At 73.4% G+C, this 57671-nt stretch carries 40 protein-coding genes and 1 pseudogene (1 of these 41 running past the window's edge); 23 read left to right on the top strand and 18 right to left on the bottom strand.

What is annotated here, in order from left to right:
- From ACZ7HT_RS04890 to ACZ7HT_RS04850, 9 genes are all read left to right on the top strand, one after another.
- On the top strand, nucleotides 1-126 hold the 3' portion of the coding sequence (locus tag ACZ7HT_RS04890) for an acyl-CoA dehydrogenase family protein (protein WP_471159790.1). Its footprint begins 894 nt before the window's first position; the window shows 126 of its 1020 coding nt (coding positions 895-1020); its start codon lies beyond the left edge, outside the window; its stop codon occupies nucleotides 124-126.
- A gap of 151 nt (nucleotides 127-277) precedes the next feature.
- Nucleotides 278-1351 carry an acyl-CoA dehydrogenase family protein gene (locus ACZ7HT_RS04885; RefSeq protein ID WP_471159787.1) on the top strand — a complete coding sequence of 358 codons (1074 nt, stop codon included), beginning with the start codon at nucleotides 278-280 and terminating at the stop codon, nucleotides 1349-1351.
- Between the two features lie 142 nt (nucleotides 1352-1493).
- Nucleotides 1494-2711, top strand: a complete 1218-nt coding sequence (locus tag ACZ7HT_RS04880) for a Kelch repeat-containing protein (RefSeq protein WP_471159784.1) — start codon at nucleotides 1494-1496, stop codon at nucleotides 2709-2711.
- Between the two features lie 16 nt (nucleotides 2712-2727).
- Nucleotides 2728-3951 carry a Kelch repeat-containing protein gene (locus ACZ7HT_RS04875; RefSeq protein WP_471159781.1) on the top strand — a complete coding sequence of 408 codons (1224 nt, stop codon included), beginning with the start codon at nucleotides 2728-2730 and terminating at the stop codon, nucleotides 3949-3951.
- Nucleotides 3948-5090 carry a Kelch repeat-containing protein gene (locus tag ACZ7HT_RS04870; RefSeq protein ID WP_471159779.1) on the top strand — a complete coding sequence of 381 codons (1143 nt, stop codon included), beginning with the start codon at nucleotides 3948-3950 and terminating at the stop codon, nucleotides 5088-5090. Before ACZ7HT_RS04875 ends, ACZ7HT_RS04870 begins: the two co-directional genes overlap by 4 nt.
- A 36-nt stretch (nucleotides 5091-5126) precedes the next feature.
- Nucleotides 5127-6164, top strand: a complete 1038-nt coding sequence (locus ACZ7HT_RS04865) for a hypothetical protein (RefSeq protein ID WP_471159776.1) — start codon at nucleotides 5127-5129, stop codon at nucleotides 6162-6164.
- 5 nt (nucleotides 6165-6169) lie between these two features.
- Complete coding sequence (locus tag ACZ7HT_RS04860) at nucleotides 6170-6913, top strand: hypothetical protein (protein WP_471159773.1); 744 nt, start codon at nucleotides 6170-6172, stop codon at nucleotides 6911-6913.
- Nucleotides 6823-8031 carry a hypothetical protein gene (locus ACZ7HT_RS04855; protein WP_471159771.1) on the top strand — a complete coding sequence of 403 codons (1209 nt, stop codon included), beginning with the start codon at nucleotides 6823-6825 and terminating at the stop codon, nucleotides 8029-8031. The genes ACZ7HT_RS04860 and ACZ7HT_RS04855 overlap by 91 nt, the downstream gene beginning before the upstream one ends.
- Nucleotides 8032-8036: 5 nt before the next feature.
- Nucleotides 8037-14483: a Tc toxin subunit A-related protein gene (locus ACZ7HT_RS04850; protein ID WP_471159768.1), complete on the top strand. Its 6447-nt coding sequence runs from the start codon at nucleotides 8037-8039 to the stop codon at nucleotides 14481-14483.
- Nucleotides 14484-14598: 115 nt separating this feature from the next.
- Here the strand turns inward: ACZ7HT_RS04850 and ACZ7HT_RS04845 are convergent, their stop codons facing one another.
- Together ACZ7HT_RS04845 and ACZ7HT_RS04840 are read right to left on the bottom strand one after the other, a co-directional pair.
- Nucleotides 14599-15816: a glycosyltransferase gene (locus tag ACZ7HT_RS04845; protein WP_471159765.1), complete on the bottom strand. Its 1218-nt coding sequence runs from the start codon at nucleotides 15814-15816 to the stop codon at nucleotides 14599-14601.
- 36 nt (nucleotides 15817-15852) lie between these two features.
- Nucleotides 15853-16788, bottom strand: coding sequence for a zinc-binding dehydrogenase (locus ACZ7HT_RS04840; protein ID WP_471159762.1), 936 nt, complete (start codon nucleotides 16786-16788; stop codon nucleotides 15853-15855).
- 76 nt (nucleotides 16789-16864) lie between these two features.
- Here ACZ7HT_RS04840 and ACZ7HT_RS04835 point away from each other — a divergent pair, with 76 nt between their 5' ends.
- The gene (locus ACZ7HT_RS04835; protein WP_471159760.1) at nucleotides 16865-17530 is read left to right on the top strand and encodes a TetR/AcrR family transcriptional regulator; all 666 of its coding nucleotides are present in this window, start codon (nucleotides 16865-16867) and stop codon (nucleotides 17528-17530) included.
- 181 nt (nucleotides 17531-17711) lie between these two features.
- On the opposite strand, the gene ACZ7HT_RS04830 is transcribed toward ACZ7HT_RS04835, so the two are convergent.
- A complete protein-coding gene (locus tag ACZ7HT_RS04830; RefSeq protein ID WP_471159757.1) occupies nucleotides 17712-18380 on the bottom strand; it encodes a class I SAM-dependent methyltransferase in 669 nt (222 codons plus the stop codon).
- 283 nt (nucleotides 18381-18663) lie between these two features.
- Here ACZ7HT_RS04830 and ACZ7HT_RS04825 point away from each other — a divergent pair, with 283 nt between their 5' ends.
- Nucleotides 18664-20265, top strand: coding sequence for a hypothetical protein (locus tag ACZ7HT_RS04825; RefSeq protein WP_471159754.1), 1602 nt, complete (start codon nucleotides 18664-18666; stop codon nucleotides 20263-20265).
- 444 nt (nucleotides 20266-20709) lie between these two features.
- Nucleotides 20710-24072: a S8 family peptidase gene (locus tag ACZ7HT_RS04820; protein ID WP_471159751.1), complete on the top strand. Its 3363-nt coding sequence runs from the start codon at nucleotides 20710-20712 to the stop codon at nucleotides 24070-24072.
- Nucleotides 24073-24110: 38 nt separating this feature from the next.
- Here ACZ7HT_RS04820 and ACZ7HT_RS04815 read toward each other — a convergent pair whose 3' ends face one another.
- The 3 genes and pseudogenes from ACZ7HT_RS04815 to ACZ7HT_RS04805 form a co-directional block, all read right to left on the bottom strand.
- Entirely contained in the window at nucleotides 24111-25064 is a 954-nt protein-coding gene (locus tag ACZ7HT_RS04815) for a nucleoside hydrolase (RefSeq protein WP_471159748.1), read from the bottom strand.
- A gap of 80 nt (nucleotides 25065-25144) precedes the next feature.
- Nucleotides 25145-26017, bottom strand: coding sequence for an APC family permease (locus ACZ7HT_RS04810; RefSeq protein ID WP_471159746.1), 873 nt, complete (start codon nucleotides 26015-26017; stop codon nucleotides 25145-25147).
- 167 nt (nucleotides 26018-26184) lie between these two features.
- A pseudogene (locus ACZ7HT_RS04805) lies at nucleotides 26185-26760 on the bottom strand (flavin-containing monooxygenase); the annotation flags it as partial.
- A gap of 404 nt (nucleotides 26761-27164) precedes the next feature.
- Between ACZ7HT_RS04805 and ACZ7HT_RS04800 the strand changes: the two are divergent.
- From ACZ7HT_RS04800 to ACZ7HT_RS04780, 5 genes are all read left to right on the top strand, one after another.
- On the top strand, nucleotides 27165-28610 hold the full coding sequence (locus tag ACZ7HT_RS04800; RefSeq protein ID WP_471159743.1) for a xanthine dehydrogenase small subunit: 1446 nt from the start codon (nucleotides 27165-27167) through the stop codon (nucleotides 28608-28610).
- Nucleotides 28607-30967 (top strand): xanthine dehydrogenase molybdopterin binding subunit, encoded by a 2361-nt coding sequence (xdhB, locus tag ACZ7HT_RS04795; protein ID WP_471159741.1) that lies wholly within the window; start codon nucleotides 28607-28609, stop codon nucleotides 30965-30967. Before ACZ7HT_RS04800 ends, xdhB begins: the two co-directional genes overlap by 4 nt.
- 1 nt (nucleotide 30968) lies before the next feature.
- A complete protein-coding gene (gene xdhC / locus ACZ7HT_RS04790; protein WP_471160067.1) occupies nucleotides 30969-31778 on the top strand; it encodes a xanthine dehydrogenase accessory protein XdhC in 810 nt (269 codons plus the stop codon).
- Between the two features lie 241 nt (nucleotides 31779-32019).
- Nucleotides 32020-32817 (top strand): bestrophin-like domain, encoded by a 798-nt coding sequence (locus ACZ7HT_RS04785; RefSeq protein WP_471159738.1) that lies wholly within the window; start codon nucleotides 32020-32022, stop codon nucleotides 32815-32817.
- A gap of 348 nt (nucleotides 32818-33165) precedes the next feature.
- Complete coding sequence (locus tag ACZ7HT_RS04780) at nucleotides 33166-33714, top strand: rhodanese-like domain-containing protein (RefSeq protein ID WP_471159736.1); 549 nt, start codon at nucleotides 33166-33168, stop codon at nucleotides 33712-33714.
- Here ACZ7HT_RS04780 and ACZ7HT_RS04775 read toward each other — a convergent pair.
- Both ACZ7HT_RS04775 and ACZ7HT_RS04770 read right to left on the bottom strand, forming a co-directional pair.
- A complete protein-coding gene (locus ACZ7HT_RS04775) occupies nucleotides 33683-35017 on the bottom strand; it encodes a uracil-xanthine permease family protein (RefSeq protein ID WP_471159733.1) in 1335 nt (444 codons plus the stop codon). The two genes, ACZ7HT_RS04780 and ACZ7HT_RS04775, sit on opposite strands and share 32 nt — an antisense overlap.
- Entirely contained in the window at nucleotides 35014-36138 is a 1125-nt protein-coding gene (locus ACZ7HT_RS04770; protein WP_471159730.1) for an aryl-sulfate sulfotransferase, read from the bottom strand. The genes ACZ7HT_RS04775 and ACZ7HT_RS04770 overlap by 4 nt, the downstream gene beginning before the upstream one ends.
- A gap of 169 nt (nucleotides 36139-36307) precedes the next feature.
- On the opposite strand from ACZ7HT_RS04770, the gene ACZ7HT_RS04765 reads away from it, so the two are divergent.
- Nucleotides 36308-36862: a helix-turn-helix domain-containing protein gene (locus ACZ7HT_RS04765; protein ID WP_382857707.1), complete on the top strand. Its 555-nt coding sequence runs from the start codon at nucleotides 36308-36310 to the stop codon at nucleotides 36860-36862.
- A 312-nt stretch (nucleotides 36863-37174) separates the two neighbouring features.
- Here ACZ7HT_RS04765 and ACZ7HT_RS04760 read toward each other — a convergent pair whose 3' ends face one another.
- Both ACZ7HT_RS04760 and ACZ7HT_RS04755 read right to left on the bottom strand, forming a co-directional pair.
- Nucleotides 37175-38569, bottom strand: coding sequence for a serine hydrolase domain-containing protein (locus ACZ7HT_RS04760; RefSeq protein ID WP_471159727.1), 1395 nt, complete (start codon nucleotides 38567-38569; stop codon nucleotides 37175-37177).
- 376 nt (nucleotides 38570-38945) lie between these two features.
- Nucleotides 38946-40373: an MFS transporter gene (locus ACZ7HT_RS04755; RefSeq protein ID WP_471159724.1), complete on the bottom strand. Its 1428-nt coding sequence runs from the start codon at nucleotides 40371-40373 to the stop codon at nucleotides 38946-38948.
- 92 nt (nucleotides 40374-40465) lie between these two features.
- Between ACZ7HT_RS04755 and ACZ7HT_RS04750 the strand changes: the two genes are divergently transcribed.
- From ACZ7HT_RS04750 to ACZ7HT_RS04740, 3 genes are all read left to right on the top strand, one after another.
- A complete protein-coding gene (locus tag ACZ7HT_RS04750; RefSeq protein ID WP_471159721.1) occupies nucleotides 40466-41392 on the top strand; it encodes a LysR family transcriptional regulator in 927 nt (308 codons plus the stop codon).
- A 97-nt stretch (nucleotides 41393-41489) separates the two neighbouring features.
- On the top strand, nucleotides 41490-42287 hold the full coding sequence (locus tag ACZ7HT_RS04745) for a VOC family protein (RefSeq protein WP_471159718.1): 798 nt from the start codon (nucleotides 41490-41492) through the stop codon (nucleotides 42285-42287).
- 48 nt (nucleotides 42288-42335) lie between these two features.
- On the top strand, nucleotides 42336-43136 hold the full coding sequence (locus ACZ7HT_RS04740; RefSeq protein WP_471159716.1) for a crotonase/enoyl-CoA hydratase family protein: 801 nt from the start codon (nucleotides 42336-42338) through the stop codon (nucleotides 43134-43136).
- 34 nt (nucleotides 43137-43170) lie between these two features.
- On the opposite strand, the gene ACZ7HT_RS04735 is transcribed toward ACZ7HT_RS04740, so the two are convergent.
- From ACZ7HT_RS04735 to ACZ7HT_RS04725, 3 genes are all read right to left on the bottom strand, one after another.
- Complete coding sequence (locus ACZ7HT_RS04735) at nucleotides 43171-43344, bottom strand: hypothetical protein (RefSeq protein ID WP_471159713.1); 174 nt, start codon at nucleotides 43342-43344, stop codon at nucleotides 43171-43173.
- Nucleotides 43319-48223, bottom strand: coding sequence for a DNA repair ATPase (locus ACZ7HT_RS04730; RefSeq protein WP_471159710.1), 4905 nt, complete (start codon nucleotides 48221-48223; stop codon nucleotides 43319-43321). Before ACZ7HT_RS04730 ends, ACZ7HT_RS04735 begins: the two co-directional genes overlap by 26 nt.
- Before the next feature lie 110 nt (nucleotides 48224-48333).
- Complete coding sequence (locus ACZ7HT_RS04725) at nucleotides 48334-50394, bottom strand: flotillin family protein (protein WP_471159708.1); 2061 nt, start codon at nucleotides 50392-50394, stop codon at nucleotides 48334-48336.
- 216 nt (nucleotides 50395-50610) lie between these two features.
- Between ACZ7HT_RS04725 and ACZ7HT_RS04720 the strand changes: the two genes are divergently transcribed.
- The gene (locus ACZ7HT_RS04720; RefSeq protein WP_471159706.1) at nucleotides 50611-51672 is read left to right on the top strand and encodes a PucR family transcriptional regulator; all 1062 of its coding nucleotides are present in this window, start codon (nucleotides 50611-50613) and stop codon (nucleotides 51670-51672) included.
- A gap of 185 nt (nucleotides 51673-51857) precedes the next feature.
- Nucleotides 51858-52892, top strand: coding sequence for a terpene synthase family protein (locus ACZ7HT_RS04715; protein ID WP_471159704.1), 1035 nt, complete (start codon nucleotides 51858-51860; stop codon nucleotides 52890-52892).
- A gap of 27 nt (nucleotides 52893-52919) precedes the next feature.
- On the opposite strand, the gene ACZ7HT_RS04710 is transcribed toward ACZ7HT_RS04715, so the two are convergent.
- From ACZ7HT_RS04710 to ACZ7HT_RS04690, 5 genes are read right to left on the bottom strand one after another with little or no spacing between them, the layout of a single operon-like run.
- The gene (locus ACZ7HT_RS04710) at nucleotides 52920-54371 is read right to left on the bottom strand and encodes a cytochrome P450 (protein WP_471159702.1); all 1452 of its coding nucleotides are present in this window, start codon (nucleotides 54369-54371) and stop codon (nucleotides 52920-52922) included.
- A complete protein-coding gene (locus ACZ7HT_RS04705; RefSeq protein WP_471159700.1) occupies nucleotides 54368-54991 on the bottom strand; it encodes a GTP-binding protein in 624 nt (207 codons plus the stop codon). The genes ACZ7HT_RS04710 and ACZ7HT_RS04705 overlap by 4 nt, the downstream gene beginning before the upstream one ends.
- On the bottom strand, nucleotides 54972-55328 hold the full coding sequence (locus ACZ7HT_RS04700; protein WP_376589029.1) for a DUF742 domain-containing protein: 357 nt from the start codon (nucleotides 55326-55328) through the stop codon (nucleotides 54972-54974). The genes ACZ7HT_RS04705 and ACZ7HT_RS04700 overlap by 20 nt, the downstream gene beginning before the upstream one ends.
- Nucleotides 55325-55732 carry a roadblock/LC7 domain-containing protein gene (locus ACZ7HT_RS04695; RefSeq protein ID WP_246532369.1) on the bottom strand — a complete coding sequence of 136 codons (408 nt, stop codon included), beginning with the start codon at nucleotides 55730-55732 and terminating at the stop codon, nucleotides 55325-55327. Before ACZ7HT_RS04695 ends, ACZ7HT_RS04700 begins: the two co-directional genes overlap by 4 nt.
- 1 nt (nucleotide 55733) lies before the next feature.
- Nucleotides 55734-57068: an ATP-binding protein gene (locus ACZ7HT_RS04690; RefSeq protein ID WP_471159697.1), complete on the bottom strand. Its 1335-nt coding sequence runs from the start codon at nucleotides 57066-57068 to the stop codon at nucleotides 55734-55736.
- Nucleotides 57069-57671 lie beyond the last annotated feature (603 nt).

Here is a 57671-nt window from a genome sequence, read left to right as displayed (position 1 = left end):
CAGCTCCACGGGGCCGTCGGCTACACGGAGGAGCTGGACCTCGCCCTGTGGATCCGCAAGGCCCGTCCCCTCCGCGACGCCTGGGGCACCCCCGCCGCCTGCCGCGCCCGCGTCCTCGCGTCCTGAACCGGTGCCCGCTGCCCGGACGCGGGCAGCGGGCACCCGCACACTCCCCATACCGCTCACCGTCCCCCACGTCCCTACCGCACCCGGGAGCCAGCGTGTCCCCCGCACCGTCCCCGCACACCCCCCGTCCGGCATCGAGAGGAGCACAGGCATGAGGCTGACGGAGGAACAGGAGGAACTGCGGTCCGCCGTGCGGGCCGTGCTCGGACGCCACGCGGACGGCGCGGCCTGGCGGCCGCTCACCGAGCAGATCGGCGTCGCGGGCCTCGCCGTCCCCGAGGAGTACGGGGGCGCGGGGTACGGGGCCCAGGAGGTCCACGTGGTGATGGAGGAGCTGGGACGGGAGCTCAGCCCCGTCCCGTACCTCGGCTCCGCGGTGCTCGCGGTGGGCGCGCTGCTCGCCTCGGACGACGCGGCGGCCTGCGCGCGCCTGTTGCCGGACCTGGCTTCGGGTGCCGTGGTGGGCGCCCTGGCCTGGGCGGAGCTGGGTTCCTGGGACCCGTCGGCCGTACGGGCCGAGGCCACCCCCGGGTCCGGGGGGAGCTGGCGGGTCACCGGCGCCAAGGAGCACGTGCTCGATGGCGCGGAAGCCGGTGTCCTGCTCGTGGCGGCCCGGTCCGGGGCGGGGGTCTCGCTCTTCGAGGTGCCCGTGGACGGTACGGGCGTGGACCGTGAGGCGGCCGTGACGATGGACTCCACCCGGGCGCAGGCGCGGGTGGTGCTCTCGGGGGCTGAGGGCCGGCTCGTCGGGGCGGAGGGGGCGGGCGACCGGATCCTGGCGCACGTCCTCGACCTGGCCTGTACGGCGCTCGCCGCCGAGCAGGTCGGTGCCGCCTCCCGCTGTCTCGACGTCACGCTCGCCTATGCCCAGGAGCGGGTCCAGTTCGGCCGGACGATCGGCTCGTTCCAGGCGGTCAAGCACCGTCTCGCGGACGCCTACGTCCTGGTCGAGTCGGCGCGCTCGGCCGCGCTCGGCGCGTCCCTCGCCGCCGCCGCGGGCGACCCGGAGCTGACCCGCCGCGCGGCCGCCGCCAAGTCCGCCTGCTCGGAGGCGTTCTCGGCGGTGGCGGGCGAGATGATCCAGCTGCACGGCGGCATCGGCATCACCTGGGAGCACGACGCCCACCGCTACTTCAAGCGGGCGCACGGCGCGGCGCAGCTGTTCGGGCCCCCGGCCTGGCACCGTGCCCGTCTGGCGGCCGACTTGGGCCTGGTCGCGGTCTGAGGATCACGGCGGAGACGCCGATGTGACCCATGTGGCACCCATCCGTCCGGAGTGATCGTTTCTTCCTACTCCGGACGGATGACCCCGTGTGTCCGCGCCCAACTCCCCGGGGAGGAACGCCCCGACGAGGAGGTGTGGCATCGTGAGGGAACGGATGCGCCCGCCGCGGGTCCGCGGCATCCGGGACGGGACGTCGCTCGCAGCGGCGCCGGGGATCACGCCTGGCGTGTGGCAGCCGGCCGCGGACATGCCGTACGCGGGGTTCTGGGCCCAGCCGGCCGGCGCGGCGGCCGTCCTGCGCGACGACGAGGTGCTGGTCGCGGGCGGCGAGGACGGGCGGCGGCTCCCGACCGACAGCAGCATGGTCCTCACCGTGTCGACCGGCGTCTGGACGTCCACTCCACCGCTGCGGCAGGCCCGCCGGCTGCACACCCTGACCCGCCTGGAGAACGGCCAGATCCTCGCCGTCGGCGGCATCGGAGCGGGCCCCGGAGTACCGCCCACGGGCTTGGCCACGGCCGAGTTGTACGACCCCGCCGGCGGCGGCTGGGTCCCCGTCGGCGGACTCTCGCAGGGCCGCTTCTCCCATTCGGCGACCGCCCTCAAGGACGGCCGTCTGCTCGTCGCGGGCGGCTGCACGGCCCGCGACGACCACTCCCTGCACACCCTGCGGACCGCTGAGCTGTACGACCCCGGCACCCGGCGGTGGACACCGGTGCGCGCCCCGATGACGGACGCCCGCTTCGGGCATCCGGCGGTGCGCTTCGACGACGGCCGGGTGCTGCTCGTCGGCGGGGCGCTCGCGGTGGGGCGGGGCAGTTACGCGGCGCTCGGCCACTGCGAGCTGTTCCAGCCCGGCGACGCGACCTGGACGCCGACCGGCACCCTCGCCACGGCCCGCAAGGGCCATCAGGCCACCCTGCTCCTCGGCGGGGCCGTGCTCGTCACCGGCGGGGACATGCGGGGGTTCCGGGACGACGACTGGGCCTACGACCCGTACAGCCAGTGGGCGACCGAGCGCTACGACCCGGCCGCGGGCACCTGGAGCGCCGACGCCGACATGCCCTGGGGGCGCAGCCATCACCGGGCGGTGCGGCTGAAGTCGGGCGCCGTGCTGGTGCTCGGCGGCACGGACGACTCCTCGCTCGCCGTCGGCTACCAGAACGCCGTGCTGTACGACGCGGGCGCCCGCGCCTGGTCCGACACGTTCCCGATGGCCGAGGGCCGGTGGGCCCCGGCCGCGTTGGCCCTGCCCGACGGGCGGGTCCTGGTCATGGGCGGTCTCACCCACTCGGGCGCGGCGGCCCCGGTGCCGGGCGAGGACGAGGTCACCGCCGCCACCGAGATCTACACGCCCTGATGCGCGAGGAGTGGCAGTGCGCGACCTACTGGCCGGCGGAGCGGGGACAGCCGGGGGCACGGCATCGGCCTCGGCCGGGCGCGGCTCGGCGGTGCGGACCGGAGGGGGCGGCTGGACGGCCGCCGGGGACCTGCCGGTTCCTTTGGTCTACTGGCACGGCCAGTACGAGGGTCCGGTCACCCTCGAGGACGGCCGGGCGCTCGTCGCGGGCGGCGCGGGGCCGCTCCTGGTCTCCCTGGACGACTCCTGCGTGTACGAGCCCGGCCCCGGCTCCTGGACGGTGACCGCGCCTCTGCTCGAAGGCCGTCGCCTGCACTCCCTCACGGCGCTCCGCGACGGCCGCGCGCTCGCCGCCGGCGGTGTTCCCGGACGGCAGGCCTATCCGCAGCCGACCGTCGGCCACGCCGAGCTGTTCGAGCCCGGCGGCGGGACCTGGCGGGCCACGACGGAGATGACCGAGGCGCGCAACGGGCACTCGGCGACGGTGCTCGACGACGGGCGGGTCCTGGTCGCGGGCGGCCAGCGGCCGCGCTCCGCCCACGACATGGGCACCCTCGCCACCGCCGAGATCTTCGACCCGGTGCACGAGACCTGGACGCCGACGGGCGGCATGACCGTGGCCCGCTGGGGCCACGTGGCGGTGCCGCTGCCCGGCGGCCGTGTCCTCGCCGTGGGCGGCATGGTCGCCACCACACGGTACGGCGCCTCCCCGTCCCTCGGCCTGTGCGAGGTGTACGAACCGGGGAGCGGCACCTGGCGGCCGACCGGGTCGCTGCGCGAGGCCCGCGCCGTGCACACGGCCGTGCCGCTCCCCGACGGTTCCGTGATCGCCGTCGGCGGGGACCCCGGCCGTGCCTCGGACGACGCCCGCTTCCACCCGTACAGCCTGGCGAGCACCGAGATCTACGACGTCACGACCGGCGTCTGGCGTCCGGGGCCGCCGCTGCCGTGGGGGCGTTCCTACCATAGGGCGGCGGCGACCGGGGACGGCGTGCTGGTCTTCGGCGGCACCGAGAGCGCATGCCTGCACACGGGGTTCGCGAGCACGCTGCGGCTGCGGGACGGCGCCGGGCACTGGGAGGCCGCGGGGCCCCAGCTCACCGGCCGCTGGTCGTTCGGGGCGACCGTGCTCGGGGACGGGCGGGTGCTCGCGGCGGGAGGGGTCTCCCGCATGGACGCCGCCGCGCCCCGGACCGACGAGGGCGTCCCGGCCCGCTCGGCGGAGGTGTTCACGCCATGAGCCGAGGACAGTGGGGGCCGGCCGGCGAACTGCCGTGGGAGCGCAACCTGTTCGGAGCGGAGAGCGCCGCCCTACGCCTCAAGGACGGGCGCGTCCTGATCGCCGGCGGCGGCGACGACCGGCTCGGCGCGCAGGACGGGGCCGCGCTCTTCGACCCGCGCGCCGGGACGTGGACCGCCGCGGCGCAGCTGCGCGAGGCGCGGCGGATGCACTCGACCACGCTGCTCACCGACGGACGCGTCCTGGTGGCCGGCGGCTCCGGGGCGTCGGGCTTCCCCGTACGCGCACTGGACAGCGCCGAGGTGTACGACCCGGCCGAGCGGCGCTGGTCGGACGGCGGGCGGATGGGGCAGGCGCGCTGCGGGCATTCCGCGACCCTCCTGCCGGACGGCCGGGTGCTCGTCGCCGGTGGCACCGCGGCCCGCTCCGCGGACAGCGAGCGTTCCCTCGCCTCGGCCGAGGTCTTCGACCCGGCGTCGGGGCTCTGGACCCCGACGGACCCCATGGCCGACGCCCGCTCCTTCCACCCGGCCGTGGCCCTGCCCGGCGGCGGGGTGCTGGTCGCGGGCGGCTGGGCGGCCACCCGGCGCGACTGGCGGGGCGGAGCGGGTCTCGCGTACTGCGAGCGCTTCGACCCCGCCACCGGTCGCTGGACGGTGACGGGCGGCTTCTTCTCGGCCCGTACGGGACACCGGCTCACGGTGCTGGCCGACGGGACGGTTCTCGCCACCGGCGGCGGCGACCCCGACGCGGGCACGCGGGGGCGCCCCGACCCGTACAGCCGGGCCACCGCCGAACGCTACGACCCGGCGACCGGCACCTGGAGCCGTGAGGCCGACATGCCCTGCGGCCGGGCGCTGCACCAGGCGGTGCGCCTGCCCACCGGCGAGGTCCTCGTCATGGGCGGCACCGACGACCTGCTGGGCGAGGCCGGTTACCGCAGCACCGCGCGCTACGACCCGCGTTTCGGGACCTGGACGGAGGGGCCGGGGATGGCGGTCGGGCGGATCGACTTCGCCTCGGCCGCCCTCGCCGACGGCCGGGTCCTGGTGGCGGGCGGCTCCGTGCGGACGGGACCGGCGGCCCCCACCGGCTCGTTCCTCCGTCTCACCCGCACCAGCGAACTGTTCACCGCCTGATCGCTCGCCGTCCCCACGGCACAGAGGAGTTCCGCCATGACCGAAGCGACCGCCGGCCCACCCGACTCAGCCCCACCACCGGAGCGGCGCCTCGTCACCGGCACCGTCACCGAGGACGGCCGTCCCGCCTCCGGGACCCGGGTCGTGCTCACCGCCCGGCAGCTGCGGTCCACGAGCGGGCTCGGCGAGACCCGGACCGGGAGCGACGGCCGCTACCGTCTGGAGTACGAGCCGTCGGCCGAGCCCGCCGGGCTGGTACTGAGTGCCTCCTCGCCCGACGGCCGGTCGGCCGAGGTCTCCTGCCCGGCGCCGCGCACCGAGGAGATCCTGGACGTGACCCTGCCCTCGGACCCGCGCACCGAGTACGCCCGGGTCGTCTCGGCACTCGCACCGCTGCTCGACGGCGCCGATCCCGCCGGACTCACCCCCGACGAGGCGGGCTTCCTCGGCCACGCCTCCGGCGTCGAACCGGACCACGTCCGCCGCATGTCCCGCGCGGCCCGGCTCGCGGCCGGCACCGGGCAGCCGACGGAGCTGTTCTACGGACTGCTGCGCCGGGGCCTTCCGGACGACCCCGACGAGCTGGCACTGCGGCCTGCGCGTGCGGTACGGGAGGCGTTGACGGCGGCCGTGGAGTCCCGCCTCATCGACTCGGCGGAGGGGGCCGAGGAACTCGTCGCCGCCGTGCGCGCCCGCCAGCTGGGCGCTGAGGGCCTCGCCGGGTCCACGAGCGACGGCGCCGGGAGCGGCCGCGGCACGGTCGGAGCCGACGGTGCCGGGAGCAGCCTCAGCACGGCCGGAGCCGACGGCCCCGGGCGCACGCACGCGACGGCGAGCGTCGACGGCGCGGGGAGCACGCACGCGACCGCGAGCGTCGGCGGCCTCGACGCCGGTGCCCGTCCGTCCGCCCTCGCCCGCCTCTTCACGCTCACGGTCGCGGACCCGGAGGTGCGGCAGCGGCTCTTCTCCGCCCACCTCGACCACGACGGACCCGAGGACCGCGCCCACGAGGCCCTCCTCGCCGTCGGTGCGCCGTCCGCGACGACCGAACGGCTCGGTCTGGCCCTGAGTTGAGCCGGGTGGCCGACGGGCACCCCGAGCTGGTCGGCGCGCTCCTCGACCGCTTCGACAGCGGGGAGCTCGCCCATCCGCGCGAGCTCGTACGGCTCGACGGGCACTGGGAGGGTCTCGTGGCGGAGGCGGGCGGCCCGCCGCACGCCAGTCCACCGGCCTTCACCCCGGCGCAGTACGCCGACGAGCTGCGTACCCGTGCCGAGCGGACGTACCCGACCGCGTACGTCGCCCATCGGCTCGCCACCGACCCGGCACCGGACACCGCCCCCGCCGCCCGTTTCCTGGCCGCGAACCCGGACTTCGACCTGGTGGGCACCCCGGTCGACGCCCGCAGTGTCCCCGACGAGGAGGCCCGGCCCGAACTGGGCGCCCTCCAGCGGGTGTACCGGGTCGCGCCGCGCTTCGACGCGGTGCGGGCGCTGCGGGACGAGGGGTTCTCCTCCTCGGCCGCCATCGCGGGGGTGGCCAGGGACACCTTCGCGGCGCGCATGGCGGAGCACCTCGACGAGACCGAGGCCCACGCGGTGCACGCGCGGGCGCTGCGGGTGCACGCCGCCGCGGTGAACCTGGTGGCGGACCTGCGGACGGCCGGCCAGTTCGAGGTGCCGTGGCTGCCGCGCGTGGAAGAGCACGCCGATCTGGTCCCGGACTGGGGGAGTTGTTCGGCTCCGCCGACTCGTGCGCGTGCAAGGAGTGCCGCACGCTCTACAGTCAGCCGGCCTATCTGGTGGACCTGCTGTACTTCCTGAAGCGGGCGCCGAGTTCGGGGTCGATGGGCGAGCTGGGCGAGAGCCCGATGGCGGACACGCTGTACGCCCGGCGGCCCGATCTGTGGCAGGTGAAGCTCAGCTGCGACAACACCGACCTGACGCTCCCGTACATCGACCTGGTCAACGAGCTCCTGGAGAACGCGCTCGTCCAGGACCCGGCCACCGGGGACGAGGTGCGGCAGAGCAGCGGGGACTCGGCGCATCTGCGGATCCAGCCGCAGTGGACGAACGACAGCGCCTACGACCGGCTGGCCAACGCCGTGTATCCGTGGACGCTGCCGTACGACCTCTGGGCCGACCGCTCCCGCAGCTACCTGTCTCTGCTCGGGGTGCGGCGCGAGGAGCTCATGGCCACCCTGCACCCGGCGGGCGCCGACTCCGTCGAGGTGGTCGCGGAGAGCCTGGGCATCACCCTGGGCGGCCTGCGGGTGATCACGGGCGAGTCCACGGAGCCGGGCCGGACGCTGGCCGCCTTCTACGGCAAGCCCTCCGCGATGCCGCCGCAGGAGCTCCTGAACTCCGTGTCGACGGTGCGGGCCATGATGGACACCGCCCAGCTGGACTATCCGGAACTGGAGTCGGTGCTCGACACCCGCTTCGTCGATCCGGGCGGCGCGCTGACCATCGTGCCGACGGATCCGAAGCACCCGTGCGCCACGGACCTGCTGCGGATCGACGGCCTCACCACGGACACCCTCGACCGGCTGCACCGCTTCGAGCGGCTGCGCGGGATCCTCGACTGGCCGGCGCACCGGCTCGACCGGGTCATCGCCACCTGCACGCCGGGCGAGCTGAGCGCTGCGACTCTGTCCTGTCTGGTCGCCGTGCGGCGCCTTTCCGAGCGGTTCGGCCTGTCCGTGGAGCGGCTGCTCTGCCTGTACGGCCCGCTTGACACCCATCTCTACCGCACGGGCGACGATCCCTCCCTGTACGACCGGCTGTTCCTCGACGACGCGGTGGTCGCCGGAGTGCCGGGCGGCCGCAACCCGTTCGCCCTGAACGCCGCCCGTACCGAGGTCGAGAGCCCGGGGGATCTGCACTCTATCCGCTGTCGGCCGCCCTGCTCGGCATCCTGGAGATCACGGACGCCGACCTGACGGTGATGCTCTCCGGGCCGCACGCGGTGGTCGCCGACACGCGGGTGACGCTCGCCGGCCTGTCGGCCCTGGTGCGGACGGTGACGCTGGCCCGCGCCGTGCGGCTGCCGGTCGCGGACCTGCTGCGCCTGTTCGAGCTGCGCGGCGGCAGTCCGTTGCGGCCCGGCGGGCGTCCGGTGCCCGGGGCGGTACCGGCCGGTGAGACCGAGCTGCCGGCCGGGCGGCCCGTACGCATCCGTCCCACGCCGGTCGACGACCCCGGGCGCCGGGAGTCCACGGCGGGCGCCGGGGGTGCGCCGGGCGAACCGCCGGCGGCCGGGGACTCCGCCGCCTCGGTGCGCGCCTCGCTCGCGGACACGGCCCGGTTCGCCGACGAGGCGGCCGCGGTCCTGGCCGGCGGGATCACGGTGGCCGAGGTCGACGCCGTACTGACCGCGACGACCGGGCCCGAGGGCTCGACCGTGCCGTCGGACGCCTCGCTCGGCTCCGTGCTCACCGGGCTGCGTGCGGCCCTGCGGGCCGTGTCCGAGCAGACCGCGCGGACCACGGACGACACAGGGGCACTGACGAGTCGTCAGCTCTCCCTGATCGGCTGGGAACCGGCCCGGGTGGAGCAGGCGGTGGCGACGCTGCTCGGGACGGCCGTGTACTCGGTGCGGATCGCCAACGACGTCGGTTCCCGCCCGTATCCCGCGGACCTCCCCGTGCGCTTCGAGCCCGGTGCCGACGGGCAGGGCCTGCTCCGGTTCACCGGGCCGATGACGCTCGCCCAGCGGGACCGGATGTACGCCCTGGGCTCCGGCGAGCTGTGGGGGATCTACGTACGCAGGCTGTTCGCGGGCCCGCGGGACTTCGTGACCACCCAGATGAACGCCTACCGGATCCCGCTGTACCGCGCGCCGCTGGCCGCCATGCCCGCCGATCTGGTGCTGCCGCCGGAGCTGGTCGGCAAGGTGTTCCACGATCCTTCGGCCGGGACTCTGTGCTCCTTCGGTCACCGCAGTCAGGAGGAGATCGACGCCCTGTCCGCCGCGAGCGGCGACGCCGACTTCCAGCGCGCCGTGCACCTGCTCCAGGACGCGCAGAACGAACCGGTCGAGGACGAGAACAAGTTCCTGGACAGGTCGCACGCCGACACCCTCTTCGACGGGCCGCAGTCCCCGGCCGACCGCTTCCGGCTGGTCCTTTCGGTGCTGCTTCCGGAGCTGCGCCGGCGGATCGGCGAGACGACCGTGAAGCTCCAGCTCGGCCAGGCGGCCGGGCTCGACGCGGCCTCGGCGGACGCGCTCCTGGGGACGTGGCTCCGGGCCCTGTCCGGGCCGGGTCCGCTGGTCCTGGACTTCCTCGATCCCGCGTTCGTCGACAGCGACCCGGCGGTGGCCGTCACGCGCACCGGCTTCCCCGTCCAGTTCACCGCCCTGTCGCTGCTGCACCGGGTCGCGCTGGCCCTGGCCCGGCTGCGGGTCACCGGCGCGGAGCTGCCGTGGGTGATGGAGTACGCGACGGGCGCCGGATGGCTCGACCTGGCCACTCTGCCGCCGGCCCCCGTCGAGGGCGCTTCGCCGCTGTACCGGCCGTTCGTCCGGCTGCTCGACCTGCTCGCGCTGCGCGAGACGGTCCCGGGCGGCTCGGACACGCTCGGGGTCGTCCTCGCCGCGGGCCACGGCCCGGGGTCGTCGCCCTACCGCGTCTTCGACACCCTGAGCGAGCGCACCGGGTGGGATCGCACGGACGTCGAGGTGCTGGGTACGGCCGACATGCTGGGGCTCGGCCTGCCCGGTGAGCTCGGGGACGAGCGCGGCCTCGGCAAACTGCGCTCGGCCATCTCGCTGCTGCGCCGCCTGGGGGTGTCGGCGGCACGTGCCCTCGCCTGGATCCCGTCGCTGCTGCCTCCGGACATCGTGCAGTCCGTGCAGATGGCCGCGAAGGCGCGGTTCTCGCCCGAGGACTGGCTGACCGCCGCCGTGCCGGTGGCGGACGCGCTGCGCGAGCGGCAGCGGGCGGCCCTCGTGTCGTACCTCGTCGCGTACCCGCTGACCACCAGTGTCGGATTCCCGTACTGGAAGGACGTCAACGGCCTCTACGACTACTTCCTGCTCGACGTCGAGATGGGCAACTGCCGGCTGACGACCCGGATGGCGCAGGCGATCAACACGGTCCAGCTGTTCGTCCAGCGGGTGCTGCTGGGTCTGGAGCCCCGGGTGCGGCCCGGGGACGACGAGACCTGGGAGCAGTGGGAGTGGATGAAGCGCTACCGGCTGTGGGAGGCGAACCAGAAGGTCTTCCTCTACCCGGAGAACTACTTCCAGCCCGATCTGCGGGCCGGTGCCTCCCCGCTCTTCACCAGGCTGCGCGACGAGCTGATGCAGAAGGAGGTGGTCGGCGACAACATGGAGGAGGTCTACCGCGGCTACGTCGACCGGCTCGACTCGGTGGCCCGCCTCCAGCCGTGCGGGATCCACCACGACTGGTCCACGGGCACGGAGGTGGTGCACCTCTTCGCGTGCACGGAGTCGGCGCCGCGTACCTTCCACCACCGCCGGTGGATCAAGAACCGGACCACGTGGACGCCGTGGGAGAAGATCGAACTCGACATGGACACCCCGGCCCTGGTGCCGGTCGTGTGGAACAAGCGCCTCCAGCTGATGTGGCCGACGTTCGTCAAGGTGGGGGACGCCAAGGCGATCACGACGCTGCCCGTGGAGGGCAGGGACGAGACGGCGATCGACTCGCCGTCGCCGTACTGGAAGATCCAGCTCAACTGGACCCAGTACGCCAACGGCGCCTGGCAGCCGAAGCGGATCACGCAGGACACGATCACGACGCTGAAGTGGCCGCAGCGGATCGTGGAGGACGAGGCCGACCCCTTCCTGAACACCGGCCCCTACCGCCTCTACCCGCAGGTCGACCCCGTCGGCGGGGAGCTGACGGTGTGGAGCGTCCACAACTACGCCAGCTACGTCAACCCCGATCCCACGCGGGGCACGCTCTCCGGGGGGTTCCGGTTCGGGCGCCGCACAGGGGCGGTGAGCACGATCCCGACGCTCTTCGTCCACGAGGACGATCCTCGGCACGACAGCAGGGGTCAGCGGTTCTTCGCGCCGACGGACAGCCAGAACATCAACAACGAGTTCGTCCAGCACCTCCCGGCGGGCGCGCCGGCCGGGTACCGCTGCCAGGTCTACCTGCCCGGCCTGACGGACCTCCAGGGCAGCAACATGGTCCTGGCCAGTCCGCAGGGCGGTCATCTCTACCGGATCCAGCTGCCGGTCGCGTTCTTCTCCCCGACGGGCTGGTACCTGGACTCCGCCACCGTCACCGACGGTGCCCGCAGCTACCACGTCACCGCGGACACCCGCACGACACGGCCCCTCTACCGGTTCACACCCATGTACCACCCGCACGTCGAGCTGTTCACCCGGCTCCTCGACGAAGGCGGCACGGAAGCGCTCTTCGACCGGTCGGTCCAGCTGGACCCCGGCGCGAAGTGGCCGCTGTTCGACTTCGCCTCGTACCAGCCCCAGGACAACGTCTCCCCGGAGCGGCCCTCCGAGGCCGAGGTGGACTTCACGCCGGAGGGCACGTACGCCGACTACAACTGGGAACTGTTCTTCCACATCCCGCTGCTCATGGCGCAGCGGCTCGGCGCCAACCAGCGCTTCGCCGAGGCCCAGCGGTGGTTCCACACGATCTTCGACCCGACCTCGCGGTCCGGCGGCGAGTCGCCCGCGCGCTACTGGATCACCAAGCCGTTCTTCCAGCAGAAGGACTACCAGCGGGACCGGATCGAGGACATCCTCAAGCGCCTCGCCGAGGGCAACGGGGACGAACGGCGCCATGTCGAGGAGTGGCTGGCGCATCCCTTCCAGCCGGACGTCATCGCCAAGTTCCGTACGACCGCCTACCAGAAGGCCGTCGTCATGCGGTACCTGGACAATCTGATCGCCTGGGGCGACAGCCTCTTCCGCGAGGGCACCCTGGAGACCGTCAACCAGGCGACCCAGATGTACCTGCTCGCCGCCGAACTCCTCGGGCCGCGGCCCGTGTCCGTACCGCCGCCGAACGAGCCGGCGCCGCTGAGCTACGCCGAGCTGCGGGCCCGGGGCGCGGCGGCGCCGGATCCGGTGACGGCGGCCGAGCACCTGATCCCGGCGGGCGGGACCGAGCCGCCGCCGGCGCGGATCGCGCCCGGCCTCGGCCTCGGCTGGCTGACGTACTTCCGCATCCCGCCCAACGACAAGCTGCTCGGCTACTGGGACACGGTCGAGGACCGGCTGTACAAGATCCGGCACTGTCAGGACATCGAGGGCGTCCAGCGGGCGTTCGAGCTGTTCGGCGCCCCGAGCGATCCTGCCCTGCTCGTCGGCGCTGTGGCCTCGGGCGCCGACCTGGCCTCCGTACCGGAGGACCTGGGCGGGCCGCTCCCCCACTGCCGTTTCACCACCATGGTCGCGAAGGCCAGGGAGTACACCGCCGAGGTCAAGTCCTTCGGGGCGCTGCTGCTGTCCGCCCTTGAGAAGCGGGACGCTGAGGCGCTCGCCCGGTTGCGCTCCGGCCACGAGACCTCCCTCCTCGACGCGGTGCGCGAGGTGCGGCTCGCCCAGGTCGCCGCGGAGGCCCACACGGTGGCGGGGCTCCAGCAGGCGCGCGACGCGGCGAGGAAGCGGCAGGACTACTACGGGTCGCGGCAGAAGATGAACGCCGGGGAGAAGGCGCACGAGGCCCTCAGCTGGACGGGGATCGGCTTCCAGGGCATCGCGGCGGCCATCGACATGACGGTGAGCGTGATGCGGCTGCTCCCGGAACTCAAGCTCGGCTCGCCGACCACGATCGGCGCGACCTGGGGCGGCACCAACCTCGGCGAGGGACTCAAGGGCCTGTCGGGCTCGCTGTCGCAGATCGCCGGCACGTTCCACTCCGGGGCTTCGCTCGCGGCGACGCTCGCGGGCTACGAGCGGCGGTCGGAGGACTGGGGCCTCCAGAAGGGTCAGGCCGACTCGGACATCGCCAACTTCGACGCGCAGATCGCGGCGGCGGTCGTCCGCCACGAGAACGCCCGGCGGGAGCTCGCCAACCACGACCTGCAGGCCGCGCACACCCGGGAGGCGGACCGGTTCCTGCACGACAAGTACACCGGCCAGGAGCTGTACGACTGGATGGTGGGGCAGCTGTCCACCTCGTACTTCCAGGCGTACCAGCTGGCGTACGAGACGGCGGAGCGGGCCGAGCGGGCGATGCGGTACGAGCTGGGCGCCGACGGCCCGCCGCTCGTCCGCTTCGGCCACTGGGACACCCTGCGCAAGGGCCTGCTCGCGGGCGAGCGTCTCGCGAGCGACCTGAACCGGCTCGACGCCGCGTATCTCGCGGAGAACTCCAGGGAGTTCGAGCTGTCGAAGGCGGTGTCGCTGGCCCAGCTCGACCCGAACGCCCTGCTCGCCCTGAAGGAGACCGGCAGCTGCTACGTGTCGCTTCCGGAGGCGCTGTTCGACCTGGACACCCCCGGTCACTATCTGCGGCGGATCAAGACGGTGAGTTTCACGGTGCCGTGCGTCGGCGGGCCGTACACCAGCGTGAACCTGACGGCCACGCTGCTGCGCAGCAGTGTGCGGACGGACCCCCGGCTGCCGGGCGACCGCTATGCGCGGCAGAGCCCGGACGGCCGCTTCCGGGACTACGCGGGCCCTATCCAGTCGGTGGTGACGAGCACCGGCCAGGACGACAGCGGGCTCTTCGAGACGAGTCTGCGCGACGAGCGCTTCCTGCCCTTCGAGGGGGCGGGCGTCATCGGCGAGTGGCGGCTGAGCCTGCCGCAGGAGTTCCGGCAGTTCGACTACGAGTCGATCGCCGACGTCGTCATGCGCCTGCGGTACACGGCGCGCGACGGCGGGTCCGGCCTGGCCGACCGGGCCGTGTCCGAGCTCCGCGACGGCCTGAACGGCTGGCTCCACGCCCACGGCGGCAAGGGCCTGCTGCGGGCGTTCAGCGCGCGGCGCGAGCTCGGGGACCAGTGGTACCGGTTCGTGAGCGGAGCGAGTCCGACGCTGCGGTTCCCGGTGTCCAAGCGCTGGTTCCCGCGCCTGTTCGCCGACGACGGCATCGGCGTCACCGATCCGCAGGCCGTCCTCGTCCTCTCCACGGACCTCGTCCCCGACGGCACCAAGCGGTACGTGGACTGCTACGGAAGCGGGGCCGGCGACCTGACGCTGACCCTGACGCCCCCGGGGGGCCGCGGCGCCCCGTCGACGCTCAGCGCGGACCCGCAGCTGAAGGGCCAGCCCCGGGCCCGCTTCACCGGAACGGGCGGGCGGGTCCCCGAACACGACGAGGACTGGCTGCTGACCGTGCCGGTACAGGGCCTCGACCCGCTCCTGCGGAAGGACGGCGGTCTCGACCCGGACGCGGTGGTGGACGTGCTGCTCGTGTGGGAGTACGAGGTGACGCGGGTGGCGTGAGACGGGACGGCCGGGGTCCGCGCCTCGGGAGCGGCCCCCGGTCCGTCCATTCACGCCGATCGAAGCACTCCGCTCACCCCGGCCTCCGAAGCGCGCCGCACGCGCCCCGCCCGCGTCAGCGGGTGGACCGCGTGCCGATGTGGGCGAGCAGCGCGGCGGCGCCGTCCTCCGCGGCGAGCCCGTGGGCGAGTTCGGCCGCGCGGCGGCGGTGGGACGGCTCGGAGAGGCAGGCCGTGATCGCGTCGGCGAGGTTCTCGGCGGTCAGGTCCGCGAACGGCACGGGCCGGGGGGCCACTCCCAGGGCGTGCAGCCGGGAGGCCCAGAAGGGCTGGTCGTACATGACGGGGACGGGCACGGCGGGTGCGCCGGCCCGGAGTGCGGCCGCGGTGGTGCCCGCCCCGGCGTGGTGGACGACGGCGGCGGTGCGGGGGAAGAGCCAGTCGTGCGGGACGTCCCCGACGGCCAGGACGTCGTCGGAGTCGTGGCCGACGAGCCCGGCCCAGCCCGCCTGCACCACCGCGCGCACGCCCGCGCGCCGTACCGCCGCGCCCACCAGTTCGCTGAGCCGCTCCCCCTGTCCCGCCGCCATGCTGCCGAAGCCGAGGAACACCGGGGGCGGACCGGCCTGGAGGAAGTCGACGAGTGCGGTGGGAGGTTGCCAGCCGTCGGGCCGCGCGGCCCACCAGTACCCCGTGACGTGGACCCCGGACGGCCAGTCCTCGGGGCGCGGCACCACCAGCGGGCTGTAGCCGTGGAAGGCCGGCCGGATGTCCCCCGCCGCCGAGGGCGTGGCGGCGGGCAGTCCGAGGCGGTCGCGCAGCCGGGTCACGGCACCGGCGAAGACCCCGTCGGCGCGCTTCAGCACGTCCTGTCCCGCGGCGAGGTTGCCCTCGGGGCCGAGGCCTTCGGCGTTGCGCGCGTTGGGGAGCGGGAACTCCCGGGTGGCGAAGGACGGTACGAGGTAGGTGCCGACGACCGGGACGCCGTGGGCCGCGGCGGCCGTCCGGGTCAGCGGTGCCGGGCCGTGCGCGGTGAGGAGCAGGTCGGCGCCGTCCGCCACGGCGTCCGCCACCCCGTCGGCGAGCCCGTCCGCGTACGCCCTGGTCAGGGCCTGGGCCTCCGCGCGCGAGGCGGCCCGGGACCAGTCACGGATCAGCGCTTCCGGGTCCCCGGGCACGGTGCGGTGCTCGAGACCGCACCCGGCGATCAGTGCGGCGAAGGACGGGTGGGCGGCCACGGCGACCTGGTGGCCGGCGTCGAGCAGGCGGCGGCCCAGGCCGGTGAAGGGGGCGACGTCTCCCCGGGATCCGGCGGTGATGATCAGAATGCGCATGGCGCCATCCTCCTCCGGGCCGGCGTCGCCGGGATGTCAGCTCTGGTCGAACGTCAGGACCGCCTTGCCGTGCAGGTCCCCGGCGAGCAGGGCGGCGACCGCGCCGGCGGCGTCGTCCCAGCCGCCCCGCCAGGTGATGCCCGGGTCCAGGGTGCCGTCGGCGACGCGGTGGGCGAGCCAGCCGAGGTCGCGGTCGAGGCCGGCGCAGGAGAGCAGGAAGAAGGTCACGACGGACCGGTCGTGCCGGCCCTGGTCGCCGAACAGCGCTCCGAACGGGAAGTCCTCGCCCGTGCCGGCGGAGTGGCCGAGGGCGACCAGCGTGCCGCCCTCGGCGAGGGTGTCGTACGCGTCGACGAGGAGGGGGCCGCCGACCAGGTCGACGACCCCGTCCACGGGCCGGGAGGCCTCCTTCGGCGCGCGGACCACCTCGTGTGCTCCGAGGCCGCGCAGGAGCGCGCCGTTCGCGGCCGGGGAGCTCGTCGACGCCACGACGCGGGCGCCCGCCGCGCGGGCGAGCTGGACGGCGTACCGTCCGACGCCTCCGGTCGCCCCGGTGATCAGGACGTCGCGGCCGAGGAGCGGGCCGAGGCGGTGCAGGGCGCGCAGGGCGCTGGTGGCGGCGACGGGGACGGTCGCGAGGGCGCCCGGGTCGGCGCCGGCGGGGGCGACGCCGATCAAGGCGGTGTCGACCGCGCGGAGTTCGGCCCAGGCGCCGTCGGGCATCAGGGTCACCACGGGGGTGCCGGCGGCGGGTCCCGAGCCGTCCGCGGCGGCCCGCTCGACGATGCCGGCGGCGTCCCAGCCGAGGACCGAGCCCGCCGGGGCGGCGCCGAGGCCGAACGCTATCTCGCCGGGGTTGAGCGAGGTCGCGGTCACGCGGACCAGGGCCTGGTGGGGGGCGGTTTCGGGGTCGGGGGCGGTGCCGAGGCGGAGACCGCCGGGGGCGGAGGGGTCGACGAGAAGGGCGCGCACAGAGGACCTCCAAGATTCTGCCACTGAGTGGCATAAGCCTATAGGTAGCGTTCGCCGCTCGGATACAGTGGTGCCGATGACCGCCGAGACCTCCCCCACACCCCCCACGTCCCGCACGCTCCCGCTGCGCGAGCGAAAGAAGCTGCGCACCCGGCAGACGCTGATCGACACGGCGCTCGACCTGTTCGGCGCCCATGGGTTCGACGGCGTGACGCTGGACGGGCTCTGCGAGGCCGCCGAGGTGTCGAAGCGGACCTTCTTCCGCTACTTCGACAGCAAGGAGGACGTCGCCATGGCCCCCACACAGGACCTGTGGGCGGCCTTCCTCGACGTCCTGGAGTCGTGCCCGGCCGACGGCCGGCGGCTCCTCGCGCTGCTGGAGGACGCCCTCGCCGAGGCCGTCGGCCGGATGCCGGCCGACGGATGGGCCGGACGCGTCCTGGCCGCCCGCCGCCTCGCGGCCCTCACGCCCTCGATGGACGCGCACGGCCTCGCCTTCTGCGACCGCACCACGCGGTCCGCGCTCGCCGTGGTCGAACGCCGCTTCGCCCTCCCGGGCCCCGACGGCCGGCTCCACGCCCGCCTGGCCCTCGACCTGCTCGTCGTCCTGTTCCACCGGACGCTCGACGCCTGGGTGGCCCAGCCGAAGGGCCACACCCCCGACGACCTCGTCCACCGCCTCCGCGCGACGGCGGCACAACTGCCGTCGACCCTCACCGCAACGGCGGGGCCGCACGCCTGAGCCCGGGGCCTACGCCTAGACCGGGGCCGCATGGCCTGACCTCAACGAGGGTCACGGTCCATGACCGGCCCCACGCGGGCACGCCGCTGCCCGGCGTGGTGACCCGCACGAGGCTTCTTCACCCGCTGAGCAGCACACGGCCACCGGGCCCCGCCGCCCCCCGGCCGTGTGCGCGGGGGTCTCAGCGGATGCGCTTGGCCATGACGACCACGCCCGGGCCCGTGTGTTCGTCCGCGGGGAGGCGGAGTTCGGCGACCGGGTGGAGGCCGGACTGTTCGATCAGGTGGACGAGTTGCTCCGGGCGCCACTGGTGGGTCGTCCAGCGGATGGAGTCGGTCCAGTACGCCTCGGTGCGCAGGATGTCCTCGTCGCCGACGTGGGTGGCGGCGATGAGGTGGCCGCCCGGCTTGAGGGCGCGCGCGAACATGCCGAGGACCTGCGGGAGCACCGCGCGGGGGAGGTTGAACAGCGACCACCAGCCGAGTACGCCGCCGAGGGACTCCTCGGCGAGGTCGAGTTCGGTGGCGGAGGCGACGGCGAAGCGGCAGTGCGGGTACAGGCGGCGGGCGTTCTCGATCATGCGCGGGGAGAGGTCGACCCCGGACACGTCGAGTCCGCGCTCGGCGAGGTACGCGGTGACCGTCCCGGGTCCGCAGCCGACGTCGAGGACCGGGCCCAGCTGCCCCACCGTGTCGGCGAAGGCGTCGATCGACGCCTTGTGCCACGGGTGACGTCGGATGTCGCCGATTCCCGTCGTCGTCACCATGTGGGCGTAGTTGTCCGCCACGCGGTCGTAGGACTCGCGGACCGTGTCGAGGTCCGCCGGGCGGTCGATGCCGTGGGCGCTCATCGGCACATGGTAGGACCGCCCACCGCACGAGCGCCCACCGTGTGGATCTTGTGGGGATCGGTGACGGGTCTTGCGCCGAACCGGACGCCGGGCGGGCGGGCCCGCGGTCGTCCGGGCAGCCCGAACCTCGGCCGTACGCGCGGCGCATCGTACCTGAGGGAGCATCAACCGGCCGAGCATTCGATGGCGTTGTCGATGCATTCGTCACGGTTGCCTTTCCCTCCGGCGTTCTGGAACCCTCCGTTCGACTTGTCTGACACACCGACAACGGAGGCAACCTCCCATGCCCTCACGGCGCATACGCCGCGCCTGGCTCACGGCAGCCGTCGCGGCCTCGCTCGCCGTCACCGGTCTCGTGGCTCCGGCCCAGGCCGATGTCGTCCCGACCAGCTCCTCGGACCCCACCGTCCAGGAGCCGCTCACGACCGTCGCCGCTCCCTCGGCGCTCACGGCCGCCGGCTGGACCTCGCCCGGCGGCACGGCCGACCCGAGCGACTTCACGATGTCGCCCGGCGCGCTGAACTCCGAGACCACCGCCCGGGTCGCCCGCCTGGACGCCGTACTCCCCAAGTCGGGCGTGCAGAACCTCCTCGCGGGGGCGAACCGCACCGTCACGCCCTGGTGTTCCCGCGACCCGTTCGGCACCGCTCCCGACCCCGACATCAAGTACTGCCTGCAGAGCGACGACTCCACCTCCCCCGAGTGGGTCCCGCAGGGCTTCACCGGTGTCTCCGACGCCCAGGACGACGAGCTGTGGGGCACGGCCGGGAACATCCAGCTGTTCGCCTCGTACGACGGCTCGGACCCGGGCCGGGAGACCGACCCGAACCCGGCGACCGGCGACTGCACCGAGGCCGAGCTGGCGGCCGACGACGCCTGCAACCAGAAGGGCGTCCGGATCACCTTCGTGCAGAGCCGGACCAACCCGGCGACCGGCAGCCCCGAGATCAAGTACCGGCACGTCCTGCTGGGCTGGACGTACATCAACTCGGCGGACCACGTCTCCTTCGACGGGCTGCACGCCTCCGAGTACCCGATCCAGAAGGGCGTCCACGCCGGCGGGATCGTCTGGTACGGCAACTACCTGTACGTCGCCGACACCCGTAACGGCCTGCGCGTCTTCGACATGCGCTCCATCATGGACCTGGACCCGGACGGCGACCCCAGCACGCACGACGCGATGGGCGCCGACACCGACGGGGTGCAGACCACCGCCAACACGCAGGACAAGACGAAGGTCGGCCGCCACGACAACGTCTGGTACAGCTTCGGCTACCGGTACGTGATGCCGCAGGTCGCCGCGTGGAAGTTCAAGGCGGCGCAGGGCAACCCGGCGGGTTCGTACGCCTGCGTCTCGACCGGCGCCCCCAAGGCCTCGTACATCTCGCTCGACCGCACCACCGGCACGGACCGCCTGATCATGGGTGAGTACTGCCGCCCGGCGTCCGGCTACCCGTCCACCGGCCGCGTCTCCTCGTTCGAGATCGCGGCCCTGGAGGGCCGCACCGCCGACGTGACCTCCCAGGGCTGGGCCAACTACCTGCCGCTGCCCAACGGCGGCGCGCAGGGCGCGGCGATCCACGGCGGCACCCTGTACGTGAACGAGTCGAAGGGCACGGACGAGCCGGGCCAGCTCTGGCGCTTCGGCTGGGACGTCGACAAGGCGCTGGTCACGAACGGCCGGCAGCCCATCAAGACCGCCCGGGGCGCCGAGGACCTCTACGTGGAGCGCGGCACGGGCCGGCTCTGGTCCCTCTCCGAGCACCGTCCGGGATCGGCGCCCGACTGCACCGAGAACCGGGACGCGGCCGACCCGGTGGGCACGGACTACTGCCAGCGGGTGCTCTACGGGCACAAGCTGAGCTGGCTCGACAGCCAGCCGTAGCCACGGGAGCCGACCCCTGGCAGTAGCCGACGGTGTCATCCCCGCCGTAGCCGCGGGGATCATCCCCCGCCGTACCCGGACGGAAATCCGTTCCGTCCGGGTACGGATACGGCCAAGAGGAGGGGCGTGCTCCGAGTGGGCGACCGCCGGCCTGCGGAAAGGCCGTGAAACCTGCCCCGCCGGGCGGTCCGGCCGGTCCGGTGCGCATCGCCGTCGCACAAGGATCGCCCCGCCGTCACGCTCTCGTCACACCGCCATCGTCGCCCCATCGCACTCACGGACTTCAGGATGGCTTGAAACCCCACGGCTCAACGCCCTTCTCCCCAGCCGTCGTTGATCGCGTCTCACATACTGCGCTGACCGACGGCGGGTGCTCTGGCACCGCCGGCCGGATCCGACCACCCGACCTCGTCCCGAGCTCCTGGGGGAGACTTGCGCGCACACGTGCAGAGAGCACGCGCCTTCACCGTCGCGGCGGCCACATCGGTGGCCCTCGTCGCAGGCATGACCGGCCCCGCGACGGCGATCGCCGTCCACGCGGCGGCCGCACCCGACACCGCCCCGCGCCTCGGCGGCACCGAGCGGATCCCGCTCGTCACCGGCGACCACGTGGTGGTGAACGCCACGGGCCGCATGGTGGGCTTCGAAGCCGCCAAGGGCCGTGAGCACATACCCGTACAGATACAGCGCACCGGGGACCACACCCTCGTCGTGCCCGCCGACGCCCGGCGCCTGATCGCCACGGGCCGCCTGGACCAGCGGCTCTTCGACCTCGACGTGCTCACCGACCCCCGGCTGCGCAGGAGCCGGCGCGCCGGGCTCAAGCTGATCGTGCGGTACGAAGGGGCCGCCGGCGCCGCGCGCGCCGAGGTCCGCGCGGCCGGCGACACCCAGGTGCGGCGCACGTTCCCGACGCTCAACGCCGATGCCGTCCGTACCTCCCCTGACGACGTGGCCCGGGTGTGGGAGGCGCTGACCGACCGGCAGAAGACCGGCGCGCGCGTCGCCGCCTCCGGCATCGCCACGGTGTGGCTGGACGGGGTGCGCGGGGCGAGCCTGGACCGCAGCGTCCGGCAGATCGGCGCCGACAAGGCGTGGGAGTCCGGCTTCGACGGCACGGGCGTGAAGATCGCCGTCCTCGACACCGGCGTCGACAAGACCCACGCCGACCTGAAGACGCAGGTCGTCGCCGAGAAGAACTTCTCCGCCTCCGCCGACGCCGTGGACCGCGTCGGGCACGGCACGCACGTCGCGTCCATCGCCGCCGGCACCGGCGCCGCGTCCGAGGGCCGGTTCAAGGGGGTCGCGCCCGGCGCCAAGGTGATCAGCGGGAAGGTCCTCGACGACGAGGGGTACGGGGACGACTCCGCCGTCATCGCGGGCATGGAGTGGGCCGCCGCCGAAGGCGCGGACGTCGTCAACCTCAGCCTCGGAGGCCCCGACAGTCCCGGCACCGACCCGCTGGAGGCGACGGTCGACCGGCTCTCCGCCGAGAAGGGGATCCTGTTCGCGATCGCGGCGGGCAACGAAGGTGAGTCCGGTGCGTCGTCCGTCGGTTCGCCGGGCACCGCGGACGCCGCGCTGACCGTCGGCGCCGTCGACAAGGACGACCGGCTCGCGCCCTTCTCCAGCACCGGTCCGCGTGCCGGTGACGGCGCCGTCAAGCCGGACGTGACCGCGCCCGGCGTCGGCATCACGGCGGCCGCCGCCCCCGGCAGCGCCCTCGACACGCGCCCCGGCACGCCGCACCCCGCACCGGGCTACCTCCAGATCGACGGCACCTCCATGGCCACCCCGCACGTCGCGGGCGCCGCCGCGATCCTCAAGCAGCGCCACCCCGACTGGAAGGCCGCCGAGCTCAAGGGCGCGCTGACCGGCTCGGCCGAGGGCGGCGCCTACACCGCCTTCCAGCAGGGCACGGGCCGCGTCCGGGTCGACCGGGCGCTCGCCCAGAGCGTCGTCGCCGAGCCGGCGTCGCTGAACTTCGGCACGGCGCTCTGGCCGCACGCCGACGACAAGCCCGTCACGAAGAAGGTCGCCTACCGGAACCTCGGAGCGACGGACGTCACCCTCGACCTGTCGGTGTCGGCCCTCGACCCGTCGGGCAAGCCGGCCCCGGCCGGGTTCTTCACGCTCGGCGCCCCGAAGGTGACCGTGCCCGCCGGCGGCAGGGCCGAGGTCGATGTCGTCGCGGACACCAGGATCGGCGACGCCGACGGCTCCTACTCGGGCTACGTCACCGCCACCGGCGCGGGCCAGTCCGTCCGTACGGCCGCGGTGGCCGTACGGGAAGCGGAGTCGTACGACCTGACGGTCCGTACCCTCGGCCGCGACGGCGCCGACGCCCGGTACTTCGCCAACACCCTCACCGGTGTCGGCGGGCCTGCCGCGGGCTTCCAGGCCCGCGTCGACAACGAGCCGGGCGCCCACACGATCCGCGTGCCCAAGGGCACGTACACGTTCAACACGGCCGTCTACCAGGACCCGTCGGACTACGCGGCGGGCACCGACTGGATCGCCCAGCCGAAGCTGGACGTCTCCGCCGACACCACGGTCGTCGCCGACGCCCGGACCACCAAGCCGGTGGACCTCACCGTGCCCGGCCTCGCCAAGGCGGACTACGCGGGGACGTACTACGAGGTCGACTCCGACATCGGGCGCGTCGGCAACGGCTGGGTCCTGAGGGGCTTCACCGGCTTCCGCACCGCGCACCTGGGTCCGGCCGTCACCGACGGCTCCCTCCTGCAGACCTGGGACGCGCACTTCCTCAAGGACGCCACCAGCCAGTACTCGGTGGCCTTCGGCGGCAAGGTCGGCACGGTCGCGACGGGCTACACCCGGCACGTGAAGGCGGGCGAGTTCGCCACGCTCAAGGTCGGGCTCGGCGCCTCCGCGCCCGGGAAGACCGCGCTCGCCTCGCCGTACGCCCATCTGCCGGGCGCGCCGGAGGGCAACGGCTTCTCCGACCCGCAGCCCGCGCCGGGCACGCGTACCTTCTACGTCTCCACCGCCGACGGCGCCAGGTGGCTGACCCGGCTCAACCAGCTGGGCGAGCCGGACCAGTGGGGCTACCCGGCCTTCGAGGGCGGCTACGAGATGGCCCGGCCGAAGCGCTACGAGGCCGGCCGGACGTACCGGGAGACCTTCAACACGGGCGTCTTCGGCCCGCTCCTGGGCGAGGGCACGGGTGTCTTCCGTACGGCTCCCGACCCGGCCACGGGCGAGCAGCAGCTCGTCGGCTCGGTGCCGCTGTTCGCCGACGGCAAGGGGCACCCGGGCTCCGTCCCGTACACCTCGGCCAGGACGACGCTGTACCGCGACGGGGTGAAGGTCGCCGAGAACGACGATCCGCTGACCGGCTCGAAGCCCTTCACGGTCGACGGCGGCGACGCCCGGTACCGGCTGACGACGTCCGTGGAGCGGGCGGCGAAGGTCGCCTCGGCGTCCACCCGCGTCGAGGCCGGATTCTCCTTCCGGTCGCGGCAGGTCGCGGCCACCACGGCGCTGCCGGTGTCCACGGTCCGCTTCGCGGCCCCCGTCGACCTCTCCTCACGCCTCCCGGAGGGCAGGACGGTCCTGGTCCCCGTGACCGTGCAGGGCGCGGCGGCCGGGGCGAACCTCGGGTCGCTCGCCGTGTCCGTCAGCTACGACGACGGGAAGACCTGGCGGTCCGTGAAGGTCGTCGGCGGGCTGATCTCCGTGAAGAGCCCGGCGAAGGACGCCGGTGTCTCGCTCTCCGCCGAGGTCACGGACAAGCAGGGCAACACGTCGACGCTGACCGTCCACAACGCCTGGTTCGGCAGGTGACGGCGGGCCGGTAACCGGTCGCGCCGCTCGGCGGAGGGTCAGTGGGACGGCCCTCCGCCGAGCACGCGTACGGCTTCCACGATCAGGTCCCAGAACGCGTCCGTGTCGACCTCCATGCCGACCTCCGTGTCGGCCGGCCGGTCCGTCACCCCGTGCAGGTCCACCACCGTCGCGCCCCGGGTGTGCGTGCCGCTCAGCTCCACCGTCACCGCCGCCCGCACCAGGCTGACGAGGGACGGGTTGACGAGGTGGGCGACGGTGAGCGGATCGTGCAGCGGGGGCGCGTCGAAGCCGTACACCTCGCGGTACGTGGACGCGAAGTAGGTCAGCAGGTCGACGCAGAGCGCGCTCAGCGGGGTGCCGAGCGCGCCGATCCGGGCGACGACCTCTTTGGTGGCCCGCACCTGGTGGGTCGCGTTGAGGCCGAACATCGTCACGGGCACACCGCTGCGGAAGACGATGTCCGCCGCTTCCGGATCGCACAGGATGTTGAACTCGGCCGCGGGCGTGGTGTTGCCGCGCTCCGTCGAGCCGCCCATGAGCACGATCCGCTCGATCCGCCCGGCGAGCTCGGGGTGGGCGAGGAGGAGGACCGCGATGTTGGTGAGCGGCCCGGTCGGCACGAGCGTCACCGGCGCCGGATGGGCGAGCAGGGTGTCCCGGACGAGGGTGAGGGCGTCGCGCGGGTCCAGCGGCACGTCCGGCTCGCCGACGCCGAAGCCGGGCCCGTCCAGGCCGGATTCGCCGTGGATGTTCTCGGCGATCAGGGGCGGGCCGTGCAGCGGGCGGTCACGGCCCGCTGCGATCGGGACGCCCCGGATCCCGGCCACCGAACAGACCCGGCGGGCGTTGAGCGTGGTCTTCTCCAGCGTCTGGTTGCCCGCGACGGTGGTGATCGCGAGCAGGTCGATCGCGGGGTGCGCGGCGGCCAGGAGGATGTTGAAGGCGTCGTCGTGACCGGGATCGCAGTCGAGAATCACGGGAACCGGCATGCCCTCACCGTGCCACATGCGCCCCCGTGTGCACAGGACGCGTGCTCGGCCGCGGCGCGGCCGAGCACGGTCCGCCCGCCTCAGGCCTCCGCTTCGGCGACGGCCGGCTCCGGGGCCTCCCTTCGGGCGATCAGCAGGCCGAGGGCTCCGACCAGGAGCAGTACGGCGACCGTGCCGAGGGTGAACGCCTCGAACGTCGTTCGGGACAGGCCCCACACCTCGTCGAAGGAGTACCCGATGCCGAACAGCGCTTCCAGGGTGCCCGGGAACAGTGCGCACCAGGAGCCGACGACGATCCAGGCGTAGACGAGCGCCGCGCAGGTCATGAAGCCGCGCTGGCCGAAGGGGACGCGGTAGGGGCGGACGACGTCCGGGCGGCGCAGGCGGAGCAGGACGAGCGCGGGCACGATGACGAGGTAGGACAGCAGCAGGGTGGTGACCGCCACGGTGAGGACCACGGCGAACACGGCGCCCGCGTCGCCTTCCGCGACCCGCATGGCCACGATCATGAACACGGTGGCCACGACCCCGGAGAGCAGGTTGGTCCGCACGGGCGTGCCGAGCCGGGGGTGGAAGGCGCCGAGCGCGCGGCTGAAGGAGCCTCCGTCGGCCGCCGCCATCGCCTGCATGCGGTCGCTGACGATCATCCACGCGCTGCCCTGGGTGAGGAGGGCGAAGACGAACATGACGGCGGTGAGCGTCAGGAGCGGGCCCGCCGCGTCGCCGTAGATGCCGAAGACGAGGCGGGCGCCTTCCATGAAGCCGCCGATGCCGGTGACCTGGCGGGCGGGGACGACGGCGAGCAGCGCGAGCACGGGCAGCAGGTAGCAGCAGGCGGCGACGGTCGCGGAGCGTCCGAGCGCGGCGGGCACGTCGCGCTGCGGGTCGTGCATCTCCTCGCCGGCGGCGTTGGGGGCCTCGAAGCCGACGTACGCGAAGAGCAGGATCGGCACGAGGGCGAGGAATCCGGCCGTGGTCGGGGTGAAGCGGGCGTCGGTGAGGCCGTGGAAGCCGTGTTAGGGGTCTGCGCGTCCCAGATCCCGAGCACGCCGAGCCACCAGCAGAAGTCACGCCCCCGGTAGGCGCGGGGCGGACGGTCGTGCGGACCGACGGAGAGGAACACCCGGCGCCCGGACCGGCGCAGTTCGTCGGCGATCTGGACCCCCGAGGAACCGGCCCCGACGACGAGGACCGCGCCCTCGGGCAGTTGCTCCGGGTTGCGGTAGCCGCTGGAGTGGAGCTGGGTGGGGACGGCGCCGTCCGGCACGACGGGCGGGACGACGGGCCGCTGGAACGCCCCGGTCGCGGCCACGACGTAGCGCGCGTCGATCGAGCCCTCCGGCGTCTCGACGCGGAAGCCGGGCCGGCCGGCGAGCCTGCGCACCGAGGTCACCTCGACTCCGCTGCGGACCGGGGCGCCGATCTTCTCGGCGTACGCGACGAAGTAGTCGGCGACCTGCTCCTTCGACGCGAAGGCGTCGGGGGCGAGGTCGGCGAACTCCAGACCGGGGAAACGGTCGTGCCACGCGGGCCCGTTCGCGACCAGGGAGTCCCAGCGTTCGGAACGCCACCGCTCGGCGATCCGGTGCCGCTCCAGGACGAGGTGGGGGATGCCGTGGGCGCCCAGGTGCTCGCTCATCGCGATGCCCGCCTGGCCCGCCCCTACGACGACGACTTCGGTCTCTTCATGCGGCATGGGTGCCTCCGCTCTCGTGGACTGTGCTACCGCACGGCACATCCTTGGAGCGGCCCGTGGAACTGTCCAACAGATGTTTCAGTTGAGAGCCATCTGATGTGCAGATGTGTCCCGCTCGTGGCGCCCTTGACCTCCGTGATCGTCGGCCGTTAATTTGCGGGCAGCACCGGCCCATGACGACCGCGAGAGGAGGCGACCGGCGGATGAACACCTGCTCCGACCTGAGTCGCCTCGCCCACACCACGGTCTGGGTTCCGGGTCGCATCGCCCACGGCTGCTGACGACGCCGTTCTCGTTCAGGCTTTCCTTTCACCCGTTCCCGGCACGCCGCTGTCGCGTGCCGTCGTGCGCCCCCCTCTCTCCCGTGGCGCCCGAGCACAGAAAGCTGCCCGACATTGGCGAACATGATCACCGTCAACGGTGAGGAAACACCCATCGCACCGGCCCCGGCCCACACCACCGTCCTCGACTTCCTGCGCGAGCGGGGGCTCACCGGCACCAAGGAGGGCTGCGCCGAGGGTGAGTGCGGCGCCTGTTCGGTCCTGGTGGCCCGCCCCGGGCTCGACAAGCCCACCGACTGGGTGGCGGTCAACGCCTGCCTGCTCCCGGTCGCGGCGCTCGACGGCCAGGAGATCGTCACCTCCGAAGGCCTCGCCACGACCGGCGAGCCCGGGACGCCCGCCGAACTCCACCCCGTACAGCGGGAGATGGCGGCCCGCGGCGGCTCCCAGTGCGGTTACTGCACACCGGGGTTCGTCTGCAGCATGGCGGCCGAGTACTACCGGCCCGACCGCTGCGCTCACCCGGACGGGGACGGCGACTCCGAGCACGGCCCCAACGGCTTCGATCTGCACGCGCTCAGCGGGAACCTGTGCCGCTGCACCGGCTACCGCCCGATCCGGGACGCCGCGTTCGCCGTCGGTACGCCCACCGAGGAGGACCCCCTCGCGCAGCGCCGCGAGCAGGCCCCGCCCGTGCCCGTCACCACCGCGTACGTCCAGGACGACAGCGCGTTCCTGCGGAGGAGCAGCCTGGCCGAGACGCTGCGGCTGCTGCGCGAGCGGCCCGACGCCGTCGTGGTGGCCGGGTCCACCGACTGGGGTGTGGAGGTGAACATCCGCTCCCGGCGCGCCGGTTGCGTGGTCGCCGTCGACCGGCTCCCCGAACTGCGCGAGCTGCGCGTCGAGTCCGACGTCGTCGAGATCGGCGCGGCGCTGACCCTCACCGAGATCGAGCGCCGCCTCGACGGTCGAGTCCCGTTGCTCGCCGAGCTGTTCCCGCAGTTCGCCTCGCGGCTCATCCGCAACGGCGCGACCCTCGGCGGCAATCTCGGCACCGGCTCCCCCATCGGCGACAGTCCGCCGGCGCTGCTCGCGCTCGACGCGTCGGTGGTGCTCGCCGACGCCGACGGGGAGCGCGAGGTCCCCCTCCGCGACTACTTCACCGGCTACCGGCAGAGCGTGCGCCGTCCCGGCGAGCTGATCCGCGCGGTGCGCATCCCGCTGCCGCTCGCGCCCGTCGTGGCCTTCCACAAGATCGCCAAGCGGCGCTTCGACGACATCTCCAGCGTGGCGGTCGCGTGCGCGCTCGACGTCGAGGGCGGGATCGTCCGCACGGCGCGGATCGGCCTCGGCGGCGTCGCCGCCACCCCGATCCGCGCGCTCGCCACCGAGGCGGCCCTGGAGGGCAGGCCGTGGACGGCGGAGACCGTCGAGGCCGTCGCACCGGTGCTGCGGGACGAGGGCACACCGATGGACGACCACCGGGCCAGCGCCGCCTACCGCTCCGCGATGCTCGGGCAGAGCCTGCTGAAGCTGTACGCGCGAACCACCGAGGCGGTGTCGTCATGAGCCAGTTGTCCGAACGCCCCGAGAAGTCCGTCGTGGGCCTCCCCCTGCCGCACGAGAGCGCCGTCCAGCACGTCACGGGCACCGCGCTCTACACCGACGACCTGGTCCACCGCACCAAGGACGTGCTGCACGCCTACCCGGTCCAGGTCATGAAGGCCCACGGCCTGATCACCGCGCTGCGCACCGCCCCGGCGCTCGCCGTGCCCGGGGTGGTCCGCGTGCTGACCGGCGCCGACGTGCCCGGCGTCAACGACGCCGGGATGAAGCACGACGAGCCGCTCTTCCCCGACGAGGTCATGTTCCACGGGCACGCCGTCGCCTGGGTGCTCGGCGAGACCCTTGAGGCCGCCCGGCTGGGTGCGGCGGCCGTCGAGGTGGAACTCGACGAACGGCCCTCCCTGATCACCCTGCCCGAGGCGATCGCGGCGGGCAGCTTCCACGGCGCCCGCCCGGTGATGGTGACGGGCGACGTCGACGCCGGATTCGCCGACTCCGCGCACGTGTTCACCGGGGAGCTGCACTTCTCCGACCAGGAGCACTTCTACCTGGAGACGCACGCGGCGCTCGCCTACGTCGACGAGGCCGAGCAGGTCTTCGTCCAGAGCAGCACCCAGCATCCCTCCGAGACGCAGGAGATCGTCGCCCATGTGCTCGGCCTGCACAGTCACGAGGTGACCGTGCAGTGCCTGCGGATGGGCGGCGGCTTCGGCGGCAAGGAGATGCAGCCGCACGGCTTCGCGGCCGTCGCCGCGCTCGGCGCCAGGCTCACCGGCCGGCCCGTCCGGGTGCGGCTCAACCGGACCCAGGACCTGACCATGTCCGGCAAGCGGCACGGCTTCCACGCCCAGTGGAGGATCGGCTTCGACGCCGACGGCCGCATCCAGGCCCTCGACGCCACCCTGACGGCGGACGGCGGCTGGAGCCTCGACCTGTCCGAGCCGGTGGTGGCCCGCGCGCTGTGCCACATCGACAACACGTACTGGATCCCGAACGCCCGGATCACCGGTCGCGTCGCCAGGACCAACAAGGTGTCCAACACCGCCTTCCGCGGCTTCGGCGGCCCCCAGGGCATGCTGGTGATCGAGGACATCATGGGCCGGTGCGCGCCGCTGCTCGGCCTGGACCCGGCGGAGCTGCGGGAGCGCAACTTCTACGGGCGGGGCCAGTGCACGCCGTACGGGCAGCCCGTCGTCCAGCCGGAGCGGATCAGCGCCGTCTGGGAGCAGGTCAAGGAGAACGGCGGCATCGCCGACCGCCGGCGTGAGATCGCCGCCTTCAACGCCGCGCACCCGCACACCAAGCGGGCCCTCGCGCTCACCGCCCTCAAGTTCGGCATCTCCTTCAACCTCACCGCCTTCAACCAGGGCGGCGCGCTGGTGCTGATCTACAAGGACGGCTCCGTTCTGATCAACCACGGCGGCACCGAGATGGGCCAGGGCCTGCACACCAAGATGCTCCAGGTGGCGGCGACCACGCTGGGCATCCCGCTGCACGAGGTGCGCCTCGCCCCGACGCGTACGGACAAGGTGCCCAACACCTCCGCCACCGCCGCAAGCGCGGGTACGGACCTCAACGGCGGGGCGGTGAAGAACGCCTGCGAGCAGCTGCGCGCGCGGCTGCTCCAGGTGGCGGCGACGCGGCTCGGCACGAACGCCTCGGACGTCCGCATCGTCGAGGGCGTCGCGCGCGGCCTGGGCGGCGGTGAGGAGCTGGCCTGGGACGACCTTGTGCGTACGGCGTACCTCCAGCGGGTGCAGCTGTCGGCGGCCGGTTTCTACCGGACCGAGGGGCTGCACTGGGATGCTCAGGCTTTCCGCGGCTCGCCGTTCAAGTACTTCGCCCACGGCGCCGCCGCGGCCGAGGTGGAGGTGGACGGTTTCACCGGCGCGTACCGCATCCGGCGGGTCGACATCGTGCACGACGTCGGCGACAGTCTGTCCCCGATGATCGACATCGGTCAGGTCGAGGGCGGCTTCGTGCAGGGCGCGGGGTGGCTGACGCTGGAGGACCTGCGCTGGGACGCCGGTGACGGACCGCAGCGGGGCAGGCTGCTGACGCAGGCGGCGAGCACGTACAAGCTGCCGAGCTTCTCGGAGGTGCCCGAGGAGTTCCACGTCACGCTCCTGGAGAACGCCGGCGAGGAGGGCGCGGTCTACGGCTCGAAGGCCGTGGGTGAGCCTCCCCTGATGCTGGCCTTCTCGGCACGGGAGGCGTTGCGGCAGGCCGCCGCCGCGTTCGGGCCCGGCGGGATCAGCGTCGAGCTGGCCTCGCCCGCGACGCCGGAGGCGGTGTACTGGGCGGTCGAGGCGGCCCGCGACAGGGTCCGGAGCGGCGCGGAAGCGTCGGTCGGTGCCTGACATGACGTGGTTCGCCGCGGTCGCGCGGCTGCGGGCACGCCGGGAGTCCGGCGTGCTCGTGACCGTCGCGACCGTGCGCGGCCACGCCCCGCGCGACGCCGGCGCGAAGCTCGTCGTCGGGCGGACCGAGACCTGGGGCTCCATCGGCGGCGGCAACGTGGAGGCCGTCGCGATCGACCGGTCCCGGGAGATGATCGCCGCTTCCGCTCGGGAGCCGGAGCTGATCGACTTCGCGCTGAACGACAAGGTGACCAACCGGCACGGTGTGCAGTGCTGCGGCGGCACGGTGTCGGTACTGCTCGAACCGCTGCCGGTGGTACGGGCGGTGGCGGTCTTCGGCGTCGGGCACGTCGGGCTCGAACTCGCGCGGATCCTGGCCCGCCAGGACCTCGACCTCCATCTGGTCGACTCCCGCGCCGACACCCTGGCCGAGGGGCGCCTCGGCGTGCTCGCGGACGCGGTGGCCCGGGTGCGGGTGCACCACACGCCGCTGCTGCCCGAGGAGGTCCTGGAGGAACTGCCGCACGGCACGCACGTCCTGATCATGACCCATGACCACGCCGAGGACGCCGCGCTGTGCGACGCCGCCCTGCGCACGGAGCATCTCGGCTCGATCGGGCTGATCGGGTCGGCGGCCAAGTGGGCGCGGTTCCGCAGGCGGCTCGCGACCGAGGGCGGTCACGACGAGGCGGTGATCGACCGGATCAAGACGCCGATCGGTCTGGCCGACGTCACCGGCAAGGAACCCGCGACGATCGCCGTGAGCGTCGCCGCGGATCTGCTGCGCGCCTTCGAGGCCGAGGACGCCTGAGGGTGCCCCGCACGCGCGTGCGGGGCGCCCTCGCCTCGTTGTCGTCGGCGTGGTGATCCGGCAGGTGGACAGCGCCCGAACCAAACCGGAGGGTCTGGATCCGCTACGCGGCTCAACGCGGGTCCTCCGTCCGTGAGCGAACAAACGTTTCCGCTGTTCCACGCCGTGACGCGCCGCGCGATGATCGGCGCCCCGCCGGAGGCGTCAACGGCCTCCGGCCCTTCCCGGAGGTGGTCCTCTCGTGCTGATCGTCATCGTCGTCGCCGTCGTGGCTCTGCTCGCGGGTCTCGCGGCGAACCGGTTCCTCCGGCCGAGGCTGATCAAGGAGGACGACGGCACGGGGATGGCCGTCAAGGACCTCGTCGGCCCGCTCCTGACGATGACCGTCCTGCTGCTCTCCTTCGTCCTGGTCACCGCCAACGGCTCGTACGGCAAGGCCGAGGTCGCCTCGCGGGGCGAGGCCCGGGCCCTGGACCAGCTCGTGGAGACGGCCGAGTACGCGCCGCAGGTGCAGCGGGCACGGATCCAGGCCGGCGCCGTCTGCTACGCCCGCGCCGTACGCGAGCAGGAATGGCCGGCCATGGCCGACGGGCACGGATCGCCGGCGCCCAGCGTGTGGTCCACCGACTTCCGCGTGACCTTCCGGACCCTGGAGGGCAAGCCCGTCTTCGGCATGCTGGTCTCCGCCGACAACAAGCGCTCCGACGAGCGCGAGGAACGCCTCACCCAGGCGAGCGCGAGCATTCCCAGCACCATCTTCTGGTTCCTGCTCGCCACCCTCTTCGTCACCGTGACGGCCCTGGGCTTCTGCCTGCCCCGGAAGAACAACCTCGGCCAGTTGACCACCCTGACGATCATCACCGCACTCCTGACGACGATGCTGGTCATCATCCGCGACGTCGACCGCCCCTTCGGCGGCATCATCGACGTGACGCCGACGGCGATCACCGAGGTGGAGCGGCAGGCCACCCGCGACTTCCTCTCCCACACGCCGGCCACCGGCCTGCCCTGCGACGACCAGGGCAACCGGGTCGCCTGAGCGCCGGTGGCGCATGGGGCGACGCTGACACCGAGGCCCCGACCCGGCGTCCGGCTCCCGCCGCGCAAGCCCGGACGGCTCCCGGGCGCCTCCTGACGGCCTCGTCCCGCCCCGCGCTCCGTCTCCCCCTGCCATCGGGCGGGCTACACGGCCGCGCGCCTCGCACCATCCACCGCAGCAGGAGGAGACGAGCGCTGTTTGTTGCGGCGGAGTGACGGCGTCGTGGCCACCCCGTGGCGATCCCGTCCGCCGCGCCGCGGCGCCCTCCGGCGTCGCCTAGCATCCGGGAAACGGTCCTGCCGCCGCTGCCGTCGGGCCGTTTCCCGTCACTCCCGAGGACAGGTTCGCATGGGCATTTCCCGCACCCTCAGCGTCGACGAAGCACTGCCACGGCTGCCCGAACTGAACGTGGTCGACGTCCGCACCCCCGGAGAGTTCGCCTCCGGCCGCCTGCCGGGTGCCGTCAACGTGCCCCTGGACCGCATCGACGGCAGTCTGGCGGACCTGCGGCACGCCGCCGAGACCGGACCGCTGCTCCTGGTGTGCGCCTCCGGCACCCGCTCCGGCAAGGGCGCCGAGGTCCTCGCCTCGCACGGGATCGCCGCGGCGAGCCTCACCGGCGGCACCCGGGCCTGGGCCGACGCGGGGCACGGGCTCGAGTACCCGCCCGGCCCGGTGCGGGCCGTCTGGGGGATGGAGCGCCAGGTGCGCTTCACCGCCGGAGCCCTCGTGCTGCTCGGCCTGGTGCTCGGGCTGCTCGTGCATCCGGCGTTCCAGCTCCTGTCGGCGGCCATCGCCGGAGGCCTCGTGTTCTCGGCGCTCACCGACACCTGCGGGATGGCGGTGCTCCTCGCCCGGCTCCCGTTCAACCGGCGTGACTCGGCGCCTCTGGGGTGACGGTCCCGCGGTCGTTCCGCCCGAGGAGCGCGCTGAGGAGAACGGCCGTGAGCGTTCCGGCGACGACACCGCTGCCCAGGATCGTACGGGCCAAGGCAGGGAACCCCGCGTACAGGTCGGCGCTGAGCAGCGGCAGCAGCCCCACGGTGAGCGCGAGCGCGGCCGTCAGCGCGCCCGGTCCCGTGCCGGACAGGTCGGCCCGGCGGAGCATCTCGACGCCCATGACGGCGATCACCGCGTAGACGACGAGGGCGGAGCCGCCGACGACGGCCTCGGGGATGCCGGCCAGCGCCCGGGAGACGGGCGTGGCCAGGCCGAGGGCGACCAGGAGCGCTCCGGCTCCGGCGGTCACGAAGCGGCTGCGGACCCCGGTGAGCCGCCCGATGCCGATGTTCTCGGCGCTGGTGACCATGAGGGAGGTGCCGAACAGGCCTCCGGCCAGGGACACCAGGGCATCGGCGCGGGCGACGCGGGGGACGTCCCGCTCGGGGACGGGAGTCCGGCCGACGGTCTCGCTGTTGATCACGGTCTGCCCGGTGACCTCGGCGAGCGTGGTGAGGCTGAAGAGGAGCAGCGGCAGTGCGGCCACGAGGTCGAAGCGCGGTGCGCCGAAGGGCAGGAACACGGGCAGCGCGAAGCCGCCGCCGGCCGCGGGAGCGAAGGATCCCAGGCCCGTGACCACCGCGACGAGGGTGCCCGCCGCCATCCCGATGAGGACGGACGTCTGCCGCCAGACGCCGCGCAGGAACACGTACGCGGTGAGGGTCGCCGCCACGGTGAGCGCGGCGAGGAGCACCGCGCGCGGCTCCCCCGTGCCGTCGGGACCGGTGACGAGCCGGGCGGCGACCCGGATCATCGCGACCCCGATGAGCAGCACGGTCACGCCCATGACCAGCGGCTGGAAGAACCGTACGACCCGGGCGTACAGGGGAAGCACGGCGAGGAGCAGGGCGGCCGCGAGGAGGACGGCGCCAGTGGCGGTCGGCGCGCCGTGCTCCTGGGCGATCTGGAGGAACAGCGCGGTCGCGGCGCCGCCGGGCAGCATGACGAACGGCAGGCGGCCCCCGATCCGCCACACCCCGAGGGACTGGAGCAGGGCGCCGGCACCGCACAGCAGCAGGACCGTGCTGAGGAGGGAGGCCGTCGCACCGGGCGACATCTTCAGGGTGCCCGCGACGAGGAAGACGGTGGAAACGGGGGCGGCGATCATCGCGAGGACGTGCTGGGCGGCCAGCGGTACCAGGCGCGGCCAGGGGACGCGCGCGTCGACGGGTTCGGGGATCCGGGTCGGCGAGGTCGTCATGCCGTCGCCTCCAGCCACGGGATCTCGGCCGCGGCGTAGCGGTAGGCGCGGAAGACGGCGTTCGGCTGGGACGGGAAGAGGCTGCGGACCTCGCTCTCGCCGTAGCCGGCGAAGTACGGGACGACGTACTCCCAGCACAGGTAGCCGTCCTTCGTCACCTCGAACAGGCGGCCCGACGGAGAGTCGGTGACGAGCGTGTTGCCGTTCGGCAGGCGCTGGGCGGAGCCCATGAAGGGCGCGAAGAAGAACTCGCGGGCCGGGTCGTGGTACTCCCACACGATGGCGCCGCCGGTCCGGTCGATCTCGACGACGCGGGAGTACGGGACGTCGTGGCCGGGCCGGAAGACGCCGTTGTCGAAGACGAGGAGCCGACCGTCATCGAGTTCGGTGGGCGCGTGCTGCTGGCTGACCGTGCCGGGGCGGCTCCGCCAGAGGATCTCGCCGGTGTCGCGGCTGATGACGACGACGGCCGAGACGCTCCGCAGGCTCACGAGGATGTTGCCGTCCCGCAGCGGCGTGACGCTGTTGATCAGCGGCCAGTGCTCGCGGGCGTAGGCCTCGTGCAGCGGGTAGGCCTCGCGGTCGAGGTGGTCCGCGGCGCGCCAGGACCACAGGAGTTCGCCGTCCGGGCCGACCTCCTTGATCGTGTCGGCCCAGACCAGGCCGCCGGCGGCCTCGGAGCCGGGCACTCCGCCCCGTACCGCAGCGGCCTCGGTCCTGGCGAGGGGTTCGAGGGCGGTGTAGAGGATGCGGCCGTCGTCGAGGTGGTGGGCGTCGTGGTGCTGGAGCGGGTCCCGGTGCTCCCGCAGCACGGTGCCGTCGGGTGCCGCGTGGAGCATGACGCCGCCCCGGTACTTGTGCCACATCGGGAAGAGGGCGTCCTCGCCCGGGAGTACGCCGTTGTAGGCGAGGGTCCCGTCGGCGAGGAGGCGGGCGTGGCGGCCGGGGCGGTACGGGAGGTCCCACCGGTGGACGGTGCGGCCGTGGAGGTCGATCAGGTACACCTCCCCGGTGCCGGTGAGCGGCGCGTAGAGGGTGTAGCCCTCGGACGCGGCGGTGGCGTCGAGGGCGATGAGGCCGGTGGGACGGCGGCGGCGTGAGTTCTGGTCGATGGCGGGCACGTCGGGCTCCTTCAAACTTTCTTTGATGAGGACAACCGACTTTGACGTTAGGGACGTTGTGTGACGGGCGTGTGTCGGCCGTACGAAACCGTCTCCGGGTTTCCGGACCGGGCCGCGTAGGGTGCCGTCAGGCGCCACCGGGCGCCGGGAGGGGAAGGACGGGACGACCATGGAGGCCGCGAACACACCGCGGGTGGGCGCCGCCGTGCGCCGCCGGCGACGGGCACTCGACCTGACGCTCGCCGAGGTGGCGCGGAGCAGCGGGCTCTCCTCCCCGTTCCTCAGTCAGATCGAGAACGACCGGGCTCGCCCCAGCATGCGTTCGCTCCAGCGGATCGCGGACGCCCTCGGGACGACGGCGGTGCAGCTGCTCGCGGCCTCGGACGAGACCCGCACGGTCGACGTGGTGCGCGCGGACGACGACAGCGGCCTGGACCGGGAGGCCCGGGTCCGCCCGGTGGTACGCGGCCGACACCAGCTGCACGCCCTGGAGTTCGTCGGCGCGCACGAGGCGGACCGCGAGTTCCGGCACCGGAACGACGAGCTGCTGTACGTCGCGGACGGCTCGGTGGAGGTCGAGGCCGACGGCCGCGTCCACCGCCTCGGTCGCGGTGACACCCTCCTCCTGTCCGGCGGCGTCCGCCACCGCTGGCGCACGACGGAACCGGGCTCGCGGGTACTGGCCGTGGCGATCGGCGACCACGTGGAAGTACTGGAGAGCTGATGACCTGGTAGGCACCGGGTGAGGCGGACAACGGCCACGCCGACTTCCTGCGGGAGCGGGGACGGTCTGCCGTACCGGTCACGGGCGGGGCAGGGTCAGGATTCGCGGGCTCCCTCGTACATGGCCTCGACCAGCTCGGCGTACGCGCCCTCCACGACCGGTCGCTTCGCCTTGAGGCTCGGGGTGAGTTCCCCGTGCGCCCGCCAACGTTGTTGACCGGCGGGTAACTTACGAGCGGTGGTGTGAGGCTAAAGGGAAACCCGCCGCCGCGTAAGGGGAGCCGGGGAGGAAATACCCGCGCGCGGGCAGGACTTACGGCCGGTACCCCCAGTCCTCCGGGCCCCGGTCGCCGAGCAGGGCGCAGACGAACCGCTCCTCGGTCGCGCGCAGTCGGGCCAGCAGGGCCGGGTCCAGCGTGGCCTGGCCGGTGACGGAGACCGTCACCGTGCGCCGGCCGTCGCGCGTGGCCGCGGCGAACTGCGTGTAGCCGGGGGTGTTGCCGGTGTGGCCCAGGACCGTGCCGCAGCGTGTGGTGTACCGGAAGAGGCCCAGACCGGCGGCGTTGACGCCGGGGCCGGCCGGTTCGGAGGAGCCTCCGGGGAGGAAGTCCTGCTGGGCATGGCGGGTGGTGGGGCTCAGCAGCTCCGGTCCGGCGTAGCCGCCGATGAACCGGCTCAGGTCGGCCGGGGTGGAGACGATGCCGCCCGACGCCCAGGCGCCGGAGGCGCTGACCGCCTCGCTGACGTCCTCGGGCGGCTCGCCGGGTGCGGTGAGGTAGCCGTGCAGGAACGGGCGGGGAAGCAGGTAGCCCTGCGGGAGGCTGGTCTCCTTCAGCCCGAGCGGGCCGTACACGAACTGGCGCAGCAGCGACTCGTACGGGCGGCCGGTGACCCGTTCGGCCATCAGGGCGACCGCGATGTTGTCCGAGTTGGAGTAGGCGTAGCGGCTGCCCGGCGGGAAGGCGAGCGGTTGGCCGGCCACGAAGTCGAGGAGGCGGCGGGAGTCGAAGTGGTGGCGGGGGTCGGCGCGGACGATGTCCTGGAACGCCGGGCTCTTGCTGTAGTCCGGGAGGCCACTGGTGTGCTGGAGAAGCTGACGTAGGGTCACCGCATGCCAGGAGGTGGGCAGTTGGGGCAGGCGTCGGCCGATCGTGTCGTCCAGGGCCAGGGCCCTCCGGTCCACCAGGCTCAGCGCGACCGCGCTGCTGAAGGCCTTGGCCACGCTGGCGATCCGCATGTGGTCGTCGGGTTCGGGCGGGCGCCGTGTGCCGACCTCGGCCGTGCCGGCCCGGTAGACCTGCCGGCGGCCGTCGCGGGTCAGGACCGCGATCGCCCCGGGCGGGCCGCCGGGTGCCGCCACGAGATCCGCGAGGGCCCGCTGGAGCGCCGGGTCGCCGGGGCCGTACGGAGCCGTTGTGGCGTGGCCGGGGCCGTACGCAGCCGGTACGCCGTGGCCCGGGCCGTACGGAGCCGGTGTGCCCTGGCCCGGACCGTACGGAGGCAGTGCGCCGCGGCCCGGGCCGTGCGGCGCCGGACCGGGCGGGGCCGCCGCGACCGGCGCGGTCGCGCCGCCGCTCAGGACGGCGGCCGCCACCACCGCCCCGACGGCCGCCACGCGGAACCGGCGCCTCGGCCGCGGTCCGGTGCGGCCACGGGCGGGGCTGGTGGAGTTCCGGCCGTCGTACGCGGCGGGGACACGTCCGGGCATGCGCTGCCTCCTCGGAAACGGAACGGGGAGCGGCGGCCGTGGCCCACGGAGCCGGATCCGGTCGGACGACCGGCCGCCCGCGCGCCGGACCGCCCTGTCCCAGGCTGCGGCCACCGTCTCGCGGACCGCGCTCCCCCGCGCGGCGCCTGCGCCATCCGGCCCACACGTACGGGTCCGGCCGCCGCCCCGGCGCCCACGCCATCCCCACACGTACGCGGCGGGACCGCCCGGCGCCCACGCCATCCGGCCCGCACGGACGCGGACCGACGGCCGCCCCGACCCCCGTGCCATCCGGCCCCCACGTACGAGGTCCGACCGCCCGGCCCGCGCCATCCGGCCTTACGCGCAGGGGGCCCAACCGCCCCGGCGGCCGCTCTCAGCGCGTCGCCGCGGACCCGGTCCGGTATCCGGCTGCGACCAGGGCCGTGGCCACCAGGACGACCGCGCCCACCGTGCGCAGCGCCGGGCTCATCGCGTCGGCGAAGGTCGCCGTTCCCGCGGTGGCGTCGTGGACGGCGAGCACGGTGCCGGTGACGGCCACGCCGAGCGCGGCGCCCATCTCCCGGGCCGAGGTGCCGAGGCCGGAGCCGAGACCGGCCTGGTGCGCGGGGAGGGCGGAGACGACGCCGACGGTGAGGGCGGGCATGCACAGGCCGGTTCCCGCCGAGATCACCAGGAGCCAGCAGGCGTACAGCGCGTACGGGGTGGCCGCGCCGGCGGTGGAGGCGCCGAGGAGTCCGGCGCCGATGAGGAACAGCCCGGTGGTGACGGCGGGGCGCGGCCCGGAGGCGGCCTGCCAGCGGGTCGAGACCTTGGGGAAGAGGGCCATGCCGATCGTGAGCGGGACGATCGCGAGTCCGGTGACGGCGGGGCCGTACCCCTTGACGTACTGCAGGTACTGCGAGTTCGCGTAGAAGAGCGAGAAGAGGCCGAAGAACCCGGTGGCCGTGCCGAGGACGGCGGCGCGCAGCTGCCGGGACCGGAAGACCCGCGGGTCGAACAGCGCGGCCGGCGAGCGGAGCGCGTACCAGGTGAAGAGCCCGGTCAGCACCGCGCCCACCGCGAAGAGGACGAGGATGCGGGGCGAGGTCCAGCCGTACGCCGGGCCTTCGATGATGCCCGCGAGGACGGCGACCAGGGCCGCGACGAGCAGCACGGTGCCACGGGGGTCGGGGCGCCCGTGCGGGGAGCGCTCGGTGCGCGGAACGGTGGCGGCGACGGCGAGCGCAAGCAGCGCGGCGAGGGGCACCATCAGCCAGAACAGGGCGCGCCAGGACAGGAACTGGCCCGCCGCTCCCCCGCCGACGTTGCCCGCGAGGCCGCCCAGGCCGATGGCGAGGGTCCAGGACGCCAGGGCCCGGGCCCGGCCTTCCGGTCCGGCGAGCTGCACGAGGATCGACATGGTCGCGGGCATGATGCAGGCGGCCCCGGCGCCGGACACCCCGCGGCCGGCGATCAGCAGCGCGGGCGACGTGGCCAGGGCGCTCAGCGCCGCCCCTGCGGCGAACACGGCGAGACCGGCGAGGAGCACGCCCTTGCGGCCGCGGCGGTCGCCGAGTGCTCCGGCGGGGATGAGCAGTCCGGCGAAGACGATGACGTACGCGTCCACCGTCCACAGCAGCTCGGTGGAGGACGGGTGGAGGGCGGAGGCGGCCAGTTGGGGGATGAGGAGGTTGATGGCGGCGACCATGCTCTGGGCGACGAGGACGCAGGCGCACAGGGCGAGCAGGGTCGACCGCCTGAGCACGTTCGGCGCGGTGCCGGCCGGGGCGGAGGCGGGTGGTGAGAGGGCAGCGGAAGACATGGCTCCTCCAGGGAGCTTCGTGGTCGGGGGATGTGCGTTCACCGTAGGCTCGGCAGGTGGATTACTTCCAGTGCATCTTTTGCAAGGAGTGAGTGCGTGTGACGCAATCCGTGGGCGCCACCGGTCTCGACCTGAACCTTCTGCTCGCCCTCGACGTGTTGTTGGAGGAGCAGAGCGTGCGGGGAGCGGCCCGGCGGCTGCATCTGTCCGAGCCGGCCACCAGCCGTACGCTGGGCCGGATCCGCAAGGCGCTCGGGGATCCGATCCTGGTGCGCGCCGGGCGCGCGATGGTGCCGACGCCGTACGCCCTGTCGGTACGGGTCGAGGTCGGCGCGGTCGTGGAGCGGGCCAGGGCGCTGTTCGCGGCCTCGGGCCCGACCGATGTCCGCACCGTCGCGCGCACGTTCACGGTGCTGGGCCAGGACTCGCATCCCGCCCTGCTCGGCCCCGCGCTCCTCGCGCGCGCCGGCCGGGAGGCCCCGCGGGTGCGGCTGCGGTTCCTGAACGAGAGCCACATCGACGCGCCGACGCTGCGGGAGGGTGTCGCCGACCTGGAGATCGGGGTCATCGACACCGTCCATCCCGAGGTGCACACCGAACACCTCCTGGACGACCGCATGCTGGCGGTGGCCCGCGCCGGGCACCCGCTCCTCCGGGGGCGCCTGACGCGGCGGAGGTTCGCGGCGGACGCGGACCATCTGGTCGTCTCGCGCCGGGGACGGCTGCACGGCCCCGTCGACGACGCGCTGGCCGAGCACGGCCTGCGGCGGCGGGTCGCGGCGAGCGTCGGCACGTACCCGGCGTCGCTGTTCATCCTCCGCGACACCGACCTCGTCGGCCTGATCAGCGCACGGAGCCGCTCCCTGGCCGAGTCCCTCGGGCTCGTCACCTTCGACGTCCCCCTCGACCTGCCGCCGCTGCCGGTCGGCCTCGCCTGGCATCCGCGCCATGACGCCGACCCGGCGCACGCGTGGCTGCGCGGGTGCGTACGGGACCTGATGCTGGACCCGTCCGACTGAGACGGCCGGGAGCCGACGGGCGCGGGCGGGCTCCGACGGGCGGGAAGCAGGGCCCGGTGCGAGGCTGAGCCGTACAGGACCGCGAAAGGGAATCGTCATGCTCTCCACCGCCTTCGTACCGGGCTCCCCCTGCTGGCTCGACCTCGGCGCCCCCGACGTACCGGCCGCCGCCGCCTTCTACGGCGGTGCGTTCGGCTGGGAATTCGAGTCCATGGGAGAGGGACAGGACGCGGAGGGCGGGATGTTCCGGAGGGACGGCAAGATCGTGGCCGGGCTCGGCGAGCTGACCGAGCCGGGGGCCCGCTCGGCCTGGATGATCTACTACGCCGTCACCGACGCGGACGCCACGACCCGGGCGGTGGAGCGCGCGGGCGGCACGGTGCGGGTGGCGCCGAAGAGCTTCGGCGAGGAGGGCAGGATGGCCCAGTACAGCGACCCGCTGGGGGGACAGTTCGCCGTCTGGCAGGCGGGCGAGACCAAGGGCTTCGAGCTCGTGGACGCGCCCGGATCGCTGAGCTGGACCGAGCTGTACACGAGCGACGCGGCGGCCGCGAAGGAGTTCTACGGCGACGTCTTCGGCTGGCAGTTCGCCGACATGGACCTGCCGGGCGACATGGGCACGTACACCCTCATCACCCCGGCGGGACTGCCCCAGGAGCGCATGCACGGCGGTCTCCTGCAGGTGCCCGCCGACGCCCTGACCCTCGCGGGCGGACGGCCGTACTGGCACCCCGTCTTCGACGTCGAGGACTGCGACGCCACGGTCACCAAGATCACCGCGATCGGCGGCGGGCTGCAGATGGGGCCGCAGGACATGGAGGGGGTCGGCCGGCTCGCCGTCTGCCTGGACCCGTCGGACGCCGACTTCGTGGTCCTCACCCCGCCCGCCGGCTGAGCGGTCTCCGCTCTGGTCCCGGACCGCGGGTCACGTGAGAATGCCCCCATGGCCGATGCAGCAGAGACACCGCCGGAGCAGGAAGCCGTCCGCGTCGAGCGCGACGGGCCGGTGACCACGGTGGTCCTGTCGCGGCCCGCCGCCCGCAATGCCGTGGACGGGCCGACGGCCCGTCACCTCGCCGATGCCTTCCGGGCGTTCGAGGCGGACGAGGAGGCCTCGGTCGCGGTGCTGTGGGGCGAGGGCGGCACGTTCTGCGCGGGCGCCGACCTCAAGGCCATCGGCACCGAGCGCGGGAACCGCGTGGAGCCCGACGGCGACGGCCCGATGGGACCGACCCGGCTGCGCCTGACGAAGCCGGTCATCGCCGCCGTCAGCGGCCACGCCGTGGCCGGCGGCCTCGAACTGGCCCTGTGGTGCGATCTGCGCGTGGTCGAGGAGGACGCGGTCCTCGGCGTGTTCTGCCGCCGGTGGGGAGTGCCGCTGATCGACGGCGGCACGGTCCGGCTGCCGCGGCTGATCGGCGAGAGCCGCGCCATGGACCTGATCCTGACCGGCCGGCCGGTCCCGGCCGCCGAGGCGTACGCGATCGGGCTCGCCAACCGTCTCGTCCCGCCGGGCCGGGCGCGGGCCGCCGCGGAGCAACTCGCCCGGGAGATCGCCGCGTTCCCCCAGCTGTGCCTGCGCCACGACCGCCTCTCCGTCCGCGAGCAGCACGGCCTGCCCGAGCCGGAGGCCCTGGCCTCCGAACTGCGCCACGGCATGGTGCCCCTGACGGCCGGCGAAACCCTCACGGGCGCCGCCCGCTTCACCTCCGGCGCGGGCCGTCACGGCTCCTTCGGCGCCTGAGCCCTCGCCCGGCCCGGGGCGGTGCGGGCCCGGGTCATTCGCGTATCCGGTAGAGCCGGATGTCGCGGTTGACGAAGAGGTGGACGTAGCCGCAGGACCAGCAGATCAGACCGGTCGCCGACTCGTTCGCCCAGGCCATGTTGAAGAACTCCATGCCCGTGCTGTTCAGCTTCACCTCCCGCTCACGGAAGGTGTCGCTGTCGCACACCTGGCAGCGGATCTCCTTCTTTCCGATCGCCGCGTGCACCGGCTTGGCCATGCTGTGTCTCTCTTCCTCCGCCTGTTCGGGCGGTGTTCCGGGACGGGTGCCGCGCGTCCGTCGCGCGGGTGATCGCCGTCTCGACGGCCGTGATGCGGTCGGCGAGCAGGGCGAGGGCGGCGACCGCGCGGGTCCGCGGGTCGTCGCCGGTGGCCCCGAGCACGAGGGCGCGGTGGTGGGCGGCGTTCAGTTCCGTCCGCCGGGCGGCCTGTGCCGGGGTGAGGGTGCCGCGCAGGGCGGCGAGGGTGAGGAGGTTGGACTCGGCCTCGGTGGTCAGCGTCTGGGCCTCGGCGGTGTAGTGGTCGTCGATCAGGGCGGCGAGTTCGGCGTCGTCCATGACGGGCGAGATGCGGGCCGTGATCTTGTTCATCGTACGGTACGACCCCTGGAGCCGGAACGGCGGTTCCGTGCGGGCCTCTTCGGCGGTGGCGGCGGACGCGATGTACTCCTCGTTGACGGCGAGGACCGTCTCCCGGGCGGTGAGGAGGTGCCGGAGGACGGCGAGGACCCGGTCGAGTTCGGCCGGGGCGTACGGGTGGGTCAGCCGGTCGCGGCGCGCGCCCGGGTCCCCGGCGGCGAGCCGGGTCAGGAGCTCCAGGTCGGCGCGGTCGCGGCCGGCGAGCGGGGCGAGGAGCGGGTGGGAGGTGAGGGCGTTCTCGACGAAGCTGAAGGCGAAGGCCTCGTCCTTGCCGGTGAGCACGTCGCCGAGGTTCCACACGTCGGCCCGGTCGGCGAGCATGTCGGGCACGCGGAAGGCGCGTCCCGACTCGGTGTACGGATTGCCGGCCATGCAGACGGCGAAGCGCTTTCCGCGCAGGTCGTGCCCGTCGAGGGTCCGGGTGGCGTCGCAGAGGGGGATGAACCTCTGCAGGAACTCCGGCGAGGTGTGCTGGATGTCGTCGACGTACAGCAGGACGTTGTTGGCGGCGGCCAGGGCGAAGGTGATCTTCTCCAGCTCCCGGCGGGCGGCGGCGTCGGGCGCCGCGGCGGGATCGAGAGAGGTCGTTCGCTGTCCGAGGGCGGGGCCGTCGACCTTGACGAGGAGCAGGCCGAGTCGTTCGGCGACGTACTCGATCAGGGTGGTCTTGCCGTAGCCGGGCGGGGAGAGGAGCAGCAGCAGTCCGTGGGAGTCGCTGCGTTTGGCGTCCCCGGCCGCGCCGAGCTGCTTGGCGAGGTTGTCGCCGACGAGCGGGAGGTAGACCTCGTCGACGAGCCGGTTGCGGACGAAGGACGACATGACCCGGGGGCGGTGGGCGTCGACGCGGAGCCGGGCGCGCTCGGCGGTGAGGAGTTCCGTCCGCTGCCGCTGATAGGCGCGGAAGGCGGGCACGTCGAAGGAGGCGAACTCCCGTGTCCTGGTGAGGAATTCGTCGAGTCTCAGCTCCAACGACCGGTCGTGGACCCTGGGGTGGCTGCCGAGGAGTCCGGTGACCGTGGACGTGGTCGGGGCAGGGACCTCGTAGCGGTCGAGCGCGGGGCACAGTTCGACGGCGACGGCCTCGGCGAGCACGCCCGCGTCGGGGCGCTCGCCGGATGCCGTGACGTACGAGCTGAGCCAGGCCTCGACGAGCTGGCGCCGCGCGCCCGGCCCGGTGAGGGCGGCGAGGCCGTCTGCGTAAGCGGAGGAGGGGACGGCGCGACGGAACCCGGCGAGGAGCGTCCGCGCCTCTCCGGATACCGCGAACCCCTCGGGCCCGCAGGCGAGCTCGTCCGTCAGGTAAGCGGCCACCGCCGCGTCCCCGGTCGCCTCGGCGAGCTCCTTCCTCAGCCCGTCCAGGGCCGCGTCGGTGCCGAAGAGGTCTCGGGCCCGGGTCAGCGAGACCGCCCGGTGGGTCCACTGGGCTCGGGCCTCGGGGGTGGTGGAGTGGGCCCAGAAGATCTGGGCCGCCGCGCGCGCCGCCCCGGAGTGGCGCAGTGGTCCCGCGCCCTCGGTCAGGGCCAGTACCGCTTCCAGGATGCGCGCCGCGTCGTGGTCGTGGACGCCGCGCTCGTAGCCCTCGTCGTAGGCGGTCTCCGCCGCCTGCCGGGCGAGGGCCGCGAGGTCCGTCCCGGCCAGGCCGTCGGTGCCGTGCTCGGCCAGGAGGCGTCCGGCGAGGTGTTCGGCCCGGTAGACCTCCGGCGACTCGGACGGCAGGGTCCGGCCCCAGAGCGGGCGGGTCGCGGCGAAGGCGGGGTCGGTGACGGGCGCGCGGTAGTCGGTGCCGGTCAGGGCCAGGGCGAGTCCGTCCCCGTGGGGTACGAGGGTCAGCTCGGGGGCCTGCCGGGTGACGGCGAAACGGTGGCGGCCGAGGCGGATCGTGGCGCCGCCGTCGGAGAACAGCTCGGTGCGGTCCCGCAGGGCCCGGCCGGCCTCCTGCCGGGCGGCGCCGAGGCGGCTCTCCAGCTCCTCCGCCCGCACCTGGTCGCCGAGTTCGCGCAGTTCGGCGCCGGTGCGCCGGATCCTGGTGACCATGGGGTCGGAGGCGAAGTAGGTGTGTACCTCGTCCAGGTCGGCGAGGGTCGCGGCCCGCCGGGTGACGGCTTCCAGGATCCGGCCGGCCGAATCGGCGAGGCGTTCGGCGCGGCGGGCGCGGGCGTCCTGGAGGGACTGCTTGCGCGCGGTGAAGGCGTCGTGGATCTCGGTGCGCCGCTCGGCGATGCCGGTGAGGAAGCCGTCGTGCTCGGCGAAGCGGGATTCCAGGTTCTCCAGCTGGAGCTGGAGCCGGCCGAGCTGTTCGTCGCAGCGCTCGGGGGTGTCGGCGGCGGCCAGCGCGCCGATGACGGCCTGGCCGAGCAGGGCGAGTTCGGCGGCGAACTCCGCGCGGCCCTCCTGGTCGAGGAGGGCGGCGCGGCGGGCGACGAGGAGGGCGCGGGCGCGGTTGAGGGCGGCCAGGACGTCGGCGATCCGCGCGAGGATCGAGGCGCGGACGGTCGCGTCGCCGATGTCGAGGCCGGTGATGACCTCGCTGAGGGTGCGCAGTTCGTGGGTGTGGGCGTCGATGCGTTCGCCGACGGGGCCGGTGGCGGCGACGGTGGCCAGGGCCTCGGCCTCGGTGGCGAGGCGTTCCGCCGCGGTGTGGTGGGCGGTGAAGGCGTCGTCGCCCTTGAGGAAGGCGACGGCCCGCCGGGCGGCCGAGACGATGTCGGACTCGACGTCGGCGGCGAGGGTGGCGATGCCCGCCGCGTCGGCGTACCGCATGTCCCGCAGGGTCACCAAGTGACCCTGTGCGCGGCGCAGTTCGGTGATGCGGGAGATCCACTCCCCCGCCGTGGCGGGCGCCTCGCCGCGGATGCGGCGGACGAGGCGGCTGATCTCCTGGGCGGAGTCGGCCAGGGCCTCGGCGGCCTGCCGGGTGAGCGCCGTGACGGTCTCGAACTCGTCGAGGACCTGTGCGGCGGTGGTCTTCAGGGAGGTCAGCGCCGTGCCCAGGTCGCCGGCTTCCGGGTCTCCGAGCCAGTGGTGGACGTCGCCCGCGCGCTCGCAGGCGGCGACGAGCGCCCCGTACAGCTCACCGGCGGGTGACGGCTCGGTGGCCTGCCGGGCGATCGACAGGCAGTCGGCGATGCCGCGGACGAGGTCGGCGTTGCCGATGCGCGCCAGCGGGCCGGCCGGCGTGGGGCGCCGGTGGGTGTCGGAGACGTACGGCGTGCGCCAGATCTGCACCGGGTGGACCCGGCCGGGCTCGCCGGGCTCGCCGCGGAGCACGGCCATCGTCCCGTCGTCCAGGAGCGCGTATCCGCGGCAGACGACCGGGTTCGCGATCTGCTTGCCGATCACGTCGTACGGAAGGAGCAGGGTCCGGCCCTCCGCGCGGGCGCGGAAGACGAAGAGGAGGTGCTCGCCGTCGGGCGAACGCACCGCCCGGTCGAAGGCGAGGCCGGCCGTGTCGGTGCCGAAGGTCTTCACGGTGCCGGAGGCGAGGCAGTAGCCGCCGGGGAACACGATCCCCTCGTCCTGGGGCAGCCGCAGGCAGGCCTGTCCGATGCCGTCGAGCCTGACGACGGCCCCGGTCAGGGTGTTGAAGACGAGGTGGCGGCGGACGTCTTCCTTGTACGGGCGGACGCGCACCACGATCAGGGCGCCGACGACCGCGTACGCCACCTCGGCGTCGGCGAGGGACTGCAGCGGCTCGTCGACCGGCTCGGTGTGGACGGCCCCGGCCGTGTCGGTGTCGTCGTCCGTCCTGACCGTGAGCGTCCCGCCGACCGTGGAGACGAACAGCCGGCCTCCGAGGGAGACGCGCGGGTGCCGGCCCGGTACGTGGTCGTCGCGGGTCGTCTCCACCCAGCCGAGGTCGTCGGAGGGAGGGAAGGCGTGGTCGCGCTCGCCCTGGGCGTCGAGGAACCGTGTCTCGCCGGAGGGCCCGAAGGACCAGCGCAGGACCCGCAGGTCGTCGCCCTGCTCCCCGGTCCGGAAGACGGCGAGGATCCGGCCCTCGGTCCGCCGCAGCCGGAGCAGGCGCGCGCCCCGGTAGTAGCGGTGCAGCGCGGAGAACTCCCGGATGAATTCCGGGTCGTCGAGGAGTCCCGGCACCGCCTGCGGGGGCAGTGCGTTCAGGTCGCGGTCGTAGAGGGTGAGGACGTCGGCGACCGGGACCTCGGAGAGCCCGGTGCCGGCGGGCCGGGAGCCGAGGAGGAGCAGTCCGTCGCCGACGGCGAGGACGTCCTGGGGCACGCAGGCGCGCTCGGTGCCGATGCGGCGGGTGTCGGTGAGGGCGAGCTCGCCGGTGCCGAAGGCCGCGATCCGGGCCTCGTTGAGGGTCCCGGCGCGCGCGGCCAGTTCGGCGGCGTGCGCGGCGAGCCGGTCGCGCAGCACCGTGTACGTGTCCTCGTCGATTCCGGCACCCATCTCGTCCCGCTCCTTGTACCGTGGTGAGTACGGGTCCGGTGCCGCCAACTCCCCCGTTTGCCGGCACCGGACCCTCTGTGACCGCTCCCCCCTCCCCCCCCGGGGGGCGGTCAGCTCTTGGCGGCGCCGTTCAGCGCGGCCGTGTCCGCCGGGGCGGCCGTGGCCGGGCCGGGGACCTGCCCGGCGAACTCGCCGGGGTTCACGGCCTTCGCGAGGAGCGCGGAGGCGGCGCTGAGGTTCTGCACGTCGGTCGTGGACAGCGAGCTCAGCACCTTGGTCAGGTCCTCCGTGAAGGAACCGGAGCCGTCCAGCCAGGGGCCGGCGAGCGCCTGCGCGGTCCGGGAGTGGTCGATGAACCCGTCGACCGACCTGCCGAGCGCGATCGACTGCACGAGACGGTCGAGGAAGACCGACTCGCCGCCGACGATGTTGATGTCGGCGTTCTCCAGACCCGTCGCGAGGACGGTGGCCTGCGCCTCGGCGACCTGCCTCTGGACGTCGAGCCCGGCGAGCCGGATCTCCTTCTCGGCTGCCAGGCGCAGCCGGTACTCCTCGTGCGTGCGCGAGGCCTCGTCCAGGGCGGCCATCGCCGCCGCCTTCTCGGTCAGACCGGCCGCTTCGGCCTTCAGCTTCTCGCCGATCGCCGTGGCCTCGGCGAGCGCCCGCTCCCGCGTGCCGACCGCCTCGGCCAGTGCCTTCTCCCGTGTGCCGGCCGCCTCGGCGCGCAGCCGTGCCTCGGTGGCCTCCGCCTCGGCGCGGCCGGTCTTCTCGATCACCTCGGCCTCCATGTCCCGCACCCGTACGGCCGCGAGGCCCTCGGCGGCGGCCTCGGCCTGGACGCCCTCGGCGAGGCGGATCTTGGCGCGGGCGTCCATGTCGGCGGCCTTGTTGCGGGCCTCCGCCAGGGTGAGAGCCTCGGCGGCCTTGTGGACGGCGGCCTGCTCGGCCGCCTCCGCCGCCTTGATGTCCTTGACGAGCTTCTCCTGCGCCTCGGCCTCGGCGGCGATGACGACGGCCTGCCGGGTGCGCTCGGCCTCCTCGACCATGCGCAGCCGCTTGATGGACTCCTCCTGCTCGGCGACCGTACGGTCCACCGCGACCCGCTCCCGGATGACCTCGGCGATCTCCCGGCGCTCGGCCTCGACCTCCTTGTCGGCCGCGATACGGGTGAGCTGGGTCTCCCGCTCGCGGGCGATGACCTCCAGGAGGCGGTCCTTCTCGATCCGCTCGTTCTCGACGGCGATGACCCGCTCGCGGTTCTTCTGCGCCACGGCGACCTCGCGGGCCTGGTTCTCGCGCTGGACCCCGAGCTGCTCCTCGGTCCTGAGGAAGGCGCTCTGCGCCCGCAGCCGCTCCTCCTCCACGACGCGCGCGGTCTCCGCCTCCTCGCGTGCCCGCGAGGTCTCGATCTCCCGCTTCTGCTTGATCTCCGCGTCGGCCTGGCGCCGCTCCAGCTCCAGGATGGCCTCGCGGGCGTCGACGTTCTGCCGGGTGATCTCCTTCTGCTCGTTCTTCCGGTACTCGTTCGTCCGGACGTTCTCCACGGCCGTCAGCTCGGTGATCTTGCGGATGCCCTGGGCGTCGAGGATGTTGCCGGGGTCGAGCTGGCTCAGCGGCGTCTGTTCGACGTGGTCGATGGCGGCGTCCTCCAGGTGGTACCCGTTGAGGTCGATGCCGATGAGCTCGATGATCCGGAACCGCAGTTCCTCGCGCTTGGTGTAGAGGTCGGTGAAGTCGAGCTGCTTGCCGACGGTCTTGACGGCCTCGGAGAACTTGGCGTGGAACAGCTCCTCCAGGGTCTCCTTGTGGCTGGCCCGGGCGGTGCCGATGGCCTGCGCGACCTTGATGACGTCCTCGACGGTCTTGTTGACCCGTACGAAGAACGAGATCCGGATGTCGGCGCGGATGTTGTCCCGGCAGATCAGCCCGTCCCGGCCCATCCGGGAGATCTCGAAGGTCTTCACGGAGATGTCCATGACCTCGGCCTTGTGCAGGACGGGCAGGACGATCCGGCCCGTGAACGTGACGTCCACCTTGCGCGTCCTGGAGACGATCAGCGCCTTGCCCTGTTCGACCTTGCGGAACAGCCGGCCGGCCGCGAGCAGCACGGCGACCGCGACGAACAGGACCACGGCGACCAGCACGCCGATGCCCCCGGTGATGGCATCCATGAGTACCCCCGCATGTTTCCTTCTCCCGGCAGCGAGCCGCGGCCCGTGCCCTCCCGTGGGGCCATCCTGAGGGAAGATCACACGTCCGGCATTGCCGTGACCCGGCAGTCTTCGGCACCTCCTCGATGCCGGTTGCGGACCCCCGCCGACGGCATGTCACCCTTGATCGCCGCGCGTCAAGAACGCATCAGGGACGCGTAAAACGGGGGAGGAAGCATGACGGAGAGGGAGTCGGCCGAGCGGTACCTGGAGGGGTACGCCGAGATCCTGGCGGAGGCGTGCGCGACCCGGCGCAGGCTCACCCGCGAGGAGCGCGAGGCGCTGGCCGCGCTCGGGGAGCGGGCCGCGGAGGCCGGCATCGGGCTGCGGGCCCTCGTCCGGGCCCATCTCGCCGCCGCCCGGCGGGTCCGCCCCGGCCTGTCGCAGGCCGCCGCCGAGCACCTCCTGAGCGCCGTCGAACAGGCCGTGGACGCCTTCGCCGAGGGGCACGAGCGGTCCCAGCACCTGGCGGTACGTCAGGAGGAGGCGGCCCGGCGGGAGTTCATCGACGACCTGCTCCACGGCCGGAGCGGTCTGGGCCGCCTGGCGGAGCGGGCCGAACACTTCGGGCTGCTCCTGTCGCACGCGCACGCCGTGGCCGTCGCCCGGGGCCCGGATCCGTACAGCGACGGCTACGCGGTCACCCGTACCGTCACCGCCTCCCTCATCGCCCGCTTCGGCAGCCGCCGCATCCTGCTCACCACCAAGGACGGACGGCTGATCTGCGTCGCGCCGGCCGACGAGCCCGAGGTGCTCACCCACTTCGCCAAGCAGGCGTACGCGGCGGCCGACGGCGTCCAGGTGGCCATCGGCCGGGCGCACCCCGGCGCGGGCGGTGTCGTCCACTCGTACGAGGAGGCCCTCAACGCCCTCGCGCTCGCGGCCCGCATGAATCTGGAGCAACCGGTCCTGCACGCCGCCGACCTCCTCGTCTACCCCGTCCTCACCCGCGACCGGCAGGCCATGGCCGAGCTCGTCGGCACCGTGCTCGGTCCGCTCCGGGAGGCCCGGGGCGGCGCGAAGCCCCTCCTCGCCACGCTCACGGCGTACTTCGACTCCGGCTGCGTCACCGCGCAGGCGGCCCGCGTCCTGAGTCTCAGCGTGCGGGCCATGGCGTACCGCCTCGACCGCATCCACCGTCTGACCGGCGCGGACCCCGCCGATCCCGTCCAGCGCTACACCCTCCAGACCGCCGTGATCGGCGCCCGTCTCCTGGACTGGCCCGATCAGCCGCTGTGACACGTCGGGCGGCGGTCACCGGGGGTTCCTTCTGTTTCGGGAGCAGCCACGAACTGATCGCGCATACTGGATAGTTGAACGGTTTCCGGTCGTCTCCGGTGGGCAGGTTTGCAGAGCCGCGGACCGGGCATCGTCCGGCCTCGCGGCACAGCGATGCGGACCGGAGTAAGAAGGAGGTCGGTCCCATGACCGTGCGTGCCGTCGAGCTGCCGCAGTTGTGGATGCCCCACGCGCTGCGGGTGAATCCGTATCTGCCCGCCCTGCACGAGGAGAACGAGTCCTGGGCGCGCGGCATGGGGATGCTGGACGACGACCCGTGGTCCCCGGCGCCGAGGCCGGCGATATGGACCCGGTCGAAGTTCCACGCCATGACCGTCGACCAGCTGACCGCCTGGACCCTCCCCGACGCCTCCTTCGACGCCTTACGGCTCAACCACCGGTTCAACATCTGGGCCCTCGCCTGGGACGACTACTTCGCCGCCGCGTTCAAGCAGACCGGTGACCTGCCCGCCGCGCGGGCCTTCACCGCCCGGCTGCACGCCTTCCTGCGGCCCGAACCCGGAGCCCGGCTGCCGGAGCCGGTGAACGCCGTCGAGCGGGGGATCGCCGATCTGCAGCAGCACCTCTTCCCCCCGCGCCTCGCTCACTGGCGGACGGAGTTCAACCGGGCCCTGGCGCGCTATGTCGACGCGGGCGTCGAGGAACTCGCCAACAGCCAGAGCGGCCGCATCCCCCATCTGATCGATTACGCGCCGTTCCGGCGGGAGAGTTTCGCCGCCTATACGGCCCCGTATTCCGTCGAACTGGCCACCGGCGCCCGCATACCCGAACAGATACGGCACACGCGTACCGTCCGTGCCCTGCTCGACGCCTTCATGGATTTCATGGGACTGGCGAACGACGTCGCCTCCTACGAGAGGGAGGTGCACGAGGAGAAGGACGTCAACAACCTGGTCCTCGTCGTCGGGACCTCCCTCGGCATCGCCCTCCACGACGCCGTGCCCGCCGCCCTGAACCTGGTCAACGCCCGGCTGCGGGACTTCGAGCACATCCGGCAGAGCGAACTGCCGCCGCTCGTCCGCCGGTCCGGTCTCGACCGGGACGAGCGGGCCGAACTGGACACCTGGCTCCGAGGAGCCTGCGGCTTCCTCTCCGGCCTGCACGCCTGGTACACCGGAGCGCCCCGCTACGCCGCCGGGGACGGGTCGTTCCCGGAGTGAGGGCAGCGGGGTCGCCCCGGTGCGGTCCTACTTCCCGAACAGGAGGCGCCTGACCCGCGTCAGCCACGAGGCGCGGGGCTGGGGCCCTCGCACCGTCCCGGTACCGGTCGCCTGCACCGGCAGCGGCGGCGGCGCCGGCCTGCCGGTGCTCTGGGCCGGCGGGGCCGGGAGCGGGGCGGGGAGGTCGTCGTCCTGGGGCGGGCGGGCGGCGAAGGTCACGGGCAGGGCCGTGAGGTGCCGGGCCCAGGTGGAGGAGCGCCAGCCGAGGCTCTCCTCCGGGACGGCCAGGGCGATGTCGGGAAGCCGGGTGAGCAGGATGTCGATGCCCGCGTCGGCGATGATGCGGCCGATGTCCTGGCCGGGGCATTCGTGCGTGCCGGCGCTGAAGGACAGGTGGGCGCGGTTGTGGTGCACGGGGGTGTCGGCGTCCGGGCGGATCGCCTCGTCGACGTTGCCCGCGGCCAGACCGAGGAGGAGCATGTCCCCCGCCTTGATCTGCTGCCCCCCGAGGGTCGTGTCGTCGTTGGCCCAGCGGCCCGGGCACACCATGAGCGGCGGTTCGTCCCAGAGGACCTGCTCCACGGCCTCCGGCAGGGTCATCTGGCCGCCCGCGAGGGATCCGCGGAAGCGGGGGTCGGTGACGACCATGCGCAGGACGTTGGACATGAGGTTGGCGGTGGTCTCGTAGCCGGCGAGCAGGATGAGCCGCAGGTGGTGCTGGACCTCCTCGTCGGTGAGTCCCGCGGGATGGGCGAGGAGCGCGGAGGCGATGTCGTGCCCCGGCCGTTCGTGTTTCTCGGCGACGAGCTCTTCGAGGCACTTGAGCACGAAGTCGTTGCTGGCGAGCGAGGTCTCGGTGGCCTTGAAGAGGTCACGGGCGGCGTGCACGAGCTGGGGGGCGGCCTCGTCGGACATCCCCAGGAGATGGCTGAGGGTGAGCATGGGCACGGCCTCGGTGAACTGCTCCACCAGCTCGGCCTCGCCGTCCTCGCAGAAGGTGTCGATCACCTGGTGGGCGAAGCGGGTGATGTGGCGCCGGACGCCCCGGTGGTCGAACTGGTTGAGGCCGGCGGTGACCGCGCCGCGCAGCCGCTGGTGCTCCTCGCCGTCCGCGCAGACGCAGTCGGGGCGCCAGCCGATCATCGGGATGAGCGGGGAGGTGGCGGGGTCGATCTCCCCGCTCCGCCAGCCGTGCCAGACGCGGGGGTCGCGGGAGAACTGGGTCGGGCGGCTGGCCACGTCGCGGTTCTCCAGGTAGCCCAGGACCAGCCAGGCGCGTACGTCGCCGTCGAGCAGGACGGGCGCCACCGGGCCGTGGGCGGCGCGCAACTCCTCGTACAGGCCCATGGGGTCCGTCGCCGCGGCGGGTCCGTAGAGGCGGGTGGCTCCGCCGGGGCCGTCGCCGATGTGGGCCGGGCAGCCGGGGGGCGGGACCGCGCCGGGCTGTGCGGTGGCGTGTTCGGTGGGTGGGACGGTCATGCGGTCTCCTGGGCGGCGGCGAGGGTGTACAGGTAGCCCATCAGCGCGAGCAGGGCGTCGCGGCAGGACGCCCGGTCCCGAGCGTCACAGGTGACGATGGGCACGGTTTCACTGAGGGCCAGAGCGGCGCGCAGGTCACCGAGGGGGTACTGCGGGGCCTCCGGGAAGGTGTTGACGGCCACGACGAACGGGACGCGGCGGTCCTCGAGCCGGGTGATGACTTCGAAGGAGACCTCGATCCTGCGGGTGTCGACGAGGACCACGGCGCCGAGCGCGCCTTCGAAGATGCCGTTCCACAGGAACCAGAAGCGCTCCTGTCCGGGGGTTCCGAACAGGTAGAGGATGAGCTCCTCGTTGATGCTGATCCGTCCGAAGTCCATCGCGACGGTCGTGGTCTTCTTGTCCTTGGCACCGGGGTTGTGGTCGATCCCGACGCCCGCCTGCGTCATGGTCTCCTCGGTGGTCAGGGGCGGGATCTCGCTCACCGCCCCGACCATGGTGGTCTTGCCGACCCCGAAGCCGCCGACGACCACGACCTTGACTCCTCTGGCCCCGTGGGACAGCAGCAGGTCGCCGTCGTGCCGGACGGCTTCGCGTACGTCAGAGCTTGCGTAGTCCATGGATCACCGCCTCCAGTAGGCCGCGTTCGGGATATGCCGCCACCGGCACGGGTGCGATCGCCTCGACCCGCTCCTCCTCGACGAGCGTGGAGAGCAGCACGGTGACGACGCTGAAAGGGAGGCTGAGGTATGCGGAGACCTCGGCGACCGAGAGGGGGTACGAGCAGAGGGAGAGGATGGACGCTTGCTCGGGCTGCATGGCGGGGTCGGGCTCGGACCTGGTCGCGATGAGGGTGACCAGGTTGAAGGTCTTGGCCGAGGAGTCCTGGCCGCCGGTAATGACGTAGAGCGGGACGGGTGTGCCTTCATTCCAGGGGCCCTGGTTCTCCGATGTCACATCGCCTGCCCGACGTCCTCACGGGGAGGGCTGGTCATGTGCTGGCCGATCCGGATCACCAGCGTCCGCATGCGGTCGCCGAGGAGTCCGGCGTCCACCTCCGGGTCGGCGAGGACCGCGAGATAGGCGCCGGGGCCGGCCGCCATCATGGAGAAGTAGCCGCCGTCGGCTTCGATCCCGACCATCCGCGTCGATCCGTCCCCCTCCGGGAACATCTGCGCGATGGCCCGCGCCAGGCTCTGGATGCCGGAGCAGGCGGCGGCGATCGCGTCGGCGGTGTCGGGGGCCGTGTTCGCCTGCCCGATGCACAGGCCGTCCGACGACAGGACGACCACGTGTCGCACGTACGGGACGCTGCCCACGAGCTCCGTGAGCATCCAGTCCATGTTCGGCAGTGGCTGCATGTTACTCGTCCTCATCTGACGGCTCGCTGGGGGAAGGGGAGGGGTCGGCGACCGGTTTCCTGTCGCCTCTCTTGTCGCCGTGGAACGCCTCCCACATCAGGCCCGGCTGGCGGGCGCCGGCGGAGGTTCCCTTGGAGGCCGCCGGATCGGCGGGCGCGGGCCCGGTCTGGACGACCGGGGTGGGGACGGGCGACTCGCGTCGTCTCTGCGGGAGCACGGGAGACTCCCGTCGTCGTTGCGGGAGTCCGTTGGCGGTCTTCCTGACCTCGCCGGTTCCCGTGGCGGCGTCGGGCGCCGGTGTCGGCCGGGGCAGGAGGGGTCCGCCGGCCTTGCGCTTCCGGATGTGGTCCGGGATCCGCAGGGCGGACGGCGGGACGGTGGTGATCAGCCGGCGGGGCACGAGCACCACGGCCCGTACGCCTCCGTAGGCGGAGGTGCGCAGGTCGACCTCGCAGCCGTGCTCGCGGGCCAGCCGGCTGACGACCGGGAGGCCGAGCTGGGTGAGCTCGCCCAGGCCCGACAGGTTGATGCTGGTCTGCGACTGCGCCATGACGCGCTCGACGCGCTGCCGGACCTCTTCGGTGAGCCCGACGCCGCGGTCCTCGATCTCGATGGCGATGCCGGAGGGCACCTCGCTCGCGGTCACCTCCACGGGGGTGTGCGGCGGCGAGAACGTCGTGGCGTTGTCGAGGAGTTCGGCGAGCAGGTGCATCAGCGGCTCGGCGCCGGGGCCGATCACCGCGACCTCCGTCACCGAGGTCAGCTTCACCCGGGGGTAGTCGACGATGCGTGACATGGCCCCGCGCAGGACGTCGTAGAGCGGGATCGCCTTCGACCACTGGCGGCCCGGCCGGGCGTCGCCGAGGACCGCGATGCTGGCCGCGAGGCGGCCGATCAGGGCGTTGCGGTGGTCGACGTCCTGCAGGCCGCGGGAGACCACCAGGTCGTTGCCGTGCAGGATCTGCATGGCGTGGAGGTCCTTGGCGAGCTGGTGCACGATCGCCTGGACCCGGCGCGCGACGGCCACGAGGGCGCGCTGGGAGGCGTCCCGGGTGTGCTCCTCGGCCTCGACGGCTTCGAGGAAGGTCCGCATGGCCCCTCTGAGCGCCTCGGTGTAGTCCGGGTCGAGGTGCTTGCCGAAGGTGATGGCGCGCAGGATCTCCGAGGCGGGGTCGCCCCTCTGCAGCCGGGCGACGGTCGCCGGCAGGAGCTCTTCGGCGAGCCAGACGACGGTGGCCCGCTGGTCGGCGAGACGGCCGAGCAGCTCGGCCTCGCGCTGGGCGTGCCGCTCCGCCGCCTCGGCGCCCGCCCGGGTGTGCCGGCCGGCTTCCGCCACGCGTGTTCGGCGCGCGGCCACGGCCGAGGTGAGGGCCGTGAGGAGGACCGCGGCGAGTCCGCACCAGGCGACCGGTGTCCGTATCTGCGCGGGACAGACCAGCAGCGTTATGGCGGTGGCCGCGGCCAGAACTCCGGGAGGGAGGAGCCATACCCGGGCGACTGCGGTCGGCCGGGATCTGGAAATTGAACCTGCACGAACCATCAAGGGGTCCCTAAACCGTCTGAAATGAACGGACCGAGGTATGCGATGCGCCGACGGGTCGCTTCGAGATCGCGTCGATGGCCGCTTTTCTGCACAGCCGCGCTCCGTCCGTGCGCTCGCAGCGTTCATGACTCGCTGTGAGCGCGCCGCAACACATCGGGGAGCATAGTCAGTTCGGGTTCGCCATGTGACCTTGCTGGAAGGAAGGCCTCCACCGGTCATTCCGTGCTCATAAAAACGACCAACTGCGGCATGGAAAATGCAATAAACCGATCAGGTTCTGACTTCTGCCGCACAAAGGAGTGGCCGCCACCCGGACGTCCGGGTGGCGGGCCCCCCTCCCAGAGGGGGAAGGGCTGGGGACCCCCGCGAGGGGCTGGGCCCTCCCCTCCCCTCTTT

This window comes from Streptomyces sp. NPDC037410 (genome assembly GCF_055602235.1).
Note: the sequence above shows the minus strand (reverse complement) of the source record. Positions and strands in the feature narration are given on the sequence as shown.

What these genes read in the sequence shown, in the direction of transcription:
- ACZ7HT_RS04725 (WP_471159708.1), bottom strand. Translation starts at nt 50,394, where the DNA reads ATGGATGCCATCACCGGGGGCATCGGCGTGCTGGTCGCCGTGGTCCTG.
- ACZ7HT_RS04870 (WP_471159779.1), top strand. Translation starts at nt 3,948, where the DNA reads ATGAGCCGAGGACAGTGGGGGCCGGCCGGCGAACTGCCGTGGGAGCGC.
- ACZ7HT_RS04745 (WP_471159718.1), top strand. Translation starts at nt 41,490, where the DNA reads ATGCTCTCCACCGCCTTCGTACCGGGCTCCCCCTGCTGGCTCGACCTC.
- ACZ7HT_RS04815 (WP_471159748.1), bottom strand. Translation starts at nt 25,064, where the DNA reads ATGCCGGTTCCCGTGATTCTCGACTGCGATCCCGGTCACGACGACGCC.
- ACZ7HT_RS04760 (WP_471159727.1), bottom strand. Translation starts at nt 38,569, where the DNA reads ATGCCCGGACGTGTCCCCGCCGCGTACGACGGCCGGAACTCCACCAGC.
- ACZ7HT_RS04755 (WP_471159724.1), bottom strand. Translation starts at nt 40,373, where the DNA reads ATGTCTTCCGCTGCCCTCTCACCACCCGCCTCCGCCCCGGCCGGCACC.
- xdhC (WP_471160067.1), top strand. Translation starts at nt 30,969, where the DNA reads ATGACGTGGTTCGCCGCGGTCGCGCGGCTGCGGGCACGCCGGGAGTCC.
- ACZ7HT_RS04825 (WP_471159754.1), top strand. Translation starts at nt 18,664, where the DNA reads ATGCCCTCACGGCGCATACGCCGCGCCTGGCTCACGGCAGCCGTCGCG.
- ACZ7HT_RS04710 (WP_471159702.1), bottom strand. Translation starts at nt 54,371, where the DNA reads ATGACCGTCCCACCCACCGAACACGCCACCGCACAGCCCGGCGCGGTC.
- ACZ7HT_RS04765 (WP_382857707.1), top strand. Translation starts at nt 36,308, where the DNA reads ATGGAGGCCGCGAACACACCGCGGGTGGGCGCCGCCGTGCGCCGCCGG.
- ACZ7HT_RS04695 (WP_246532369.1), bottom strand. Translation starts at nt 55,732, where the DNA reads ATGCAGCCACTGCCGAACATGGACTGGATGCTCACGGAGCTCGTGGGC.
- ACZ7HT_RS04720 (WP_471159706.1), top strand. Translation starts at nt 50,611, where the DNA reads ATGACGGAGAGGGAGTCGGCCGAGCGGTACCTGGAGGGGTACGCCGAG.
- ACZ7HT_RS04780 (WP_471159736.1), top strand. Translation starts at nt 33,166, where the DNA reads ATGGGCATTTCCCGCACCCTCAGCGTCGACGAAGCACTGCCACGGCTG.
- ACZ7HT_RS04705 (WP_471159700.1), bottom strand. Translation starts at nt 54,991, where the DNA reads ATGGACTACGCAAGCTCTGACGTACGCGAAGCCGTCCGGCACGACGGC.
- ACZ7HT_RS04775 (WP_471159733.1), bottom strand. Translation starts at nt 35,017, where the DNA reads ATGACGACCTCGCCGACCCGGATCCCCGAACCCGTCGACGCGCGCGTC.
- ACZ7HT_RS04715 (WP_471159704.1), top strand. Translation starts at nt 51,858, where the DNA reads ATGACCGTGCGTGCCGTCGAGCTGCCGCAGTTGTGGATGCCCCACGCG.
- ACZ7HT_RS04885 (WP_471159787.1), top strand. Translation starts at nt 278, where the DNA reads ATGAGGCTGACGGAGGAACAGGAGGAACTGCGGTCCGCCGTGCGGGCC.
- ACZ7HT_RS04800 (WP_471159743.1), top strand. Translation starts at nt 27,165, where the DNA reads ATGATCACCGTCAACGGTGAGGAAACACCCATCGCACCGGCCCCGGCC.
- ACZ7HT_RS04730 (WP_471159710.1), bottom strand. Translation starts at nt 48,223, where the DNA reads ATGGGTGCCGGAATCGACGAGGACACGTACACGGTGCTGCGCGACCGG.
- xdhB (WP_471159741.1), top strand. Translation starts at nt 28,607, where the DNA reads ATGAGCCAGTTGTCCGAACGCCCCGAGAAGTCCGTCGTGGGCCTCCCC.
- ACZ7HT_RS04850 (WP_471159768.1), top strand. Translation starts at nt 8,037, where the DNA reads ATGCTCTCCGGGCCGCACGCGGTGGTCGCCGACACGCGGGTGACGCTC.
- ACZ7HT_RS04845 (WP_471159765.1), bottom strand. Translation starts at nt 15,816, where the DNA reads ATGCGCATTCTGATCATCACCGCCGGATCCCGGGGAGACGTCGCCCCC.
- ACZ7HT_RS04835 (WP_471159760.1), top strand. Translation starts at nt 16,865, where the DNA reads ATGACCGCCGAGACCTCCCCCACACCCCCCACGTCCCGCACGCTCCCG.
- ACZ7HT_RS04740 (WP_471159716.1), top strand. Translation starts at nt 42,336, where the DNA reads ATGGCCGATGCAGCAGAGACACCGCCGGAGCAGGAAGCCGTCCGCGTC.
- ACZ7HT_RS04865 (WP_471159776.1), top strand. Translation starts at nt 5,127, where the DNA reads ATGACCGAAGCGACCGCCGGCCCACCCGACTCAGCCCCACCACCGGAG.
- ACZ7HT_RS04830 (WP_471159757.1), bottom strand. Translation starts at nt 18,380, where the DNA reads ATGAGCGCCCACGGCATCGACCGCCCGGCGGACCTCGACACGGTCCGC.